This is a genomic window from Coprococcus sp. AM97-35, from assembly GCF_027697525.1.
Lineage (GTDB): Bacteria > Bacillota > Clostridia > Lachnospirales > Lachnospiraceae > Allocoprococcus > Allocoprococcus comes.
In genome coordinates this window covers 57672-115342 of sequence record NZ_JAQESL010000008.1, presented here as the reverse complement: position 1 = coordinate 115342, position 57671 = coordinate 57672, and the positions used below count along the sequence as shown (strand labels likewise).

The window sequence follows — 57671 nt, the reverse complement described above, 5'->3', positions numbered from 1 at the left end:
AGCACACTGGAAGATGCAGTAAAAGGACTTCGTGCTCTGAAAATGGTAGGATCTAACGTGTCTATGCCAAATAAAACAGTTGTTGGACAGTATCTGGACAAATTATCTCCGGCAGCAGAGCTTTGTGGAGCAGTTAACACAATCGTAAATGAAGATGGTGTTTTAACAGGACACATCACAGACGGCATCGGATTCATGCAGGCATTAAAAGATAACGATATCGATGTGATCGGAAAGAAGATGACAATCGCAGGCGCAGGCGGAGCTGCTACAGCAATTGAAATCCAGGCTGCACTTGACGGCGTAAAAGAAATCTCTATTTTCAATATTCATGATAAATTCTGGGCAAATGCTGAAGAAACAGTAAGAAAGATCAATGAAAAGACAAATTGCAAAGCTACTCTTTACGATCTGGATGACAAAGAAAAATTAAGAGAAGAAATGAACGATTCATACATCTTCGTAAACGGAACAGGTGTTGGTATGAAACCACTGGAAGGAATGTCAGTTGTACCGGATAAATCATTCTTCCGTCCGGAACTTATTGTTATTGATGTTCCTTACTCACCACTGGAAACAAAGATGCGTTCTATGGCAAAAGAAGTTGGATGTAAGACAATGAACGGTCTTGGAATGATGTTATTCCAGGGAGCAGCAGCATTCAAACTCTGGACAGGAAAAGAAATGCCGATCGAACACATGAAAGAAGTATTAAACATCAGATACGATGATTAATACCCGGCAGGCTTGTATTGAATTTAAGAAGAAATCGAAAAAATTTGAAAAACAGGAATGTGAGGAAAAGAGATGAATAAGAAATACATACCCAGCGCCCTGATCCTTTATTTAAACTACTTTATCCATGGTGTCGGATGTTCCATCCTTGGACAGGCAGTCATCAAGGAAGCACTTGCCGCTTCCTGGGGCGTAGAAGTTATGGCAATCACTGCAATTTCAGCAGCACTCGGACTTGGACGTCTGATCGCGCTTCCGTTCGCCGGACCGCTTTCTGACAAACTCGGACGTCGTATTTCAACAGCGATCGGTAGTGGATCCTATGCAATCTACCTGATCGGACTTGCACTTGCATTTAATGCAGGAACAAATGGCGGATACCAGATCGCATATATCTGTGCAATCGTTGGTGGTATCGCAAACTCTTTCCTGGATACAGGAATTTACCCGGCTGTTTCAGAAATCATTTACAAAGCACCGGGCGTTGCAACTATGGGGATCAAATTCTTTATTTCTGTATCGCAGATGCTTTTACCGTTCGTACTTGGTGTAACTGTCGCTACAACAGCAACAGGAGCAACCTCTTACAACACACTGTTCTATGCATGTGGAATCGCTTATCTTGTACTTCTGGTACTGGTTATGATCTTCCCACTCCCGGATACAGATCAGAAAGCAGCGGGAAAGAAAGAAGGCCTGATCGACAGCTTAAAGCATACCCATTTCTCTGTAGAATCCATCGCAATGATCCTGATCGGATTCACATGTACAGGTACCTTCCAGTTATGGCTGAACTGTGCACAGAACTTTGCAAAAGAGAATGTTGGCTGGGCTGATCCGTCCATCATGCAGACATACTATTCAGCAGGAACAATGCTTGCACTCGTTGTAACTGCACTTTTAACAAGAAAGATCAAAGACGTAAGATTTATCCTGGGATACCCGGTAATCTGTCTTGTAACAATGATCGCTGTTCTGGTTGGAAAGAGCCAGACACTTATGATTGCAGGTGCATTCCTGATCGGATGGGCAGGAGCAGGCGGACTTCTTCAGATCGCAACTTCTGTATGCAACATGCTTTTCCCGAAGATCAAAGGAACTGTAACAGCACTTGTTATGATCGCATCTTCCCTGTGTAACTACACCATCCTTACAGCAGCATCCAAAATGCAGCCGTCACAGGTTATGGTTATGAATATCGTTCTTACAGCAGTTGGAGTCCTTCTTGGATTATTTGTAAACTTACGTTATACTAAGATGGTAGAACAGGCTCAGGCTGACAACTAGAAAAAGGAGAAAACAGACATGAGTAAATATGTAGAAGTTCGTGGCGTTAAGATCGGTGAAGGAGTACCTAAAATCTGTGTACCGATCGTCGGAAAGACAAAAGAAGAAATTCTTGCAGCAGCAAGATCTTTTGAGAATGTTGCGCTTGATGTTGTAGAATGGCGTGTAGACTGGTTCGAAGGTGTATTTGACTTCGCACAGGTTGAAGATGTATTAAAAGATCTTCGTCCGGCACTTGGCGAAACTCCGATTCTTTTCACATTCCGTACTTCCAAAGAAGGCGGCGAAAAAGCAATCGAAGCTGACGCATATGCAGAGCTGAACAAGAAAGCAGCAGCAACAGGACTGGTTGACCTTGTGGATGTAGAAGCATTTACAGGGGACGAAGTTGTAAAAGATATCATCGAAGGCGCGCATGCACACGGCGTAAAAGTTGTTGCATCCAACCATGACTTCGATAAGACACCGGACAAAGACGATATCGTAGGACGCCTTGTGAAAATGCAGGAACTCGGCGCAGATATCCCGAAAATTGCAGTAATGCCACAGTGCAAAAAGGATGTACTTACACTTCTTGAAGCAACACGTGAAATGGCAGAAGAACATGCAGACCGTCCGATCATTACAATGGCTATGGCAGGTACCGGACTGATCAGTCGCCTGTGCGGTGAAGTATTTGGTTCAGCACTTACTTTCGGGGCAGTAGGAAAAGCTTCTGCACCTGGACAGATGAATGCATCAGATTTAAGAGAAATCCTGACTCTGATCGATAAGAGCATCTAGTGAAGAAACATCCGGAGAAGTCCTGTGGCGGATCCGTTATGTTTAACCTGAATGAAGAGTGAAAAAGGCAGGATAAAGACCCGCAGTCATACCGGGGATTCCGGTGGATTGCGGGCCTTTATCATATTCTGGTTTTGTTAAAAAACTAACCGATTTCTGAAAGTGAAAAAATTATAGAAAATTTTGCTATTTAAAGAGATAAAAGCAAATAGAAAAAATAGACAAATTCTTCGGTAATTGATATCATTTTTGTATGATTACATGAATGGAGGGCAAATGAGAATGAAGAAAACAGTAATCTGGCTGGATAACTATCTGGAAGAATTTTTTATGGTGATAAGCCTGATCCTGATGACAGTGATCATGGGGATCCAGGTGTTTTCCAGATATGTACTCGGCTCAGCGCCGTCCTGGTCGGAGGAGATTACCCGTTACCTGTTTGTATGGTCGGGATTTTTGAGCGTCAGCTATTGCACAAAAAAATGTATTTCCATTAAGATCGAACAGTTTGTGTCAATTTTCCCACGAAGAGGGAAGGCACTTTTTAAACTGGTCAACCATACCTTTGAACTGATGGTATTTCTTTACCTGATACCGTTTGCGTTTAAGTATATGATGTCAGCAGTAGAGAGCGGACAGGTAAGTCCGGCGTGCCACATCCCAATGTATTATGTGCAGGCAGCACCGCTTGTAAGTTTTATCCTGGTAGCGATCCGTATTATCCAGCGGTGGTTTGCAGAATTAAAAGTAGTAAGAGAAAAAGATGAGAAAGGAGAAAAAGCATGCCGGCAGCAGTAGTATTTATCTTATTTGTAATCTGTCTGATCATTGCCATTCCGGTATCAATCGCGCTTACGATCGCATCGGTCCTTCCGGGTGCTTTTGATCCATCCTTCACAGCCAGCGGACAGTTTGTGATCCGTTCTATGCTGGGAGGAATTGACAGCTTTCCGCTCCTTGCGGTTCCGATGTTCGTACTTTCCGGAATCATCATGGCAAGAGGCGGCATTTCCAAAAAATTATTTGATGTATTTTCCTATTTTCTTGGAAATCTGACAGCGGGTCTGCCGTGCGCGGTCATTGTAACCTGTCTGTTTTATGGTGCAATTTCAGGCTCCGGACCGGCGACGGTTGCAGCAGTCGGAAGTATGACGATCCCGATTCTGATCGAGCTTGGATACGATAAGGATTTTTCCGCGGCGATCGTAGCCGTGGCAGGTGGTCTTGGAGTTATTATTCCACCAAGTATTCCGTTTATCATGTTCGGAAGTGCTTCCGGTGAATCAGTAAGTGACCTGTTTATCGCAGGGATCATTCCGGGACTTCTGATCGGCGGACTTCTGATGGTCTATGCAGTTTATTACTGTAAAAAGAATGGAGAGGACAAAGAAAAGATCCAGAAAGTAGTCGGAGAACTTCATGAGAAAGGACTCCTGAAGGTTTTAAAAGAAAGCTTCTGGGCACTTTTGAGTCCGGTTATCATTCTGGGATGCATCTATTCCGGAATCGCATCGCCGACAGAAGCGGCAGTCATTTCAGTGTTTTACGCACTGATCGTCAGCCTGTTTATTTATAAGACGATGACGTTTAAAGATATCTGGCCGGCACTGGTGGAAGGCGTGCGCACCTATGCACCGATCATGTTTATCCTTGCAGCATCGATTGCATTTTCAAGAGTTCTGACTTTGATGCAAATCCCACAGATGGTAAGCACCTGGATCCTGACGCACTTTACCAATAAGATCGTCCTGCTTCTGGTGATCAATGTATTCCTTCTGATCGTGGGAATGGTCATGGATACCACACCGGCAATCCTGATCCTGACACCGATCCTTCTGCCGATCGTAACAGCAGTCGGCATGAATCCGATCCACTTTGGAATCATGATGGTTGTCAACCTTGCAATCGGATTTGTAACACCGCCGATCGGAGTCAATCTGTTTGTGGCAAGCTCGCTTACAGATATCCCGATCATGCGCATTTCCAAACATGCGATGCCAATGATAGGCTACTTCCTTGTTGCACTTTTGTTAATTACATTTATCCCGGCGATCAGCCTGGCACTGATATAGGAGGTAGCAGCATGAAGAAAGCAGTAAGAATGGCGGTAGCGGCAGGAATGTGTGCGGCACTTGCACTCAGTGCGGGGTGTCAGAAAAAGACGGTTGCGGATGATGAAGTACAGCGATATGCATGGCCGCTTGCAACGGCAAGTCCGGAGGATACCGTAACACAGATCTATGCAGAAAAATTTGCGGAAGAAGTAGAAGAATTAAGTGATGGCAAGATGAAGATCCAGGTCTATCCGAACGGTACGATCGGAGGGGACAGGGAGCTTCTGGAGAGCTGTAAGGATGGGGACATTCCGTTTGTGATCCAAAATACCGCACCGCAGGTAACCTTCATGCCGGACCTTGCGGTGTTTGATATTCCGTGCCGATTCAGTACGATTGATGAAGTACGTGAAAAGGTAGATGATCCGGAGTTCTATGGGCTTCTGGAGGATGTCTATGAGAATGGCGGGTATAAGCTCCTTGGCTATGCAGACCAGGGATTCCGTGTCATGTCAACGAATAAAATGGTCGAATCATTGGCTGATTTTAAAGGACAGAAGATCCGTACCATGGAGAATTCCTACCATATGGATTTCTGGAAAAAACTGAAAGCATCTCCGACACCGATGAGTTTCAGTGAGGTGTATATCGGGCTGCAGCAGGGAACCATTGATGCCCAGGAGAATCCATACGAGGTTATCGTATCCAACAAGCTTTATGAACAGCAGGATTATGTGGTGGAAACCAATCACCTGCCGCATCTGATCTCTCTGATCGTCAGTGATGAATTTTTTCAGGATCTGCCGGAAGATAAGCAGGCAATCCTTGTAGAAGCTGCTGAGATCGCCAAAGAAGAGGCTCGCCAGGCATCGGATGACCGGATTGCAGACAAGATCAAAGTAATTGAGGACAGTGGAACACAGATTGTTACACTTAGTGATGAACTGAGAGCGGAAATCCGTGAGGCAGTGCAGCCGGTTTACGATGAAATCGAGAAAAATGTGGATAAAAAACTCTATAATGCCTATATGAAATAGCAAAAAAATACGGAAAATCAGGGAAATCTGTAATTGATTGAAATTTTTTGTTGAAAAATAGAGTTTTTTATTATAGAATTATAAGTAATGTATATAAAAAGTAAAAGGAATGCCCCAGGGCATATATAAGGAGGATATTACAATGATTTCAGCAGGCGATTTTAGAAATGGTCTTACAGTACTGATCGAAGGTAACATTTATCAGATTCTGGAATTCCAGCATGTAAAACCGGGAAAGGGAGCAGCTTTCGTTAGAACAAAACTTAAAAACATCATCAGTGGTGGTGTAGTAGAAAAGACTTTCCGTCCGACAGAGAAATTCGATACCGCTCATATCGACAGAAAAGATATGCAGTATCTGTATTCTGATGGTGAACTCTATCACTTCATGGATGTTGAGACATTCGACCAGATCGCAGTTGATGGAGATACAGTAGGAGATTCCCTCAAGTTTGTAAAAGAGAACGAGATGGTTAAAGTATGTTCACATGAAGGTAACGTATTCTCAGTAGAGCCGCCGATCAGTGTGGAACTTGAAGTTACAGAGACAGAGCCGGGAGTAAAAGGTGATACAGCTACAGGTGCTACCAAACCGGCTATCGTTGAGACCGGAGCAAGTGTTCTTGTACCGCTTTTCGTTAACCAGGGTGACAAGATCAAAATTGATACCCGTACAGGAGAGTACAGTTCAAGAGCATAATCCTTTCGTCATAATTCACAAAATTAAGACAGAGATAAAAGCCGAAAGCAGAGGCAAGTCCTCATGCTTTCGGCTTTTTTGCATGTCAATGCCATTTTGGAGAGGAAAAGAATGTTCTTGTAATCTGAAAAAAGGGCAGATATAATTGGCAGTACACACCTGCTTGAATGCAGGTGATATTCAAATCATAAGCTGCCTTAAGATGGCAGAAAAGGTTCTTTGCGGCGCATGGCTTTCAGGAAGGAGAACGGATGAATTATACAGAATTTATGAATGCTATGTTATGCGAGATCAGAGGACAGGTAGATGCGCAGGTGAGGACGGAGCTGTACACCGTGACGAAGAATAATGGAACCAGAAGAACAGGGATTCTTTTTAAGCAGGAGGACAGCAACCTTGCACCGACGATCTATCTGGAGGAATTTTACCAGAAGTACCTGAAGGGGCAGCAGGTACCGGATTTGGCAGATTCCATTTGCAGTATTTATCAGGAGATACGGGTGAAGAAGACCTGTGATTGTCAGAATCTGTTTGATTTTAATCATGTAAAAGAGCATATCGTGTACAAGCTGATCCGGCGGGATGCCAACGAAGAACTGTTAAAGCAGATTCCTTATGAGCCGTTCCTGGATCTGGCAGTGGTCTATTATATCCAGATAGACAACACACGCTTTGGCTCGGCGGCGATCCAGATCCGCAACGAGCATCTGCGGTACTGGCGTGTGGAAAAGGAAGAGATCCGCCGTCTTGCCGAGAAGAATACACCGCGGATCTATCCGGTGCAGATCCGGCAGATTGTGCGCTTTATGTATGTGGCGACGAACGAGCAGTGCAGTCTGGGGGCAGCAGTGATGCGGTATCCGGCTTTCCGGGAAAAGGTCAGGGGGATGATCAGAGGGGATTTCTATATCCTGCCAAGCAGTATCCATGAAGTGATACTGGTGCCGGAAAGCTTTGGACTGGAGCCGGAGCGGATGCAGGAAATGGTAAAAGAGATCAATCAGACCGGAGTGGTACCGGAGGAAGTGCTTTCGGATTCCGTGTATTACTTTGATGGGGAGGAGATTCGGATCGTGGCGAAGTAGGGATAGATTATAAACGTGTATAGAGTAGGGAAAATTGACAGGGAAATATACCATTGTATAGCAGAGGATATAGTAACAGATGAAGTTATTATAACTGTTGTGCAGATTATGCATATTCGGGAAAGACATCCCAATGATTATGAACTTTTTTCTACATACTTTGACGAGATAATACGGGATCCGGATTATATAATTGAAGCGAAGAAACCCAATACAGCGTTGATACTAAAAGAAATTAAGGACGTTAAAGAAGTATTTAAAATGGTTTTACGTTTGATTACATCAAAGGATAATCTGGACTACAAAAATTCAATTATCACATTTATGAAAATAGATGATAAGGAATGGAACAGGCTGCTGCGCAACAAGAAAATTCTTTACAAAAGAGAATAATATTGATATACTGAATGTAGAGAAAAATTCATTCATATGATTATCTAAGGTGGAAGATTTCGTGCGATCCACACGCCGATGGTATAGACAGGGGAAACCTGAGAGATGCAGGAGAAGCGCACGCCTGCTGGATAATCATTTGAAGAAGACTTAAAGAGGTGTCGCAGGTTTGCGGCACCTTTTTGTGTATACGATGAGCCAAGTGCAGATTTGTGCTTGCACAAGAATCTGTATTTTGCGAATGTACATCACCTGGCTGTTAAGCGAGATGGTGTACAAAGTATACGAATCAAGTAGGAGTCAGCTTACGTAATCATACAATAGAAATAAAGAAAGGAATTCCGAGCATGAACACAGAAATTTTAGTAATTGAAGATGACGACCTGGTAAGACAGGGAATCGTAGACATCCTGGAACTAAAGGGATGGAATGCGGTTGCAGCGAAGTCTTGTAGCGAAGCACTCGTAAGGATTCGAGGAGAAGAATATATGCTGTATGTACTGGATATGAAGCTGCCAGACGGGAACGGAATCATGCTCTGCAGGGAGATCCGCAGATATACAGACAATCCCATTCTTTTCTTATCAGCCTATGACAGTGAAGAATTTATCGTAGAAGGATTTGAAGCGGGAGCAAATGACTATGTGATCAAGCCTTTCCGCACATTTGAATTTATTGCGAGAATCAAGGCTTTGCTGCGACGTACCGGTATGCAAAACGGCAAGAAAGTGAAAAAAGGAATCAAAAGCGGAGAATATGAACTGGATTTGCAGAAGCAGATTTTGCAGAAGGATGGTGTCCGAATCGATCTTACAAGGACCGAATATCAGATTCTGTGCAGCCTTCTTGCAAACGCACCGAATCTTGTTGCGAGGGAGTTCCTGTTGGACACGATCTGGGATTTCAATGAAAATTATATCGATGACAATACCTTGTCTGTACATATGAACAGGCTGAGAAAGAAGCTGACTGCAGAAAATGAGCAGGATCCGATTGAGACAAAGCGTGGAGTCGGTTATGCATGGACGCTGAAAGCTGAGGATGTGTATGATGAGATCTGAGAGAAAGACGGAGAAATGGAAAATACCGGGAAAATGGACTCTGATTTTTCTTTTGATATTGCTGGCTTTTTATAGATACCAGAATATTCTTGCAGAAAATTATGAAAGACAGGTTGTTTCCTGGATCGGACAGACAGAAAAAGACAGAACGGTTTCTGCCTTTACAGAACCGGATGAAGAAGCATATCAGAAGGGCTGCGAGGCATTGAAAGAGGCAGGGTATGAAGAGACAGGAAAAATCTGGCTAGAAAAGAGAATCCGAAGTTACGGAATAGGTGTGTTTGTGGCTGCGATCGGCATCCTCTGCATTGTTGGTCTGCTGACAGAACTGCACATGGAGAAAAGACGGAAAAAAGCACTGGATAATCAATTGGTAGAAAAAGACAGGGAACTGGAAGCAAAGCTGGCGGAAGAAAAAGAATTTCTGCATCGTGACCGGCAGAAAATGGGAACTTACATGGAAAATATTTCCCATCAGCTAAAAACACCGATTGCGGGAACACTTCTGAATCTGGAGGTGCTTCTTGTGACAGAAGAGGATGAAAAACGGTATCAGAAGCTGGAAGACTGTGTGAAAAAGGTGCAATGGATGTCCGATATGACGATCGTGCTTCTTAGGCTTGCGCAGATTGATTCCGGGAAAATCTGGATGAAGCGGAAAAAAGAAAATCTGACCGGACTGATCGAAGAATGTATAGACAGAACACAGCCTTTAGCGGAAGAAAAAGGAGTTGGATTTGAAATGGATGTTCCAAAAGAATGCCTGCTTTCCTGCGACGGATTCTGGCTGAAAGAGGCAATGGAAAATGTACTGAAAAATGCCGTAGAATATGCAGATACAGGAAGCCTGATTCAGATTCTGCTGAAAGAAGATACGGACTATTATAAGCTGTATATCACCAATCGGGGAAAACGGATTAAAGAAGAGAAAAGAGAGCTGATTTTTGACCGTTTCTACCAGATGGAACAGGGAAGTGGAATCGGAATTGGTCTGCATTTGGCAAGGGAAATTGTCACGCTCCATCAGGGAACACTGAAGGTTGTGGATCGAAGCGGCTTGGAGGAGGCGACAACCTTCCAGTTTATACTGCCGAAGATGATCGCAAAAGATCATGCACAGGAAGAAATAAATCTTACGATTTCGTAAGATTGGGGTAAGTGAATCGAAAGACTGATCTGATATAGTAAGACTAACAAATGAAGGAGGTGGCAGAAGATGAAAACCGTAATCAGACTGGACAAGGTAAGCAAAAGCTATACCCTTGGTGAAAAGAAAATCACAGCATTAAAGGAGTTTTCTTTTGAAGTGAAAAGCGGTGAATTTGTGGCAGTGATGGGACGAAGCGGATCCGGGAAATCTACTTTTCTTAAGATTGCAGGAACACTGGAAAAGCCAGATACCGGAGCAGTCTTCCTGAATGGAATACAGATTAACGGGCTTTCCCAAAAGAAGATCTGCAAGATCCGGCAGAAGAAAATCGGGTTTATTTTCCAACAGTATCAGTTACTGCCGGAGTATACGATCTGGGATAATGTATGCATGCCGCTTTATATCGCGCATACGGTACCGGATAAAGCTTATATCCGACAGCTTCTTGAAAAGGTCGGATTATGGGACAGGAACGGAGATTATCCGGATCAGTTATCTGGTGGAGAGCAGCAGAGAGTGGCAATTGCCCGTGCAATGGCAGCAAAGCCGGGAGTGATCCTTGCGGATGAACCGACCGGGAATCTGGACTATCAGACTGGACAGGAGATCATGAAACTGATCTGCGCATCCAGAGAGCTTTACCGTCAGACAATTGTCATGGTGACACATGATATGGACAGTGCCAATTATGCGGACAGGATTGTGTATATGGAAGATGGTGCATTGCGATGAAAAGAGAGAAAAGACATGGAATTGAACGGGAACTCAGTATAAAAAGAATCCGCAGCCAGAAGAAATACAGTATCTTGATAGTCTCAGTCCTGCTTCTTACCTGCACACTGATTCAGATTGGTTTTCAGATGTCGGAAGGACTGAAAGCCGCATATATCGAGAATCGTAAAGCAGTATATGGGGAGTGGGAACAGGTATTTTTGGATATGGATGAAAGCTCGGTAAAAGTAGCAGAAGAGAATCCATTTCTTGCACAGACCGGGAAAATAAGTATCTATGGGGCGATCGCCGGAGATTATCTGGAAAACCGTCAGATGAATATCGGGACAATGGACGAGACGGCGTGGAAGCTTGGCAGACTGGAAATGAAAGAAGGACGCCTGCCGGAAAATGAGCATGAGATCGTAATGGAATACAGTACACTTCGCTCACTTGGATATGAGGAGATGCTTGGAAAAAAGATTACACTGGATATTACACCGGCGCTTTCCATTCTGGAGCAGGGGGAATCAAAAAGCTATTCGTATACTTTATGCGGGATTCTAAAAGATTATCAGATAAACTGGGAAATCTGCAACCGGCATCGGTTTCCAACTGGAATTGTGACACAGGAAGGCGGGAACAGGATTGGCTCTGTTCAGGATATGCATATGCTTGTAAAAGCGAAAGAGGGCAGTGAAAGTGTTTATAAAGATCTGAAAGACAGCGAAGAATTTACCAGCGGCATGGATGACAATGTGGAACAGGATAAACTTTCTGATGCAAGTCTTCCGTATATGGATTTTCTGGAAAATATCCGTTTGCTGATTGGTGGTGCGTCGATCTGTATCCTGTTTCTTACGGTATCGCGTTCGATTATCTCAAGAGAACAGTTCTGGAGGTTCCTGGATGCACTTGGAATGAGAAGAGGGCAGATGTACCAGATTATTTTCTGGGAAGCAGTTCTGTTTGGTGCAGGAGCTGTTATTGTTGGAAATCTTGCAGGGATTGGGATTTACCAGCTGGTTATCCCTGCTTTTGAAAAGATAACCGAGCAGACATTACCACAGGCGATTGCATGGGAAGGAGTCCTTTTTGGAACTGGCTTCAGTATCTTATGTATTGCTGCAAGTTATGGGCTCAGTGCAGTACAGCTTCGAATACTTCTGAAAGAAAAAAAGAAGAAAGTTCAGAAAAGAAGGGGAAAGTACAGGAAGATCGTCCGGTTCACGCCGGGAAGAGTTTTACTTCATAAATGGCAGATGCATCGTGTGCGTAAGAGTGTAGAAATTGTTCTTCTGGCAAGTGCTTTGCTGATCGTGGGATTTGGAAAGATGGAAATATCAACCAGACAGGAAGAACTGAAAGTATATCAAAGGCTGACAGGAAATGGATACTATTTGAGTACAATGGAGATTACGAATTCTCCGGGAATTTCCAGGCAGACAGTTGATAAACTGGAACAGGTTGCCGGAGTAACTTCTGTAGAACAATATCATAACAATGAAAAAGAGGAGTTCTGGATTGATCTGTCAGAATATGTTGAAAGCGAGTATTTTCAGAAAGTAGTCGAAACATTGGTGGCATATCTGAATGAGACATCAATAAAGGAAAAGATATCTATTGAGAAAGTAAGATTGTCTTTGCTTACAATAGACAGATGGCAGGATATACAGCGTTTTCTGAGAAATCTGGATGAAGGCAGCCTGACAAAAGAAGAATTTGAACAGGGAGATTTTTGCATTCTGGATCTTACAGAGTTGCAGGAATATGACGGAAAATATCTGAGTGCATTCAGCCCGGACGGACAAGGAATATCAGAAGATACGGTACAGGTTGGTGATGAACTTCCGGTTTATACATTGAATGAGAATGGAAGTAGAAACGAAAATCCGATTCCAGTAACAGCGATTTTACGTGGCATGAAGGAAGAAGATGTGCGGAATCCACAGATAGGTGGATCTGGTATATCGATGATTGTTGGAAAGAATTTCTGGAAGAAATTTGGGAAAAGCAGAATTATGGAATATGATCAGATCGTAAAAATTCTGGTATCGGATGATGCGGATGCGTATGATACGGAAGGGCATATTCTAAGTATTTTAAAACAGGGAACAGCTGTAAATGTGCAGAATAACCATGAAGAGTATAAGAAAATACGTCAGGAATTATATTCCTTTATAGGAATGTACAGCATTTTTGCAGTGTTTTACATGATTCTGATTTCCATAGTTTTGTATCAGATGTTTCTTGCGGAGAAGCAGGAAGAAAAAAGAGAAGGGGAAATCTTACAGTCACTTGGAATGGAAGAAAAGTTCCTGAAGAAAATGCATCGGATAGAAGTTCTTTGGATGACGGGATGCGCAGGAGTGATTGGAGTTCTTACGTTATGGGGTGCTTGCCGACTGATATAGAGGAGGCTTCAAGATGAAGAAAACCTATATCCTATATTGCTGCATAATCAGCGTTATTCTAATGCCGTTCAAATGGTTTGCACCGGAGAATATGACGGATTTATCGGAATGGGGATTTAAGTGTATTTCCAATCCGGTTGGAATCGAGTTGCTCATTATTGGTGTTCTGCTGATTCAGGCAAAGCGTATAGAAGCAAAAGAACGGATTCAGATGGGAATTGGATTAGTGGCAATAAAAAAGACTGTCAAGCCATAAAAGCTTCACAGTCTTTTCACGTCCCTGATCAGAATCGAACTGACGCACCCGCCTCCGGAGGGCGGTGCTCTATCCACTGAGCTACAAGGACATTTACTAATATAGCACTTGCCCAGAAAAAAATCAAGAAGAAATTTCGAACAGGACAAGTAAAACGGGATGAACAGAATAGCAGCCGAAATACCATTTGAAAGTGATTTGATACACAGAGTGGGCATCAGCATAAAGCAATTTTAATGCAGAAAAAGAATAAATAATCGCTTCGACAAAACCAGTCAAAACAAGTCTTTCTTCGCTATTGACGTAAAAGCGGGCATTGCGTATGATAGGTGGCAAAGGAGGAAATGCCATGTCGGAAGAAAAAAGGATGCCCGTCCTTACAGGCCAAAAGAAGCAGATTTTCTACACTGGTCTTGTGTATCTGCTGGTCTGCTTTATGACGGCGGGAGTCACCGTTTTTCTTACGAAAGAGAAAAAAGATGAGGTAAAAGAAGTAAGTGCAGTTGTTACAGAAGAGCCAAAAGTAAATACCGGATACGCAGCGATGGAAGCCAATCCACTTCTGGAGAACCGGGACGAAGAGCTTGCGGATGCAGTAGAAGCATACTATCAGGAACTTTCCGGAAAAGAAGCCTATGCCGAAGCATACGATGGGATTGCGATTTACACGAAAGACGGCAAAGCAAAAGGCAGCAGGATCCTGTATGTACGGTACAATATGAAGATCCGTGGAATTTACACTGAAGTACCGGGACTTGAAACCTTATATGCGGTCAAGGACAAAGATGGAAAATTCGATATTCAGGCAGAGATCTCTGACGAGCAGATTCAGACGATAATTGAAGAAGTTTCCGCACAGACAGATGTGCAGGAGCTGTTTGCACAGGTAGAAGCGGATTATGAACAGGCACTTGGTTCAGATGCAATGCTCGCACAGGCGGTGGAAGATCTGAAAAATGCAGTGGATCAGTAACACTGTAAATACAGCGAGCCAGTAACGTCTGAAAAAAGCGGTAAAGTCTATGAAAAAATGTTGTGCGTCAGCAGAAGTGGATGCTATCTTGCCAAAAATTCATAAAGAATGCAGAATTTCAGGTAACATCCAGTCTCCGGATTACGATTTTCTATTGCGCTTACATAAGGATTCAGATATAATAAATAAAGCGGCGCAGGCAAAGAGTCTGCGCTAACGTTTATGATGAAAAAGAGAGGAACGATCGATACTATGAAGAAGATCCTGGATCTGATTACAGAAGAAATGGAACAGGCATTTGCAGATGCCGGATACGAGAAAGAACTGGCGCGTGTTACACTTTCTAACCGCCCGGATTTATGTGAATATCAGTGCAACGGTGCGATGGCAGGTGCAAAAAAGTACCACAAAGCACCGATCATGATCGCAGAAGAAGTTGTGGCAAAGATTCCGGAGAACGGATATATCAGCGGAGCAGAAGCAGTTAAGCCAGGTTTCATCAACCTGAAGACCAACCCGGCAGCAGTCGCAGATTATCTGAACCAGATGGAAGCAGACGAAAAGCTCGGCGTGGAAGAAGTAGAGAATCCAAAGACAATCGTCATTGATTACGGCGGACCGAACGTGGCAAAACCGCTTCACGTCGGACATCTCCGTTCCGCGATCATCGGAGAAAGCGTAAAGAGAATCACCCGTTTTATGGGCAATAAAGTAATTGGTGATATCCACCTTGGAGACTGGGGATATCAGATGGGACTGATCATCACAGAACTGAAGAAGCGCCAGCCGGATCTTCCGTATTTTGATGATAATTTCACCGGAGAATATCCAAAAGAAGCACCATTTACCATCAGTGACCTGGAGGAAATCTATCCGGCAGCGTCCGCTTATGCAAAAGAGCATGATGATTACAGAGAAGAAGCATTGGATGCGACCTTCCAGCTGCAGAGCGGAAAGCGCGGTTACCGTGCAATCTGGGATCATATTATGAATGTGTCTGTGACAGACTTAAAGAAAAACTATGCGAACCTGAATGTCGAATTTGACCTCTGGAAAGGGGAATCTGACGCACAGAGATACATTCCGGATATGGTGGAAAGGCTGAAGAAGGAAGGATATGCGCATATTGATAACGGAGCACTCGTGGTAGATGTCAAAGAAGAGACCGATACCAAAGAGATCCCACCGTGTATGATCCTGAAGTCCGACGGTGCAGCACTTTATGATACCACAGACCTTGCAACACTGGTAGAGCGTGAAGAACTGTTCCAGCCGAACGAAGTCATCTATGTAGTTGACAAGCGTCAGGAACTGCATTTTGTACAGGTATTCCGCTGCGCAAAGAAGACCGGCATTGTAAAAGAGGATACAAAACTTACTTTCCTTGGATTTGGTACGATGAACGGAAAAGACGGAAAACCGTTCAAGACCAGAGAAGGCGGCGTTATGCGTCTTGAGAACCTGATCCGCGAGATTACAGAAAAGATGTATGAAAAGATCACAGAGAACCGTACAGTATCGGAAGAGGAGGCAAAAGCAACAGCGAAGATGGTCGGAATGGCTGCGATCAAATACGGAGACCTCTCCAACCAGGCAGCAAAAGACTATGTATTCGATGTAGACAGATTCACTTCTTTTGAAGGAAATACAGGTCCGTACATCCTGTACACCATCGTTCGTATCAAATCAATCCTGAACAAGTACAAAGAATCAGGAAAGAGTATGGACGATATCAAGATCCTTCCGGCTACAAGTGAGAGCGAAAAGGCTCTGATGCTGGAAGCTGCGAAGTTTGGCAGTGTGATGGAGAATGTATACGAAGAACTTGCACCACACAAGATTTGCGCATATATTTATGATCTTGCAAATGCATTTAACCGTTTCTACCATGAGACAAAGATCCTGGCAGAAGAGGATGAACAGAAGCAGAAGAGCTACATTGCCCTTCTCACGCTTACAAGAGACATTCTGACAACCTGCATCGATCTGCTTGGATTTGAAGCACCGGAGAGAATGTAAAAAAGCAGAAGCATCAGAAGTAATGACAATACGATAAAGAGGCGAGGACATATGACAGAGAAATTGTTTTACACAGACAGTCACCAGCAGGAATTTACTGCGGAGGTTGTGTCCTGCCGCCCGTGTGATAACGGATATGAGGCAGTTCTTTCAAGAACTGCCTTTTTTCCAGAAGGCGGCGGTCAGGCAGCAGATACCGGAGTGATTGACGGGATCAGAGTATATGATGTACAGGAAAAAGGAGAACAGATCTTCCACTATCTGGAAGGAGAACTGGAAGAAGGAAAGACCGTGACCGGTCAGATCGACTGGGACAAACGTTTTTCACGGATGCAGCAGCACAGCGGAGAACATATCGTATCGGGAATTGTTCATGCACGTTTTGGATATGATAATGTGGGATTCCATTTGAATGATGAGTTGTGCACTCTGGACTTAAGTGGCCCGCTCACGAAGGAGGAGCTTCGCGAGGTGGAAAATGCGGCAAATGAAGCGGTATTTGCAAATGTACCGGTTCAGATAAGTTATCCGTCCAAAGAAAAATTGAAGACGTTGGATTACCGCAGTAAGATAGAGATTGACGGACAGGTGCGTATCGTGACGATACCGGGATATGACGTGTGTGCCTGTTGTGCACCGCATGTGTATTTTACCGGAGAGATCGGTCTTATCAAACTGGTGCAGAGTCAGAATTATAAAGGCGGTATCCGGATCACTATGCTGTGCGGAAGAAGGGCACTGAAGGATTATCAGCAGAAAGAAGAAAGCGTGAAGGCGATCATGGGAAGCCTTTCAGCGAAGGAAGAATTGATTGCTGAGGCAGTTGAACGCGTAAAAGAGGAATGTACACAGCTGAAGAGTGAACTTGCAGAGACAAGATATCAGATTCTTGAAGCACAGGCAGAAAAAATTCCGGATGGACAGAAAAAGGTCTGTATTTTTGATAGCAAATTAAGTGGGAATGAACCACGTGAGCTTATGAACCTTGTACTGAAAAAAGGAACAGAAGTATGTGCGGTATTTGCAGGAAACGAAGAGAGTGGATATCGTTATGTGATCGGCAGTGAGACAGAGGATGTGCGCCCGTACAGCAAGATCCTCAAAGAACAGTTTGACGGAAGAGGCGGTGGAAAACCGGTCATGGTACAGGGTTCTGTAAATGGAAGTGAAGAGGCAATCCGAAAAGTTTTTGAGTAAGAGAAGGCGGAGATGAAGAATGCGAGACAGGAAAACAGGGAGAATTATCTGGTATTTGTTCAGTGCGGTTCTGATCAAATGGGGCGTTGAGATTGCAGTCGCTACATTTGCCCTTTCCTGTGGTCTGCACAGCAACATGGGAATCGGGGCGATATCTTCGATCATTACGATTCCGATGATTGGGTGGATCTACAGGAAGGATCAGGGACGTTACGAAAAAGAGCAGGAATCCTGGTGGAAATATAAAGCCGCTTCCGGATACGGAATGTGGTTTGTCATGCTTCTTGGCGCAGTGACTGCATGTGTGGCAATGAATGATATTGTCATGTTGATGAATATGCAGAAGATCAGCAGAGTTTACCAGAGCATGGAGCAGACCATCTACAGTACGCCACGCTGGCTTCAGATGGTGGGAGCCGGAATGCTGGCTCCGATTGCGGAAGAACTTGTTTATCGGGGCATGATCTATCGGCGGATGAGAGAGAGCCTCACAGCCATGCAGGCAGGTGTGTTTGTGTCAATCCTGTTTGGAGTGGGGCATGGTAATCTGCCACAGGGACTTTACGCGATGGTACTTGGATTTCTGCTTGCCGGTATTTATGAGAAATTCCGGAATATTGCAGCTCCAGTCCTGTTCCATATTGTTGTGAATATTACGTCATTATTGCTTTCGTGGTATGGAGGCTTTGAATGGATCCTGGGAACAGAGGGAAAAGCAGTTGGAATTACTGTACTGGCTACGTTGATTACTGTTATAATTTATGTAAAAATAAAAAATATAAGACAGGAAATACGATAATTAACTGAAAAATACTGGAAAAGTTCGCGAAATAAATAATATCTGACAATTTCTGTATAATTAGGGGTTTACTTTTGCAGACAAATGCTGTATAGTGTTAAATCATAAAAGCAACAACAAAACCGTTTTACAGAAAGGGCAGGTTATATGAGCGTAATACAACAAAATACAGAACAAGGCTTATACAGCCCTGATTTTGAGCATGACAACTGCGGTATCGGAGCTGTTGTGAACATCAAAGGGCAAAAGAGTCATGATACAGTCGCAAATGCGCTGAAAATCGTAGAAAATCTTGAACATAGAGCTGGCAAGGATGCCGAAGGGAAGACAGGAGACGGTGTAGGAATACTGTTACAGATTTCGCACAAGTTCTTTACAAATGTCTGTCGTCCCCTCGGCATCTTTTTAGGTTCTGAGAGAGATTACGGTGTGGGAATGTTTTTCTTCCCACAGGACGAACTGAAAAGGAATCAGGCAAAAAATATTTTCGAAGTCATTGTCGAAAAAGAAGGACTGAAATTCCTTGGATGGAGGGAAGTGCCGATCCGTAAAGAGATCCTTGGAAAGAAAGCACTCGAATGCATGCCGTGCATTATGCAGGGATTTATCGAACGACCGAAAAAAGTAAAACAAGGACTGGATTTTGACCGCAGACTTTATGTGGTAAGAAGAGTCTTTGAACAGAGCAGTGATGATACCTATGTAGCATCCCTGTCAAGCAGAACCATCGTGTACAAAGGAATGTTCCTTGTAAAACAGCTCCGGATGTTCTTTGAAGATCTGCAGAACCCGGATTATGAATCTGCAATTGCAGTTGTACATTCCAGATTCAGTACAAACACTAATCCCAGCTGGGAAAGAGCACATCCGAACCGTTTCATCGTACATAACGGAGAAATCAATACCATTCGTGGCAATGCAGATAAGATGCGGGCCAGAGAGGAAAACATGGAATCCGAGCATCTGGAAGGAGAGCTTTATAAAGTCCTTCCGGCAATCAATACCGCAGGTTCCGATTCTGCCATGCTGGATAACACGCTGGAATTTATGGTGATGAGTGGTATGCCGCTTCCGTTGGCAGTTATGATCACTATTCCGGAGCCATGGGCACAGAATGCAACGATGTCACAGAAAATCAAGGATTTCTATCAGTATTACGCAACGATGATGGAGCCATGGGACGGACCGGCATCCATCCTGTTCTCAGATGGAGATATTTTAGGAGCCGTACTTGACCGAAATGGACTCAGACCTTCCAGATATTACATCACAGATGATGACACACTGATCCTTTCTTCTGAGGTTGGTGTTCTGGATATCCCGCCGGAGAAGATCGTAGTCAAAGAAAGAATCCATCCAGGTAAGATGCTTCTTGTTGATACCGTTCAGGGGCGTGTAATCGACGACCAGGAACTGAAAGAAGAATATGCGGCAAGACAGCCTTATGGCGAATGGTTGAACAGTCAGTTGGTCAATTTAAGCGATTTAAAGATCCCGAATCAAAAAGTACCGCAGTATTCTAGAGAAGAATGCCAGAGACTGCAGAAAGCATTTGGATATTCTTACGAAGAAGTGAAGACTTCTATTTTAAATATGGCAATGAATGGAAGCGAAGGAATCGGAGCCATGGGTATCGATGCACCACTTGCCGTTCTTTCTGAGCAACATCAGTCTCTGTTTGGATATTTCAAACAGTTATTTGCACAGGTAACGAACCCGCCGATCGACGCGATCCGTGAAAAAATCGTGACTTCGACAACGGTATATGTCGGAGAAGAAGGAAATCTTCTGGAACAGAAAGAAGAAAACTGTCATGTACTAAAGATCAACGATCCGATCCTGACAGATACCGATCTCCTGAAGATCCGTAACATGAAAGTCGACGGTTTCCGTGTGGCAGAAATTTCTACTACCTATTATAAAAATTCCAGCCTGGAAAAAGCGATCGATTATCTGTTTATTCAGGTAGACCGTGCGATCCGTGAAGGTATGAATATCCTGATCTTAAGCGACAGAGGTGTTGATGAATATCATATTGCGATCCCGTCTCTGCTTGCAACCTCAGCGGTTCATCAGCATCTGGTAAGAACTAAGAGAAGAACAGAGGTTGCCATGATCCTTGAGACCGGAGAACCAAGAGAAGTACATCATTTCGCAACGCTTTTGGGATATGGTGCATCTGCGATCAACCCGTATCTTGCACATGAATCGATCAAACAGCTGATCGATACAGATATGCTTCAGAAAGATTATTATGCAGCAGTCAATGACTATAATGAAGCTGTTATAAGCGGAATTGTCAAAATTGCATCGAAGATGGGAATTTCCACGATCCAGTCTTATCAGGGATCCATGATCTTTGAAGCGATTGGATTAAAACCGGAATTCATTGAAAAATATTTCACCGGAACTGTCAGCCGTGTCGGTGGTATCGGACTGGAAGAAATTGCAAAAGATTATATGGCAAGGCATTCCGAGGCCTTTGATCCGCTGGGACTTTCCGTAGATCTGACGTTGAACAGTGTGGGACAGCACAAGTCGAAGAGCGGTGGTGAAAAGCATCTGTACAACCCGAGAACGATCCATATGCTCCAGCAGTCCACAAGGCGCGGGGATTATGAAATGTTCAAGCAGTACACGCAGATGGTTGATGAAGAATCCAAAGGAATCACACTCCGTGGACAGATGGACTTCAATTATCCAAAGAAAGGAGTTCCGCTTTCAGAAGTAGAGAGTGTGGATTCGATCGTGACCAGATTCAAGACCGGTGCAATGTCTTACGGATCGATTTCAAAGGAAGCACACGAAACCCTTGCCCTTGCAATGAATGCACTGCACGGTAAGTCAAACTCCGGTGAAGGCGGAGAGGATATCGAGCGCCTTGGAACCGACAGAGGCTCTGCGATCAAACAGGTTGCCAGTGGACGTTTTGGTGTTACAAGCAGATATCTTGTCAGTGCAAAAGAGATCCAGATCAAGATGGCGCAGGGAGCAAAACCTGGAGAAGGTGGACATCTGCCGGGGGGAAAGGTTTACCCTTGGGTAGCAAAAACCAGACATTCTACGCCGGGTGTGGGACTGATCTCACCGCCGCCGCATCACGATATTTACTCGATCGAAGATCTGGCACAGCTGATCTATGACTGTAAAAATGCAAACAAGGATGCAAGAATTTCTGTCAAACTGGTCTCTGAAGCCGGTGTCGGAACGGTTGCAGCGGGTGTTGCAAAAGCTGGGGCCGGACTGGTTCTGATCTCCGGTTATGACGGAGGTACAGGAGCAGCACCGAGAAGTTCTATCCATAATACCGGACTTCCGTGGGAGCTTGGACTTTCTGAAACACATCAGACACTGATCCAGAACGGACTGAGAGAAAGAGTCCGTATCGAGACAGACGGTAAGCTGATGAGTGGTCGTGATGTGGCGATTGCAGCACTTCTCGGTGCAGAGGAATTTGGATTTGCGACGGCACCGCTTGTAACCATGGGGTGCGTAATGATGCGTGTATGTAACCTGGATACCTGTCCGGTCGGAATTGCAACCCAGAATCCGGAACTGAGAAAGAGATTTGCCGGAAAACCAGAATATGTCATCAATTTCATGCGTTTTATCGCGGAAGAATTAAGAGAATATATGGCAAAACTTGGTATTCGTACTGTGGATGAACTGGTGGGAAGGACAGACCTTCTGAAAGTGAGAGATGTGCCGACATCCAAACGTGCCGCAACACTGGATCTTTCCAGAATCCTCAATAATCCGTATGCAAAAGAGAAGAAAGGCATGATCTTCAATCCGAAGAAAGTCTTTGATTTTGAACTAAATAAAACACTGGATGAAAGAGTTCTGGTAAAGGAACTTCTCCCGTCACTGGAAAAGAAACAGAAGAGAATCCTGGAGCTGGATGTAAAAAATACAGACCGTACATTCGGCACAATCTTCGGTTCTGAGATTACAAGACGTTATCCGGACGGACTGGAAGAAGACAGCTATGTGCTGAAATGTAAGGGCGCAGGCGGACAGTCATTCGGAGCATTTATACCAAAAGGTCTGACACTGGAACTGACCGGTGACAGCAATGATTACTTTGGAAAAGGACTTTCCGGTGGTAAACTGATCGTTTATCCGCCGACTGGTGTGAAATTTAAAGCTGATGAAAATATTATTATTGGTAACGTAGCGCTTTATGGTGCAACAAGCGGAAAAGCCTATATCAATGGTGTGGCAGGCGAACGTTTCTGTGTCCGTAACTCCGGAGCAACAGCGGTTGTAGAAGGGGTCGGTGATCATGGATGCGAATATATGACTGGTGGACGGGTTGCAATTCTTGGCAAGACCGGAAAGAACTTTGCAGCAGGTATGAGTGGCGGTGTTGCTTACGTTCTGGATATGGACAGTGATCTTTATACAAAAGTCAACAAACAGATGGTTAATATCGAAAAAGTAACATCTAAGTTCGATGTATCTGAATTGAAAGGTATGATCGAAGAACATGTAGCAGCAACCAATTCCGAGACGGGAAAAGAAATCCTGGATCATTTCAAAGAATACCTGCCGAAGTTTAAGAAGATCATTCCGCGTGATTACGAGAGAATGCTGACCCGCATCCTTCAGCTGGAAGAAAAAGGTCTCAGCAGCGAACAGGCAAAAACCGAAGCATTTTATGCGATCAAAGAAGGAAGATAGGAGGCCAAAAACGTGGGAAAAGCAACAGGATTTATGGATTATGACAGACGCGATGCAGAGTGCGAATCTCCAAAAGAGAGAATTAAGCATTTCCGGGAATTCCACACGCCTCTGTCAAAAGAAGAGCAGGAAATACAGGGCGCCAGATGTATGGCATGCGGCGTCCCGTTCTGCCAGGCGGGACAGATGATCGCAGGGATGGCAAGCGGCTGTCCTCTGCATAATCTGGTGCCGGAGTGGAATGACCTGATTTATCACGGCAACTGGGAAGAGGCATATTACCGGCTGAAAAAGACAAACAATTTTCCGGAATTTACTTCCAGGGTATGCCCGGGACTTTGTGAGGCGGCATGTACCTGCAACCTGCACGGAAGCCCTGTGACGACTAAAGCAAATGAATATGGGATTATTGAAAATGCTTACGAAAAGGGATATGCAAAAGCATGTCCGCCGAAAGCGCGTACCGGCAAAAAGATAGCGATAATCGGTTCCGGACCTTCCGGTCTCACAGTCGCAGATCAGTTAAATAAACGAGGACATCTGGTAACAGTATTTGAGCGGGAAGATAAGCCGGGTGGACTTCTCCGCTATGGAATCCCGAATATGAAGCTGGAAAAACAGTTCATCGACCGGAAACTTGCAGTAATGGAAGAAGAAGGCATCTGTTTTGAAACTGGCTGCAATATTGGAAAAGATAAGAAATCTGCAGAACTTCTGAAAGCGTTTGACCGGGTGGTGCTTTGTTGCGGTGCATCCCATCCGCGTGATATAAAAGTACCCGGAAGAGATGCGAAAGGAATCTACTTTGCAGTAGATTTTCTGAAATCAACTACGAAATGTCTCTGGAAAAATGAGATGCAGTTGAAAGAAGGCGAATATATTTCTGCAAAGGGCAAAAATGTAATTGTCATCGGTGGTGGCGATACGGGAAATGACTGTGTTGGAACGTCGATCCGTCATGGTGCAAAATCCGTTCTTCAGCTGGAAATGATGCCGAAACTTCCGGATGAGAGAAGCGCTATGAATCCATGGCCGGAGTGGCCGAGAGTCTGCAAGACAGACTATGGTCAGCAGGAAGCAATTGCTCTCTGGGGACATGATCCGAGGGTTTATCAGACAACGGTAAAGGAATTTGTTAAAGATAAGAATGGAAATCTTTGCAAGGTGGTTCTTGTGAAACTGGAAAGCAAGAAGGATGAAAAGACCGGACGTATGATGATGGCAGAGGTTTCAGAAAGTGAGTACACGGTAAATGCAGAACTGGTGCTGATCGCAGCGGGGTTCCTCGGAAGTGAAGATTATGTGACAAAGGCATTCGGTGTGGAAGTCAATGAGCGCACGAATGTTAAAACAGCTCCGGGTGAGTATAAAACGAATGTGCCGAATATATTTACGGCAGGAGATATGCACAGAGGACAGTCGCTGGTTGTGTGGGCAATCCGGGAAGGAAGAGAAGCGGCACAGCAGATAGATCTGGATCTGATGGGGTATACGAATCTGTCAGTACAGTAATTAGTGGCGTTTGATTTTATGAAGGCGTAGCCCGCCGCAAGGTGTAGGAAGTGGTTCCTGCACCTTGCGGCGGGCTACGCCTTTAATGAAAATGTGCAATAGATTTATTTTTCAGGTACGATTTCTAACCAGTAGCCGTCTGGGTCTTCGATGAAGTAGATGCCCATGGACTCATTTTCGAAACAGACGCAGTTCATTTCTTTATGGTGTGCGAGGGCGGCATCCATGTCGTCTACAGTGAAGGCGAGGTGGATTTCGTTGTCACCGAGGTCGTATGGGCGGTCCATGTCGCGAAGCCAGGTGAGCTCGAGCTGATGAACGGAGCTTCCATCACCGAGGTAGACGAGCTTAAAACTTCCGTCAGCAGCATCTTTTTCGCGGACTACGGTGAGTCCGAGTGCATCTTTGTAGAATTGAATTGATTTTTCAAGGTCACGTACATTTAAGTTGTTATGGTTGAATTTGAAATTCATAGTGGAATCCTTCTTTCTTATTTAGTATTCTAGATTTATTGATTATGAAGTCAGTTTAGCATAAATAATAAGGATTACGCAAGGAATGGTTATTAGGAGTGATAACGAAAATATCAGTATATTATGATACCCTAGTAGAATATTACAAAAATGTTAAATTGTATTGCAAAAAATAGAAAAATGGTATATAATCGACCACAGGGTTAGGAAAATAATTAGTAAAAAATATAGGATGGGTGATTATGATAAAATTTAAACAAGTATTTTTGGCATCTGTTCTTGCAAGTTCAATGGTAGTTACGCCAGTATTTGCAGATGATGTCAGCAATCTGCAGAATAGTAAAAATGCAGCACAGAGTGAAGTGAATTCTCTTCAGTCAGAATTGCAGACACTAATTGAAAAAATGAGTAAGCTGGAAGATGATCTGGTGTCAACAGGTCAGCAGATCACACAGGCACAGGATGATCTTACTGTTGCTAAAGAAAAAGAACATCAGCAGTACGAAGATATGAAGAAGCGTATCAAGTATATGTATGAAGAAGGCAACTCGACTGCGATTGAGACTCTGATCAGTGCTGAGAATTTCTCAGATTTGCTTAACAAAGCAGAGTATGTTCAGAACGTACATAGTTATGACAGAAAGCAGCTTCAGGAATATATTGATACCAAGCAGCAGATTGCAGATCTGAAAGCACAGCTTGAAGAAGATCAGGCGAATCTGGAGTCTATGCAGTCTGATTATGAGGCAGAGCAGACGACGCTGAGTAATACGCTGGAATCTAAGAAAGAAGAAGTCGCAGATCTGGATCAACAGCTTCAGGCAGCTGTAGCAGCAGCTGAAGCAAAGAGGCAGGCAGAAGAAGCTGCAAAGGCAGCAAAAGCAGCTGAGTCAACAAAGTCAAATTCGACCGTTGCATCGACAAGCAACAGTGGTTCACAGACTGTAGGTAATACAACAAATAACAATAATAACAACACAACCGTTACACCGAGTGCACCAAGTACACCAAGTACCCCGACAGTGACTCCGGATACAAGTAATAATAACAGCAGTAGTGATAACGGTGGAAGTACATATGGCAACGGAAGCGCTATTTTAAGTGCAGCAGCAGCATACCTTGGAGTTCCTTATGTATGGGGCGGTACTTCGGGAAGTGGTGTTGATTGTTCAGGTCTTGTATACCTGGCACATCAGGCATGTGGTATTCCAATTACACGTAACTCATACAGTCAGGGAAGTGGCGGACAGGCAGTGTCAGACCCACAGCCAGGTGATGTTGTATGTTACGGAGGACATGTGGGAATCTACGCAGGAGGCGGACAGATGATTCATGCACCGCAGCCGGGTGAGGTCGTATGTTATACAAGTGTTAATTATGCATACCACTGGTATAGAAGATACTGGTAAGTAGGCTGTAAGTAAAAGTTTTTTCACGGAAATCGATGAAAACGTACATAATTCCATGAGAAGTTAAATGTTGATTTTTGATGAAAAATTGAAAAACGTACAAAATAAAAGAGATTTTCATTTGGCATATGTCATTTGAAAATCTCTTTTTTTGAAACTATTTCATTTACATTAGAAAAATTTTTTTTCTGCGACGTCCTTTGCAATAAGGGCAGGATTCCCGATGTCTCTTTTGATAGAAGACTTTATCAGCAGGACTTAAGGGATATTTATGATCAGAACTTCTTTTACAATTCCACCAAACCTTTTGTGAATATGCATCTAATATTTTATCGGGATTTACAAGGTAATAGTTTGCAATAAAATCCCAATCTTCCATTAAATCAGAATGAAGCGCGGCGAAGGATATTTTTCCAGGAAGTGCTTTACGACCGGAACAATAAGGGCAATCTGTAACTCCATTTATAACTTCGATGATTCGAGCAGGATAATTACCGTGACAAGTAGGACAACAATGGATTTTCATCATCAGTTAAAGGGCGCAATATTAGATGCAGTAGATGAAGGATTGATTGAACGTGATCCGACAAGAAAGGCAATAATTAAAGGAAAAACACCGGCAATTAAGAAAATCAAGTATTTGAATCAGTTTGAATTACACAATTTATTGGCATCACTAGAGCTGAAAGATAAGGTGGATTGGGACTATTTTATTTTGTTGGTTGCAAAAACAGGAATGAGATTTTCTGAACTAATTAAGCAATTGCCAGAGGATAAGCCAATTTTTGTTGATGGGGCAGTATACAATTCAATAGTAAACAATATACTTGCAAGACACTGTAAAGAATGCAATATACCAGTAATATCAATTCATGGATTGCGGCATACGCATGCGTCTTTGCTGCTGTTTACAGGCGTATCTATTGCTAGTGTCGCAAGAAGATTGGGACATTCGAGTATGACAACAACACAGAAAACATATTTACATATTATTCAGGAATTGGAAAATAAAGATATTGATTTAGTTATGCGTTCATTATCAAGTTTAAGTTAACGAATTACACGGCTTGCGTTGATTAAGAGTGATAAGAAAATGACCTGATTTATTTATACAAAAATTGGTATAGATAAGTTGGGTCATTTATTGTGCAGTATATTTGATTATGGTAATATAAAGATATGAATTTTCCAAAAGAAAAGAGAATGAAAATGAATTTAACAAGTACAAGTAAATTTGTAAGTTTAATCCTGCGCCATAAACCAGAAACAATTGGAATCCAATTGGATGAACATGGTTGGGCAAATGTAGACGGACTGATTGCCGGAATTTCCAAAACGCGTAAATTTAACAGAGAAATACTGGAAGAAATTGTTCGGACAGATAATAAGCAAAGATTTACCTTTAATGAAGATAAAACAAAGATTCGGGCAAATCAGGGACATTCGATTCCTGTTGATGTAGAATTACCAGCAGCAATACCGCCTGAAACGCTCTGGCATGGAACTGGAGAAAAATATGTTGCATCCATTGATCAACAAGGATTGATTCCAAAGGGTAGGTTATATGTGCATTTATCATCAGACGCAGCTACAGCTACGAAAGTTGGTTCACGTCACGGGAAACCAGTGCTTTATACCGTAAAAGCAAAAGAAATGCATGACGATGGATATAAATTCTATTTATCAAAAAATGGAGTGTGGTTAACGAAAGAAGTACCCGTAAAATATTTGATCAAAGAGGAGCAGTAAGGATGATTTATATAACCGGTGACTGTCACGCTGATTTTACCAGGTTCAATACTAAAATTTTCCCGGAACAATATGAAATGACAAAAGATGATTATGTCATTATCTGCGGTGATTTTGGCGGAGTATGGAATCGCTTTGAAGAAAATAAACATGAGAAGCATTGGATGGACTGGCTGGAAGATCGGCCTTTTACAACTCTTTTTTGTGAGGGGAACCATGAGAATTTTGACAGGCTTTACAGCTATCCTATAGAAAAATGGAATGGTGGAAATGTACATAAGATTAGACCTTCGGTGATCCATCTCATGCGAGGACAGGTTTTTCAACTTTGCGGAAAGAAATTCTTTGTATTTGGCGGAGCAAAAAGTCATGATATAGAAGGTGGAATACTTGATCCAGAAGCACCGGATTTCAAGAAGAAAAAGAAAGAACTGGATAAGGAATGGCTGTCGTATCGTGTGAATCACATTTCCTGGTGGAAAGAAGAAATGGCTTCAAATGAGGAAATGGAAGAAGGATTAAGAAATTTATCTCAGTATAACAATGAGGTAGATTTTATTATCAGTCATTGTTGTGCTACAAGTACTCAGGCACAATTTGTAGATAAGACTTTTTCAGCAGATTCCATGACAGATTATCTGGAGTTAGTGAAGCAGCGGGTAAATTTTAAGAAGTGGTTCTTTGGTCATTATCATGATAATAAGAATATTGGACCGAAAGAAATACTGATATATGAGCAGATTATTCGGATACTGTGAGAAATTATAATTTGTGTATGACGAAGGGAGATTTTCGACATATGTGTAAATTGATGGAAGAATATGAGAAACGTACACTGAACCGGTTCATGAAAAAACTTACTGTTCCGGGCGAAAAATGTAATCTGAAGATGCGGATGAATCTGCGCTATGCATGTTTCAAATTTCTAAGTATGTAAAAAGAATCACTTATCAGAAAAATAAAAACAACAGGAGGAACCTAAAAATGGAAGTAATACGCGCAAAAAGTGCCGGATTCTGCTTTGGTGTAAAACGCGCTGTCGATACAGTATATGAGCAGGTTGAAAAACAGATGGGAAAACAGATCTATACTTATGGTCCGATCATCCATAATGAAGAGGTTGTAAAGGACATGGAAGCACATGGTGTAAAAGTCCTGCGCGGTGAGGAAGAACTGAAAGGTCTGGAAGAAGGACTGGTGATCATCCGCTCTCATGGTGTTCCAAAGAGAATCTGTGATCTAATGGATGAAAAAGGCATCGAATATGTAGATGCAACCTGTCCGTTTGTGAAAAGAATCCATAAGATTGTTGCCGAAGAAAGTAAAAAAGGCAGCCGGATCATTATCATTGGTAATCCGGATCACCCTGAGGTTGAAGGAATCCGGGGATGGGCAGGAGAAAATGTAACCGTTATAAAAAATGCAGAAGAAGCAGAAAAATTTGAAAATACTACATCCGAAAGAATTTGTATTGTGTCTCAGACGACATTTAATTACAATAAATTCAAAGATTTAGTTGAAATTATTTCAGAAAAGGGTTATGATATAAGTGTTTTAAATACGATTTGTAATGCAACCAGAGAGCGTCAGACAGAAGCAAGGAGCATTGCAAAAGAGGTGGATGCTATGATTGTAATCGGAGACAAACATAGTTCCAATACCCAGAAACTGTATGAAATATGCAGCAGGGAATGTCACAATACGTACTATATACAGACACTTGACGATTTTGATATGAATCAATTAAGGTCCGTGGAAACAGTAGGTATTACAGCAGGGGCATCCACGCCCAACAATATAATTGAGGAGGTTCAAAATAATGTCAGAATTAACTTTTGAACAAATGTTAGACGAGTCATTTAAAACAATTCATAATGGAGAGGTCGTAGATGGTACTGTAATTGATGTTAAGCCAGATGAAATCATCTTAAATATAGGATACAAAGCAGACGGTATCATCACCAGAAGTGAATATACCAATGATAACAGTGTAGATCTTACAACTGTTGTTTCTGTTGGTGATCCGATGACTGTTAAAGTACTGAAAGTCAATGATGGAGAAGGACAGGTTCTTCTTACATACAAGAGACTTGTTGCAGAAAAAGGTAACGAAAGATTAAAAGAAGCATTCGAAAACAAAGAAGTCCTGAAAGCACCGGTTACTCAGATTCTTGGCGGTGGATTAAGCGTTGTTGTAGATGAAGCAAGAGTATTCATCCCGGCAAGTCTTGTATCAGATACTTACGAAAAAGACCTTTCTAAGTACAAAGATCAGGAAATCGAATTTGTTATCAGCGAATTCAATCCAAGAAGAAACCGTATCATCGGTGACAGAAGACAGCTTCTTGTTGCTGAAAGAGCAGAAAAGCAGAAAGAACTCTTCGCTAAACTTAAAGTCGGTGATGTGATCGAAGGAACAGTTAAGAACGTAACAGATTTCGGTGCATTTATCGATCTCGGCGGAGTAGACGGACTTCTTCATATCTCTGAGATGTCATGGGGAAGAGTTGACAATCCGAAGAAAGTATTCACAGTTGGTGAAACTCTTAAAGTCCTTGTTAAAGATATCCATGATACAAAAGTTGCACTCAGCTTAAAATTCCCGGAGACAAATCCATGGGCTAACGCAGCTGAGAAGTACGCTGTAGGTACAGTTGTAACAGGAAAAGTTGCAAGAATGACAGACTTTGGTGCATTCGTAGAACTCGCTCCTGGAGTAGATGCACTCCTTCATGTATCACAGATCTCAAGAGCACATGTTGAAAAACCTTCAGACGTACTTTCTGTAGGTCAGGAGATTACAGCTAAGATCGTAGATCTTAACGAAGCTGACAAGAAGATCAGCCTTAGCATGAAAGCACTTGAAAATGCAGAAGCTCAGGAAGAAACTGAAGAATAATTAAATAAGATATACAAGGATAGAGACTGATTGAAGTCTCTATCTTTTGTTTGAAAAAACTAGTAGACATAACTAACTACAGCTGAAAAAGTTTTCGGATCCATAAGTGATCTCGATAAGTAAGATGAAAAATTTTACCGAATAGTCAGAAAATTCACAAAGAGAGGTCGTAGTAGCCTCTCTTTTTTGCGTAAGGAAACTATTGTGTTAAAAAAATGACAAGATGTACTGGAAAATATACAATAAAATGACGAAAGTTACTGGAATTGTAGGATTTATTTTAGTATATTTATAAGAGAGAAAACAGGAAGGAAGGATATCAAAATGGGACTTTTGACATTTAAAGGCGGAGTTCATCCGAACGACGGAAAAAGTCTTGCGAAAGACAAGGCAATCGTAGAACTTCTGCCACAGGGTGATCTCGTATACCCGTTATCCCAGCATATCGGAGCACCGGCTAAGCCAGTAGTAGCAAAAGGTGACCATGTGCTTAAAGGGCAGAAAATTGCCGAAGCGGGGGGCTTCGTGTCTGCACCGATCTATGCATCCGTATCAGGTACTGTAAAAGCGATTGAACCACGTGTGAATCCGACAGGTTCTAAAGTGAACAGTATCATCATTGCAAATGACGGTCAGTACGAAGAAGTAGAATATCCACAGCCAAAACCTCTTTCTGAACTGACAAAAGAAGAGATTCTGAATATCATTGGAGAGGCTGGCGTAGTAGGTATGGGTGGAGCAGGTTTCCCTACCAGAGTGAAGCTTTCACCAAAAGAGCCAGACAAGATTGATTATATCATTGCAAACTGTGCGGAATGTGAGCCGTATATTACTGCTGATTACAGAAGAATGCTGGAGAATCCGGAACTTCTGGTAGAGGGTATGCGTGTGATCCTGAAGCTTTTTGACAATGCGAAAGGTTTATTTGCAATCGAGGATAACAAACCGGACTGTATCGCAAAATTAAAAGAGCTGACCAAGGACGAGCCTCGTATGGAAGTCAGAGAGATGATGACCAAGTACCCACAGGGCGCAGAACGTCAGCTGATTTTTGCAAATACAGGACGTGCGATCAATTCTACCATGCTTCCGGCAGATGCTGGATGTGTAGTAGACAATGTAGAGACCATCATCAGCATTTACAATGCAGTAGTAAAAGGCATTCCTTCTATGGAACGTGTCGTTACTGTAACAGGGGATGGAGTTGTAAATCCTGGTAACTACAAAGTACTCTTCGGAACCAACCAGAACGAACTGATCGAAGCCGCCGGTGGACTCAAAGAAGGCTGTGAAAAAGTTATTTCAGGTGGACCGATGATGGGATTTGCGATGTATACGACAGATACACCGATCACCAAGACATCTTCATCTATTCTTTGCATGTCAAAAGATGAAGTATCAGCCTGTGAACCGACAGCATGTATCAACTGCGGACGGTGCGTTGACGCCTGTCCAAGCCGCATTATTCCGTCAAGACTGGCTGATTTTGCAGAACGCCATGACGAAGAAGCGTTCCTCAAATTCAATGGTCTTGAATGTGTAGAATGTGGATCCTGTAGTTATGTATGTCCGGCTAAGAGACAACTGAAGCAGGCAATCGGATCGATGAGAAAAACCGCACTTGCCAACAAAAAGAAAAAATAGAATAGAGAGGAAGAGGTGAACAAAAGTGAGTGAACAGTTAAAAGTATCATCTTCACCACATATCCGTTCTAAAGAGACAACCGGCAATATCATGCTGTGGGTTATCATCGCTCTGTTACCGGCAACTTTCTTTGGAATTTACAACTTCCGTGACACACATGCATGGCTGCTTGTTATTGTGACAACAGCAGCAGCAGTTCTTACGGAGTACATTTACGAAAAACTGATGCATAAAAAGATTACGATCAAGGATTTCAGTGCCGCAGTTACAGGACTTCTGCTTGCACTCAACCTTCCGCCGACAGCCCCGATCTGGATGGGAATCATCGGAAGTGTATTCGCGATCCTGGTTGTAAAGCAGCTCTTTGGCGGATTGGGACAGAACTTCATGAACCCTGCACTTGGAGCAAGATGTTTCCTTCTTATTTCCTTCACAGGAAGAATGACAAGCTTCGTATATGACGGCGTATCCGGTGCAACACCACTGGCAACGATCCGTGCTAATATCGAAGCAGGAAATGCAGCACTTGACGGTGTGAACAGCATGGACATGCTGATCGGAAATATTGCCGGAACCATCGGTGAGACATCCGTTATCGCAATCGTGATCGGAGCGATCATCCTGATCCTCAAAGGAATCATTGATCTTCGTATCCCGGGTACATATATTGTGACATTTGCACTTTTCATCGGAATCTTCGGTGGATTTGTAGATGGAATTGGATTCTTCAATGTTCAGTACATGACAGCAGAACTCTGCGGTGGTGGTCTGATGCTTGGAGCATGGTTTATGGCAACCGATTATGTAACTTCCCCGATCACCAAAAAAGGGCAGATCGTATATGGTATCCTTCTTGGATGTCTGACTGGTCTGTTCCGTTTGTTCGGTGGTTCAGCAGAAGGTGTATCTTATGCGATCATCTTCAGTAACCTTCTTGTACCGCTGATCGAGAGAGTTACTCTTCCAAAGCCTTTCGGTAAAGGAGGAGAAAAATAATGAATAAGATTATCAAAAATACACTGATCCTTGCAGCAATCACCGTTGTATCCGGTCTGGTACTTGGAGCTGCTTACGAAGTGACAAAAGGTCCAATCGCACAGACACAGGCAAAGCAGAAACAGGAAGCCTGTCAGGCCGTTTATCCGGAAGCAGATTCCTTTGAGGCAATGGACGTAGATCAGAAAGCTGCCAAAGAAGCAATCAAAAAGATGGGAACGAATGCAACAGTAGATGAAGTCTATTCTGCTGTTATGGATGGGAGCGAAGCTGGTTATGTTATAACAGTAACCGACAAAGATGGTTACGGCGGAGATATCCAGATCACAGTCGGTATCATGAGTGACGGTACGGTAAATGGCATTTCTTTCCTTTCCATCAGCGAGACAGCAGGTCTTGGTATGCGTGCGAAAGAACCAAGCTTTTACAACCAGTTTGCAGGACAGCAGGCTGAAAAATTCTATGTATCCAAAGATGGCGGAGACGGACAGCCGATCGATGCTTTGAGTGGTGCAACTATCACTTCCCGTGCAGTCACAGGAGCTGTCAACACAGCACTTGGATATTACCAGACAGCGTTAGGAGGTAGTGGAAATGAATAAATGTACAGAAAGACTTTATAATGGTCTTGTAAAAGAAAACCCGACCTTTGTTATGATGCTTGGTATGTGTCCGACACTGGCGGTTACAACATCCGCAATCAACGGTATTGGTATGGGACTTTCTACCACAGTGGTACTGATCTTCTCCAACCTTTTGATTTCTCTGTTGCGTAAGATCATTCCGGATTCCGTTCGTATGCCGGCATTCATCGTAGTCGTAGCAACACTTGTTACCGTGGTACAGTTCCTTCTGGAAGGTTTTGTACCTAGTCTTTATGCATCACTTGGTGTATATATTCCTCTGATCGTAGTTAACTGTATCATCCTTGGACGTGCAGAAGCATATGCATCAAAGAACCCGGTCCTTCCATCTGTATTTGATGGTATTGGTATGGGACTTGGATTCACACTTGGTCTTACCTGCATCGGTATCGTCAGAGAGCTGATTGGTTCCGGAAAATTATTCGGATTTCAGGTTATGCCTGATATCTACGAACCTGTTACTATTTTTATCCTTGCTCCTGGTGCATTCCTTGTTCTTGCATTCCTTGTTGCTGCACGTAACAAGATCATGAAGAAACTGGAAGCAAAAGGAAAGAAAGTTGTCAAAGCGCAGGGATGCTGTGAAGGCGGATGTGCTTCATGCGGCGGATGCGACGGACACGTGTTCCCGACAGGTCAGGAAAAGGAATAGGAGGGAGATAAGAGATGAAAGAATTACTTATTATAGCAGTTGGTTCGGCGCTTGTTAACAACGTCGTACTCAGCCAGTTCCTCGGTATCTGTCCTTTCCTTGGTGTTTCTAAGAAAATTGAGACAGCAGCCGGTATGGGCGGCGCAGTTGTTTTCGTTATTACAATCGCATCTTTCATTACCGGTGCGATCTACCAGTTCATCTTACATCCGACAGGATTTGAGTATCTGCAGACCATCGTATTTATCCTGGTTATCGCAGCACTCGTTCAGTTTGTAGAAATGTTCCTCAAGAAGGTTATGCCTCCGCTTTATAATGCACTTGGTGTATATCTCCCGTTGATCACAACAAACTGTGCAGTACTTGGTGTATCACTGAACTGTGTAACAAAAGGATATAACATTCTTGAAGGTGTTGTATACGGATTCTCCACAGCAGTCGGATTCACGATCGCGATCGTGATCATGGCTGGTATCCGTGAGAAGATCGAATACAACGATATCAGTGAGTCTTTCCAGGGAACTCCGATCGTACTGCTTACAGCAGCACTGATGTCCATCGCGTTCTTTGGATTCTCAGGAATCATTTAACAGAAGGAGGACCGTGTTATGAGTATAACAGGAGTATTGATTGCTGCACTTATCGTAGGCGGTACCGGCGTATTCATCGGTGTCTTCCTTGGAATTGCAGGCAAGAAATTTGCAGTTGAAGTAGATGAAAAAGAAGAAGCGATTCTCGCAGAACTTCCGGGTAACAACTGTGGTGGATGTGGATATGCCGGATGTTCCGGTCTTGCAGCAGCTATCGCAAAAGGAGAAGCTCCGGTCGGACAGTGTCCGGTCGGCGGTGCTCCGGTAGCAGCAAAGATCGCAGCGATCATGGGCGAAGAAGCCGGTGAAAGCGTACACGAAGTTGCATTTGTAAAATGTGCAGGAACCTGCGAAAAAGCAAAACAGGCATATGATTATACAGGAATTACAGACTGCCAGATGGCAGCCATGATGCAGAATGGCGGACCAAAAGGATGTTCTTTCGGATGTCTTGGTTTCGGAAGCTGCGTAAAGGCATGTCCGTTCGATGCGATCCATATCGTAGACGGAATTGCAGTAGTTGACAAAGAAGCATGTAAAGCCTGTGGTAAATGTATCGCCACCTGTCCAAAACATCTGATCGAGCTTGTACCTTATGAACAGAAACATCTCGTACAGTGCAGCTCAAAAGATAAAGGAAAAGACGTTATGAGCGTATGTTCCGTAGGATGTATCGGATGTAAGATGTGTGAAAAAGTATGTGAATCTGATGCAGTACATGTAGTAGATAACATCGCACACATTGATCCGGAAAAATGTACAAACTGTGGAAAATGTGCGGAGAAATGTCCGAAGAAGATCATTAAGTAAATAAATAATGAAAAAAAGGATCCGAATGCTGTTTCGGAGGCTAAGAACAAGTTTTTCTTAGGCTTCTGCAAATGCATCCGGATCCTTTTTTTTATTGAGTTCATTCGACTGCGGAAGGATGAAAGGATGGAAAGAGAAAGTTAGGAAAATTTAATTTTTAGAATATCGTGGGGTATGTTATAATAGAAAAAATGGAGAAGGAAAAGAAAATATATTGGTTGACGGTTAGGTGGAAAATCATCCAAAATAGAAATGAAAATAGAGACAAAATACGACATTGCATCATCTGTAAATATTGGCGCAGAGTATGACAAGGGCGTGAAGAAACTCTTTAAGAGCAAAGAGATCATTGTGCCGATTATGGAGATGGTGATTCCGGAATTTGAAGGGTGTTCTCAGGAAGAGATCCTGAATTGTCTGGATCTGGCATCGATTACATCGGATGAGGTTGTCAGTGACGCACCGGTTTCGGAGACGGATGAATATCGGATACGGGGCGAAGATGCAGGGATATTTGATTATCTTAATCAGATATTTGTGGGAAATATAGAAGAAATAGAGACATATTCACATATTGAATGGGAAGAGGAATTTAAGGAGGATGTGGCTATGACGATGACAGGGTTTAGTGATATATTAGTTAGAAGAGGGAGAGAAGAAGGCAGAGAAGAAGGGCGAGAGGAGACAACGGTTAAATTTATCTGGAGTTTACATGAAATGAAATGCACAGATGAAATGATTTCGGAAGCAGTAAAAAGACCGGTTGATTATGTGCAGGATATTTTGAAAAAAGATGCACCTCAGTAAGAAAGTTGGGAATACTTTTGTGAAAAATAGATTAATAGCAGGAATAAAGATGCTTTTACAGGACTTATGGAATATCCGCATTGCGATTCTTGTATTTGCAATTTATTTTGTTATAGGAAGAAAGTTTTTATACAGTCTGTGTCCAATGGTGATCATGACGGGATTTCCTTGTCCGGGATGCGGGCTTACAAGAGCGATGTTTATGGTGCTGCGAGGGGACTTTGCCGGGGCATGGAAAATGCATCCGTTTATTTATGGTGTGATTATTCTGGTGGGATGGTTTGGCATGCGGAGATATATACAGAGAAAAGAAACGAAGAGTCTTGGGAAATGGGTGATTCTTCTGTGCGTAGGGCTGATTCTATATTATGTGTTCCGAATGGTAAGGTATTTTCCGGGAGATGCTCCGATGAGTTATTACTATGGAAGCGTGGGATACCGGGTGTGGGAGATAATTAGAAGTGGAAGAAATTATTTATAGTAGAGTATATAAAAGTGCCGCGAAGTCATCAAAACGATGATGGAGCGGCACTTTTTTGGATTAATTATAAAAACAAATGTCGCTTATCTTCCACATAAGCGACTTTCTTTTTTACCCAGTATTTTTCTACAACATAAATAATGTTATCATTTTTAACATATTTCGTCAAGTTAGGCATAACGGATTTAGGTGCTTTAACTGTAAAACTTTATCAAAATATCGCAACTTTTTTTACTATTTTGACACCCTAATCATATACGGAATGTTCTACCGGTTCGGTCTGATCGATGTACCGGACGAGGTTAAGGAGAATATGAGGAAAAATGATCGAAGCAATAAAAAACAGAAGAAGCATCAGAAAATATAAGAACAAAGCTGTGGACAAGGATGAGTCATTCATTCCGAGACGAAGAGGTGGAATTTAGAAATTTATTTTAGGATATAATTATTACTAAAAGATAATATTGAAAACAATCTTGGATAAGTGGTAAAATCGTTTGGAGGCACAAAATGAAAAAGTATGCGATACCATTGTTGTAATTGAAGTGAGCCTGTTGAAGGAAGAAAGAATAAAAATATCTGAAATAATTGATTTGATATGATACTAAAAAGGAAGGTGATTAAAAATCAAGTTGTACAAAAAAATAATAATTCAAGATTTTAATCAACCAGTAATGTGGCTGATTCCGGCAATCATTTTTAGTGCTTGTCTTGTACTTTTTATTAGTTGGGTGTATAAGAAAGGTTCTCAAAAGCAGGAAAAGGATAATGGAATTAATAAAAAATATAGAATTGCTTGGATATTATTTATTGCCTATATTATTGTTACCTTTCAGACTGTCTTTTTTTCAAGAGAAGCGGGGAGCAGGAAAGAAATTAGTTTAGTGTTATTTGAAACATGGGGACATTCTTTCCATATGCATGCTATGTTTATTGAGAATATTATTATGTTTATTCCTTTTGGTGTATTGTTACCAATAGTTTTTAAACAAGTCAGAAGCGGTTGGAAATGTGTGCTGATTGGTTTTTTATGTTCCTGTGGTATAGAGATCACACAGCATATTACGCAGAGAGGATATTTACAATTGGATGATGTGGTAACAAATACAGTTGGGATGTTTATCGGATGGGCGATATGGAAGATCGTATGCAAGTGTCTCAGAACATGTCTGAGTGAAAAGTGCTGATATTATCCAGAAATAATTTCCTGGAATTTCAATATTCGATTTGCGGGGAGTACAGAGCATCCTGGATAATTGCGGCAGATATTTATGATGAGGAGCCCTTTTGATGTGATAGACATCAGTGTCTGATTGAGAAGGGAAGTTCTTGATGTTATATCTGCTGGGAAGCTCTTCCTACGCTAATCCTAGCGCAGGAAGCCTCTCAGCATTTTTCCTTTCCAGAACCGGTACTTCTGATACCGTATCGGCAGATCCATCCAGGTTTTCTTATCGACTATGCTTCTCTGATGTGTGAAGCATTCAAATCCTTCTTTCCCATGATAGCATCCCATTCCGCTTTCTCCGACACCGCCGAACGGCATCTGGCTGGTGGCGAGGTGGATGATGGTATCGTTGATGCAGCCGCCGCCAAAATGGCATCTGGCAAGGACTTTCTTTTTGGCAGCAGGATCTTCGGTGAAAAGATAGAGTGCAAGCGGGTGTGGATGGGATTCGACCTGCCGGATTGCATCATTCAGGTCAGAATAGGTAAGTACCGGAAGAATCGGTCCGAAAATTTCTTCGCCCATGACCGGATCGTCCCAGGTGACATCTTTTAGGATGGTCGGGGCAATGCGCAGGGCAGACGGATCGGACTCACCTCCACAGACCAGCTTGTCGGCAGCAATCAGGTTCTGCAGCCGGTGAAAATGTTTTTCGTTGATGATTTTCCCATAATCCGGATTTTGAAGAGGCTGTTTGCCAAACTGCCGGTGGATTTCTTTTTCCAGTGCCTGAAGCAGCCAGTCACGAATGGAAGCATCGCAGAGGATATAATCCGGGGCGACGCAGGTCTGTCCGCAGTTGAGGTATTTTCCAAATATGATCCGTCTTGCGGTGAGAGAAATTTTCGCCGTGGAATCCACGATGCACGGGCTTTTCCCACCAAGCTCCAGAGTGACGGGAGTCAGGTATTCGGCAGCATGACGAAGGACGTCTTTTCCAACCGTTTTTCCTCCGGTGAAAAAGATTTTGTCAAAACGCTGGTTTAAGAGCGCCTGATTTTCTTCCCGGCCTCCGGTGATCATCGTTACATATTCCGGTGGATAGCATTCCTTGAGAAGCTGACTCAGAATCTGACTGGTGTGTGGAGCGTAAGCGCTTGGCTTCAGGATGACGGTATTTCCGGCGGCGAGCGCATCGATCAGCGGTTCTAAAGTGAGGAGTACCGGGTAATTCCAGGGACTCATGATCAGTACGGTTCCGTATGGAGATGGCGTCCGGAAACTTTTGGCTGCAAACTGTGCCAGCGGAGTAGGGACGGTTTTACAGCGCATCAGCTTTGGTAAATGCTTTTGCATCCAGGTAAGCTCGGAAAGCGTCAGACCGATTTCACACATATAGCTTTCCATCCGGCTTTTTCCAAGATCCGCTTTTAGTGCTGTGTACAGATCTTGTTCATGGCGTTTGAGTGCAAGTTTTAGCTGTTCTAATTGTTTTAATCGAAAAGAAAGCGGAAGTGTTGCGCCGGTTGCAAAAAAATCACGCTGCGTGGAGATCCGCTGTCTGATTGTCTGTTCATTCATGTGTTTTAACCTCCCAGGTATCTGGATATTTAAGTTTCGATTCCTGTTTTCCAAATTGTGTTTATATTCTTGAAGAGCCTTTTATACTGAAAATAATGTATATTTCTTTTATGATAACGAAAATAAGGGAATTCTTCAACGGTGTGAGTGGCGAAAATGGAAGGAATGTGATAAAATATTTTTGTTTGCAGCAGCAGACTTACATAATTTTATCAAGACAGGAGTTTTAATATATATGGGATACGAGCGTTTGGAAAAGAGTTTAATCGATCTGGTAAAGGAAGAGCAGGCAAAGCTCGGATATCGGAAAGAGATGATCCGGCTTTATTATCCGCTCAGTTCACTGAATCATTTTATGGAGACGAATGCAGATTCGGAAGAAATGCAGGAGCTCCTTGCAGATTTTCCGAAAGCAGCAGAAGATATTTTCGGGGAAGTCGGGATTACACATGTAAAGGACCGTTTTTGCTTTGCTTTATCGGAAAAAGTATCGGAATATGTGCATGAAAATATGAAACCGAATGAATTTATCAAAGAGCTGGTGGAGCTTGTCGCAAAGCATGGCTGCACGATGGAAGATATCGAAGCATTGTTCTGTTCACATTCGGACAAGATCGTGGCAGAATCTATGGACAATGGAGAATTTGACCGGATGATCCGGTTTGAAGAGGGAGAAGACAAGTATTATTATTGTTTTAAAGATGAAGGATGCCATATTATTTATCATCGTTTCCTGCCGGAAGATTATGCAGATTTTGACTTTAAACCAGATAAGAAAATAAGAAATCGAGGTAACACCAATGAAAATCGGAATATATGATTCAGGTATCGGCGGACTTTCTGTGCTTCACCGCGCACTGAAAAAGATGCCGGAAGCAGAATTTATATATTATGCGGATACAAAGCATGTTCCATACGGAGAAAAGACGAGGGAACAGATCAAAGAATATGTAGAAGAGGTTCTGAATTTCCTGATCGCGAAGGAGGTTGATGCAATCGTAATCGCCTGTAATACGGCAACCAGCGTGGCAACGAAAGAATTCAGAGGCGAATTTGCCGTACCGATCGTCGGTATGGAACCGGCAGTCAAGCGCGCGCTCAAGCTCTATCAGGATATGCAGAAACGGATTCTGGTAACAGCAACACCGGTTACGATAGCCGGAGAAAAATTACACAGCCTTCTGGAAAAAGTAGATACCGAACACGAAGTAGACCTTGCGCCACTTCCAAAACTGGTCCGCTTTGCCGAAGCCGGAAGATTCCAGGACCCGGAAGTAGATGAATACCTGAAAAACAGCCTTCAGAGCTATACACTCAACCAGTATGCTGCAGTCGTACTTGGCTGTACTCACTTCAACTACTTCAAACAATCCTTCCGCAAAATCTTCCCGGGAGAAATCCACTTTGTAGACGGCAACGAAGGCACCCTTCGCCAGCTAAAACGAGTTCTCCCCGAACAAACCACACCGGGAGAACCCAGCAAAGTCACCTACTACTTCTCCGGAGAACCTGCTGATGATGAGGGTATGAAGAAAATCCAGGCATGTATGACGCAGTTAGATAAAGTATATGAGATCAAGTAAATACTGATATCGAATAAAATCCACCTCATTCCTATCTTGTGCAATGGAGATGAGACTCAAGAATCGTGGAAGCCTTTGCTGAACACGATTCTCGCCCTAAGAGGCTCATCGGAATGGTTTGCACAACTTGGAATGGGGTGGATTTTATTCTTCTCTGGTGGTGTCACAACCTATCTTATTGTACTTCCTGAATCCCGGAAATATCACTATCTATCATCATCGAATAATTGGTATAATACACGACAAACCCAGGCTTGCTTCCATTTGGTTTCTTAACCTGCTTTTTCTCTACATAGTCAACCTCCACCTTTTCAGCCCCGGAATTCTTCGAGTAATGCGCAGCAAGTCTGGCTGCTTCTTCAAAGGTCCGGTCCGGAAGTTCTTCCCCGTTCGTCTTCACGATGACATGGGAACCCGGTGCCTTTTTCGCATGGAACCACCAGTCCCCGCCATTTGCAAAATGGAAGGTGAGTTCTTCGTTCTGAAGATTATTTTTTCCAACATACATATGGAAACCGTCTGAAGAAATATAGTGGAACGGTTTGCTTGTGATCTTCACCTTTTTGGCGGACTGCTTTCTGCGGATAAATCCACTTTCGATCAGTTCTTCCTTGATCTGGATCAGGTCATCCTCGCTTCGTGCAATATCCAGGGATTTGCTGACGGACTCCAGATAATCAATCTCATCTTTCGTTTCTTTGATCAGTTCTGAAAGAGCCTCGAAAGTACGTTTCTGTTTATTATACCGGTCAAAATATTTCTTTGCATTTTCCTGTGGTGTTTTCTGCGGATCCAGCGGAATTTTGATCATTTCGTTAGTATAATAATTGAGTGCTTCCAGTTCTTTTGCACCTTCTTCCAGATTGTAACCGTAGGTGTGGATCAGTTCCCCGTATACCTTGTATTTATCGCGGTTTTCTGTATCGCGAAGCTGCTTTAACTGCAGGTCGTATTTCTTGCGGTTACGTTCCAGTGCTGTCTGAACCACACGGCGCAGATCCGAAGATTTCTGGCGGATCCGGGTGATCAGATCACGGGAAGAATAATAAGTCCGGATCACTTCAGAAATCGAATCATAAGATTTTACCTGATAGTTGGAAAAGTGGGTGAGCAGAAGAGATGAGAACTCTTTCGGCTCATTTCCATTGTAATAAATAGCAGGAGAGAATTTGCTTTCTGTCACCTGCTCCATAAAATAGGTAAACTGCCGGTACAGATGCGCCAGCAGATCACCGGACATCTCCGATGCCGGAACAGAAGAGTCGATTCCTGCCAGATAGCAGATCTCTTCGGCGACAACCGGACTGATTCCGGTAAAACTGTTGTAGATCGCTTTTCCGATCGGCATTGGTTTGGAGAGAAGTTCCTGTGTGAAATTTTCCTCCGGTATGCCAAATGGATTCTCTTTTTTCATAGTATCCGGGATAAAATATTCTCTTCCCGGAAGAACCTCACGCACAGAACTCATCTGCGCGGAAACATGCTTGATACTGTCGATGATCATTCCTTTTTCATTACAGAAAATAATATTGCTGTGCTTGCCCATAATCTCAACGATCAGGGATTTGCGGCACAGATCTCCAAGTTCATCCAGGTGCTCGATCTCGAAGCGGATGATCCGTTCCAGGGAAGGCTGAGAAATGCCTACGATGCGGCCATTTGCAATATGTTTTCTCAGAAGCATACAGAAATTCGGCGCAGTCATCGGACTTGGTTTGTTATCTCTGGACAGATAGATCAGCGGCAGGGATGCACTTGCGGAGATGACCAGTCTTACCTGCCCTTTTGCAGGTTTGATCGTGAGAAGCAGTTCATCATTTTCCGGCTGTGCAATCTTGGCGATCCGTCCGTTCAGGATGGTATCATTTAATTCTTTTACGATATTTGCGATTGTAATTCCATCAAAAGCCATTTTAAAAATTCACCTCATATTTATCCGGGAATATGCCAGGGCACATTCTTTTTTCAATGGGCTCATTATAGCATAGAGAGGCATGCATAGACAAGTGAAAATGCCCTGTCACCCGGTTGACGAGTAAGTGTAAATGAACTATAATAATCGATAGTAAAACGGCCCTTAAAAGGTCAGTAAGAAGAGGGAAAATCAAATGATAAAAAGTATGACAGGCTTTGGACGGTGTGAGATCGCCGAAGCAGACCGCAAATTTACCGTAGAGATGAAGGGGGTTAATCACCGTTACCTGGATGTGAATATCCGTATGCCAAAGAAGCTTAACTTCTTTGAGTCCGCGATCCGCAACCTGCTCAAGCAGTATGTGCAGAGAGGAAAGATTGATATTTTCATCGGGTATGAAGATATGACAGAAAGCCAGATGACTTTGAAATATAATCAGAAGCTGGCAGAAGAATATATGGCAAGCTTTAAGCAGATGCAAGAACAGTTTGGGCTTGACAATGATGTGCGGGTATCTACACTTGCACGCTGCCCGGAAGTCCTTACGATGGAAGAACAGTCTGTGGATGAGGAAGAACTGTGGAGTGGTCTTGAAAAAGCAATGAAAGGCGCATGCGAACAGTTTGTACAGACCAAGACTACAGAAGGTGAGAATCTGAAAAAGGATATCATTGGCAAGCTGGATGGAATGCTGGAAGTTGTTGCCAGGGTTGAAGAGCGATCTCCGCAGATCGTTGCTGAATACCGGGAGAAGCTGGAAACGAAAGTGAAGGAGCTTCTTGGGGACACCCAGATTGACGAAGGACGGATCGCGGCTGAGGTTGTGATCTTCTCTGACAAGATCTGTACAGATGAAGAAGTGGTAAGGCTGAAAAGCCATATCAAGCATATGAAGGAAACTCTGGAACAGACAGAGGGAATCGGACGCAAGCTTGATTTCATTGCGCAGGAGATGAACCGTGAGGCGAACACGATCTTATCCAAGGCAAATGATCTGGAAGTATCCAATTATGCGATCGATCTGAAGACTGAGATTGAAAAAGTCCGTGAGCAGATTCAAAATATTGAATAAAGCTTTGAAAAATGTAAAAAGATGTGTTAAAATAACATTTCAATGTCTGAGTATGCAGGAGAACTGATTATGAGAGAAAAAAAAGGAATTCTTATTGTAGTATCCGGATTTTCCGGAGCCGGTAAGGGAACACTGATGAAAAAGCTGATGCAGGACTATGATAATTATGCATTATCGATCTCTGCAACCACGCGACAGCCTCGTGTTGGGGAAGAAGATGGAAGAGAGTATTTTTTCATAACCAAAGAAGAATTTGAAAAAATGATTGCGCGTGATGAGCTTATAGAGTATGCTAGATATGTAGAAAATTACTATGGAACTCCGAAGCAGTATGTTATGGAGCAGTTAGAGGCAGGCAAGGATGTGATCCTTGAGATTGAGATCCAGGGTGCGTTGAAAGTGAAAGAGAAGTATCCGGATACCCTGCTGATGTTCGTGACTCCGCCGAGTGCGCAGGTACTGAAAGACAGACTGGTAGGACGGGGAACCGAGACCGCAGAAGTGATCGATTCGAGAATGAAGCGGGCGGTAGAAGAATCACAGGGCGTAGAGAAGTACGATTATCTTGTGATCAATGATGACCTGGAGCGCTGCGCAAAAGAGATGCACAGCATTATTCAGGGTGAGCATGACCGGGTAAGCCGGAATGCTGACTTTATAGATGATATCAGAAAAGAACTGAAGGAACTGTAGGAAAGGAGCAGAATTTATGTTACATCCATCATATACCGATTTGATGAAAGTAGTAAATCAGGACGTGGAAGAAGGCGCAACTAAGATTGTCAACAGCCGTTATTCTATCGTTCTTGCAACAGCAAAGAGAGCGAGACAGATCATTGACGGCGAGATGCCGCTTGTTCCTGTTAAGGACGGCGAAAAGCCGCTTTCTATTGCAATTGATGAGCTGAACAGTGGAAAGATCAAAATTATTGCAGAAGATGCAGATAAATAAAAGAAGTTCGATACCCTGCAGCTGTCTGCGGGGTATTCTTATGATAGGGGATTTTATTTTCGGTGAAGATGATTTCCCCTGCCGCCCAGAAATTATGCTTGAGGAGAAATTTATTTTATGAATATATTATTCATTTCATTAGGCTGTGACAAGAACCTTGTGGATTCGGAGGTCATGCTTGGGATCCTTGCAAAGGACGGTCATCAGATGGTGGACGATGAGACAATGGCAGATGTCATTATCATTAACACCTGCTGCTTTATCCATGACGCAAAGGAAGAGAGTATCCAGAATATTCTTGAGATGGCAGATCTGAAGAAGACCGGTAGATTAAAAGCCCTGATCGTAACAGGCTGTCTTGCACAGAGATACAAAGAAGAGATCATTCAGGAAATCCCGGAAGTTGATGCGGTTCTCGGAACGACTTCTTATGAAGAGATTGCACACGTGATCGATGGAGTTTTAAGCGACAGTCCGATGGAGCGCGGAGATGTGCGCCTGACTATGAAGGATGTGGATTATCTCCCGGTGACAGACACGCACCGTATGGTGACGACCGGCGGACATTTCGCTTATCTGAAGATTGCAGAAGGCTGTGACAAGCACTGTACTTACTGTATTATCCCGAAGGTACGAGGAGATTTCCGGAGTGTGCCGATGGAGCATCTGCTGGAGGAAGCGCAGAATCTGATAGACGGAGGGGTGAAGGAGCTGATCCTGGTAGCACAGGAGACCACCATGTACGGAACCGATCTGTACGGGGAGAAGCGGCTTCCACAGCTTTTGAGAGCGCTTTGCAAGATCAGCGGACTTCGCTGGATCCGTATTTTATACTGCTATCCGGAGGAAATCACGGATGAGCTGATTCAGGTGATCAAGGAGGAACCAAAGATCTGCCATTATCTGGATCTCCCGATCCAGCATGCAAGCGATGGTATCCTGAAGAGAATGGGAAGACGGACTTCCAGAGCGCAGCTCATCGAGACCATTGAGAAGCTTCGACGTGAGATTCCGGATATCGCACTTCGCACAACTTTGATCACTGGATTCCCGGGAGAGACACAGGAACAGCATGAAGAGCTGATGGATTTTGTGGATCAGATGGAATTCGACAGACTTGGCGTATTTACCTACTCACCGGAAGAGGATACTCCTGCAGCATCTATGCCGGATCAGATCCCGGAAGAAGTCAAAGAGGAACGTCAGGCAGAGCTCATGGAACTTCAACAGGATATCGTATTTGACCAGGCAGAAGACCGGATTGGGGAAGAGCTGCTTGTGATGATCGAAGGCAAGGTGGCAGATGAGAATGCCTATGTGGGAAGAACCTACCGGGATGCGCCGAATGTAGACGGACTTATTTTTGTGAACACATCGGAAGAACTGATGTCAGGAGATTTTGCAAGGGTAAAAGTGACCGGATCGGCAGATTATGATTTGATAGGAGAGTTATTATGAATTTACCAAATAAGTTAACGATTTTACGAGTGATTTTAATTCCGTTTTTTGTAGTGTTTATGTTATTTGATATTACCGGAGCAGCAGATAAGTGGATCGCACTTGTGATCTTCTGTGTTGCCAGCCTGACGGATATGCTAGATGGGAAAATCGCCAGAAAGTACAACCTGGTAACGAACTTCGGTAAATTTATGGATCCGCTTGCAGACAAGCTGCTGGTATGTACCGCGCTGATCTGTCTGACATCTATGAACAGACTGAATGTTATTGTTGTTCTGGTGATCATTGCCAGAGAATTTATCATCAGCGGATTCCGTCTGGTTGCTTCTGACAATGGAATCGTCATTGCGGCAAGCTACTGGGGCAAATTCAAAACCGTATCACAGATGGCACTGATCATTGTGCTGATCATGGATCTGGGCGGTGTGTGGAATGTTGTAGGAACAGTCCTTACATGGGTAGCACTGCTTCTGACCATCGTTTCACTGATCGATTATATTGCAAAGAACAAACAGGTATTAACACAGGGAGGCATGTAAAATGGTTGTAGAGCTGATTTCTGTCGGCACTGAAATTTTACTTGGCAACATTGTGAATACAAACGCAGCATACCTAGCAGAGAAATGTGCTCTGCTAGGTTGTTCTTTATATCACCAGACTGTTGTCGGTGACAATGAAGAGCGTATGGAAGAAGCAATCCGCCAGGCAATAGAGCGCGCTGATATCGTAATTCTGACAGGGGGACTTGGTCCTACCAAGGATGATCTGACAAAAGAAGTAACCGCAAAGGTATTTGGCAGAAAACTTTATATGGATGAACATTCCAGGGCACGAATCCGGGACTATTTTGAGAAGATTAAGAGTAAAAAGGTGACAGAGAATAACTGGAAGCAGGCGTTGGTTCCGGAAGGCGCGATCGTGATCGACAATCTGAACGGAACGGCACCTGGACTGATCCTGGAGGATAAAGAGCGCGGCAAAGCAGCGATCCTGATCCCTGGTCCTCCGAATGAGATGAAGCCGATGTTTGAACACGACATTGCACCGTACCTCAATAAAAAGCAGCCAGAGGGAATCTATTCCCATATGGTAAAAGTGTGCGGGATCGGAGAAAGCAGGGCAGAGACCATGGTTGCGGATCTGATGGATGCACAGACCAATCCGACGCTTGCGCCTTATGCAAAGACAGGAGAGGTACATTTTCGTGTGACTGCAAGAGCATGCTCTGAAGAAGCGGCAGAAAAACTGATGGAGCCGATGATCGAAGAGATGAAGAAGCGTTTTGGTGATGCTGTTTATACGACCGAAGAGAATGTGACACTGGAAGAGTCAGTGATCCGTCTTCTGGAAGAGAAGAAGATGACTGTGACAACGGCAGAATCCTGTACAGGAGGAAAGCTTTCCGGCAGACTTCTGAATGTGTCGGGAGCTTCCGGCGTGTACAATGAAGGATACATTACTTATGCGAATGCATCGAAAGAAAAGATTCTTGGTGTGAAGCATGAGACACTGGAAACCTACGGGGCAGTCAGTGAACAGACAGCAGCAGAGATGGCGCTTGGGGCAGCAAAGGCGGCAGGTGCGGATGCAGCACTTAGTGTAACCGGAATCGCAGGACCTGGCGGCGGTACAGCGGAAAAACCGGTCGGACTTGTGTATATCGGATGTGCGGTAAATGGAGAGGTAACGGTAAGAGAGTACCGTTTTACCGGCAATCGTGAGAAGAACCGGGACTATGCGGTTGCACGTGCGATCACGCTCTTGCGGGAAGAACTTTTAAAGAGGGCGTAAGAGAGAAAACCAGTTCATTCTGGAAAAGATGAGGTACAGAAAAATGATCATAAAAAGACTATATAGCAGTCAGGAGGTTGTGGAAGGTCTGCATCTGGTATGGGATGTATTTATCAGAGAAAACGCCAATTCCTGTACACAGCAGGGAATCGAGGAATTTGCCCGTTTTATCAAGATGGAGAATTTTATGCCTCTTGTCGAAAGCGGAGAGATGATCGTCTTTGGCGCGGTAGAAGGACAGGATCTTGGCGGCGTCGGAGCCGTGCGGAGGGATGGACATATTTCCCTTCTGTTTGTCCGCCCGGATTTGCGGAGAAAAGGGATTGCGAAGGCTCTTGTTGGTGAAATGTGCAGATACTGTACGATGCAGTTTGCTCTGATGCGTATGACGGTCAATGCATCGGTTGTGAGTACGGAAGCTTATCACCATATGGGATTCCGGGATCTGGCACCGGTTCAGGAAAAGAACGGGATCCGTTTTGTTCCGATGGATTTGATGATATCACCGGCAAATGTAAGATCTTCCTATAATGGAAAGAAACATACGGGACTTTTTATCGGGATCGCAGTTACCGTACTTATTTTTCTGATATTCCTGGGACTGCTTTTCGGAAAAATCATCAGCAATTTTGCGAGTGGTGAAGGAAAACAAGAGGATTCGTCACAGATTTTTGAATATAACCCGGATGAGGACGGAGAAATTGACGATATCTTTGGCAGTAATGGAAATGAAGAGGATAATAAGGACAGCAGTTCTGAAGAAGCACAGGGAATCGAGGCAATTGAAGGCTACGAGGCAGAAAATCTGCCGTATACGATCACGGAGGAAAATTACACTTATTTTTCCAATGGAAATAAAGGCGAATATCCGATGCAGTTTGATGTCAAATATCCGCAGATCACAGGTGTGGAAGGTGAAAATATTGACAAGATCAATGAAATGCTGAAGGACTGTGCGATGAGTACGGTCAATACCTTATATCTGGCTCCGAGTGATTCTATGAAAGAGAAAATGTTGGAGGAATCGAACCCGTTTTTAGGAAGTCTTGTAACGTACAAGGTTTCTTATGCAGGAGAAGATTTTATCAGCGTAGCATTCAATGATATTTATTATGCAGGAAATACTTCTGCGCAGTATTGTGACCTCCGTACCCGCAACATCCGTATTTCTGACGCAAAGCAGTTTGAAGTGGCAGATATCGTGGATCTAAGCGATGCATTTATGCACGATTGGATGAAAAAGATGAAGGATGAAGCACCATCGGCAGAGGTGTTAAGCAGTGTGAAATTAAATGATTTCCGACAGATTTTAAATGGGGAAATCCTGGAGAACCGGTACTTTGATGCATTCTTTGTAGATAAGGATGGAATTGAGATCGGAATTACTTACCATTACCCGGGAGATGGAAAAAAATCTTCTGCGGAGAGTGGATGGATCACAGCGCCGTTTACTATGAAAGAAATAATTGAATATAAAACAGACAGTGAGTTCTGGAATCTTGTACAAAGTAACAATTGACGAATGTCGAAAATTGTGCGAAAATAAATACATATGGTGTTAAAACAATCACAAACGCCTTATAAAAGAAAAACAGATGTATTTGAAAGGAGTTTTAACATGATTTATTCACATGAAGTAGAAATGATGTGTCCGGTAGCTCAGGGTGCAAACCACGGACCAGCTCCAATTCCGGAAGAAGCAAAATGGGTAAAGGCTAAAGAAATCAAAGATATTTCTGGTCTTACACATGGTGTCGGCTGGTGTGCTCCACAGCAGGGTGCATGCAAACTTACTTTGAACGTTAAAGATGGTATTATTCAGGAAGCACTTGTGGAGACTATCGGATGTTCAGGAATGACTCATTCCGCAGCTATGGCTTCAGAAATTCTTCCAGGAAAGACTATTTTGGAAGCACTTAACACAGACCTTGTCTGTGATGCAATTAATACAGCAATGAGAGAACTTTTCTTACAGATCGTATACGGAAGAACTCAGAGTGCATTCTCAGAAGAAGGACTTCCGATCGGTGCAGGACTTGAAGACCTTGGTAAAGGACTTCGTTCACAGGTTGGTACAATGTACGGAACTCTCGCAAAAGGACCACGTTACCTGGAAATGGCAGAAGGTTATGTAACAGGAATCGCTCTTGATGACCATGATGAAATCATCGGATACCAGTTCGTAAGTCTTGGAAAATTCACAGACTTTGTCAAAGCAGGCGATACTCCGAACGAAGCTTGGGAAAAAGCTAAAGGACAGTACGGACGTGTAGCTGATGCCGTTAAGATCATTGATCCGCGTAAAAACTAATTACATACATAAGTAATTAACGGGTTATATAGGCAACAATATTTTCAGGAGGACAATTAAATGGCTTTATTTGAATCATATGAGAGAAGAATTGATAAAATCAATGAAGTTTTAAACAGCTATGGCATTGCTTCACTCGAAGAAGCTGAAAAGATCACAAAGGATGCCGGACTGGATGTATACAACCAGATCAAAGGTATTCAGCCAATCTGTTTTGAAAACGCATGCTGGGCTTACATCACAGGTGCAGCAATCGCAATCAAAAAAGGATGTACAAGAGCAGCAGACGCTGCAGCAGCAATCGGAGAAGGACTTCAGGCTTTCTGTATTCCGGGATCTGTAGCAGATCAGAGAAAAGTAGGTCTGGGACATGGTAACCTTGGAAAGATGCTTCTTGAAGAAACAACAGACTGCTTCTGCTTCCTTGCAGGACATGAATCATTCGCAGCTGCTGAAGGTGCAATCGGTATCGCTGAAAAAGCAAACAAAGTTCGTCAGAAACCTCTTCGTGTTATCCTGAACGGTCTTGGAAAAGATGCTGCAAAGATCATTTCAAGAATTAACGGATTCACATATGTTCAGACAGACTATGACTATTATACAGGAGAACTGAAAGAAGTTCAGAGAATCGCTTACTCTGACGGACTCCGTTCTAAAGTAAACTGCTACGGTGCAAATGATGTACGTGAAGGTGTAGCTATCATGTGGAAAGAAGGCGTTGACGTTTCTATCACAGGTAACTCTACAAACCCGACACGTTTCCAGCATCCGGTTGCAGGTACATACAAGAAAGAATGCGTAGAAGCAGGAAAGAAATACTTCTCAGTTGCTTCAGGTGGTGGTACAGGACGTACACTTCACCCGGACAACATGGCAGCAGGACCGGCTTCTTACGGTATGACAGATACACTCGGACGTATGCACTCTGATGCACAGTTCGCAGGATCTTCATCTGTACCGGCTCACGTAGAAATGATGGGTCTTATCGGTGCAGGTAACAACCCGATGGTCGGAATGACAGTCGCTGTTGCTGTAAGCATTGAGGAAGCTCACAAAGCTGGTAAATTCTAAGAAATTTATTTACAGGGAGAGGCGTAGCGCCTCTCCCTTTGCATATACAAATCAAAGAAGAATCTGCCGATCCGATTATTTTATATCAAATCTTTCTTTTGACACCAAATCCTATTTCTCACATATACTAATATCACATCTGATTGAATCGTTTATATATAAAATCTTCCTTAAAGTTCTAAAAAAGAAAGGCAGGCTATCCAGATAATGGAGCAACTTATGGATTATGTAAAACCGGAATTGCTTATTGTGACCGCAGTTCTATACTTTTTCGGAATTGCACTTAAACAAGCAGAATTTATCAAAGATAAATATATTCCGATCACGCTTGGGGCGACAGGCATTATCATCTGCGGGATCTGGGTGACATCTACCGCACATTTCGCAGGAGCACAGGATGTGTTGACCGCAGTTTTCGCATCCGTAACGCAGGGCATTGTTGTTGCAGGACTGAGTACCTACATTCATCAGATCATCAAGCAGGCAGGAAAAGAAGAGTAGGAGTAGAAGTGGTATGGCATTAAATGGAATTGACATCAGCAACTGGCAAAGTGGGATCAATCTTGCGGTTGTCCCGTGTGATTTTGTGGTGATTAAGGCGACAGAAGGAACCGGTTATGTAAATCCGGATTACGAAAGAGCCTACCGTCAGGCGAAAACAGCAGGGAAATGCCTGGGCATTTATCACTATGCGTCTGGTGGAAATATACAGGCGGAGGCAGAATATTTTCTGAAGAATGCAGGGAGCCGTGTGGGGGAGGCAATGCTTGTGCTGGACTGGGAAGGGCGGTCCAATCCGGCATTTGGTGTGAATGACCGGGAATGGGTGAAAGCCTGGTGTAATTATATTTCAACAAAGACCAGCGTCAATCCTGTGGTTTATGTGCAGCAAAGTATGATGAGCCGGTTGCAGAATATCGGAAACTATGGACTGTGGGTAGCGCAGTACGCGAGTATGGAGCCAATCGGGTACCAGGAAAATCCATGGAATGAGGGCGCATATGCCTGTGTGATGCGGCAGTACAGTTCTTCGGGAAGATTAAGCGGATGGAATGGCAATCTGGATTTGAATAAATTCTACGGAGACCGGCAGGCGTGGAGCCGGTATGCTGGAAAAGGAAACCAGACAACTCCAGAGAAACCTTCTGAAAAGGAAGAAAACCAGGAAGGAACTACGCTGGATCTGGTTTTTCGGACGATGCGTGGAGAATTTGGAAATGGGGAAGAACGGAAAAGCTGGCTTGGAACCAGATATGGAGAAGTGCAGGGGATGATCGACTATATTTCCGGTGCCAGTACAGAGACACTGGCAAAGGAAGTGTGTGCCGGGAAATATGGCAACGGGGAAGTGCGGAAAACGGTTCTGGGGAAACGGTATGAAGAAGTACAAAGCAGAGTCAATGCCGAAGAAAACAAGTATCATATCGTCAAATCCGGGGATACGCTTTCGAAAATTGCAGCGATATACGGAACATCTTATCAGGAAATCGCAAGGTTGAACAAACTACAAAATCCGAATCTGATTTATGTCGGTCAGAGGCTGCGGATCAAATAACCGGCTAATAGATTTGATATTCAGAATCTGGTCTTTGAATTCAGTAATTTGGCAAAAAGAGCTATTGTTTTCAGCTTTTTGGTGTGCTATGATGAAAAAAATGAATACACAGGAGGTTTTGGGATATGGATAATAACTTAAATGACCAGACAACTGAGAATAGTGAAGGGGAGGAAAAGAGTCCATCTTCTTACACCGATCCCAATGCAGGATATACAGAAGCAGAGCCGCAGGCAAAGAATGACAATAGCGTGCCAAAAGAGGCAGCGGACGATAATTTAAAGCAGGAAGAAAAAGGTCATCCGGCATATACTTACGGTGAAATGCCAAAGTCAGAAAACGGAAGCGGCTACGGACAGTCAGCACCGGGCGGAAGCGCTTGCCATTCCGGAACTTCGGATGGAACTTATGAAAATAATACTTACAACGGAAATTCGTATTATAACGGAACCAATCAGAGCGGAGCTTATACCAATGGGTACTCTGACAACCAGTATCAGAATAGCGGTTATAATACCGGATTTAACGCGAGCGGCTACAATAACAATTACAATAGCCAGAACAATTATCAGATGCCGCCGAAGCAGATGGATCTATCTCCGCTTTCTACCGGAGAATGGCTTTTAACGCTGATTGTCGGAATTATTCCATGTGCGGGACTGATCCTGTATATTATCTGGGCGTTTGGTAATAGTGGCAGTCTGAACCGGCGTAACTACTGCAGAGCGTCCCTGATTCTTCAGGTTATTTCGTATGTACTTGTGGTATTCTTTATTTTGATTGTAGTAGTTGGTGGTGGTATCAGCTATTATGGTTATTAAATAAGTATCTGATGGTGATGGGCTTTTTGGCAAGGCAGCAGTGCTTTGCTGAAAAGCTTTTTCGTTTTTTTAGAAATTCTTTAGAAATCTATTCCGGTTCTCTTTAGCTTTAGGAGATAGACTATAGTCAAGGATGAGAAAAAGAGGAGAAAAGCAGTTATGGAAATGAATCATGTACTGGTCGTTGAAGACGACAAGGAAATCAGAGAAGGTGTGGAAATATACCTGAAAAGTCAGGGATACGAAGTATTTCAGGCGGCAGATGGGATTGAAGGTCTGGAAGTGATCGAGAAAGAGGAAATCCATCTTGCAATCGTCGATATTATGATGCCGCGGATGGATGGAATCCGTATGACGATGAAGCTTCGGGAAAAATATGATTTTCCGGTGATCATGCTGTCAGCAAAATCAGAGGAAGTGGATAAGATCATGGGACTGAATATCGGGGCAGATGATTATGTGACGAAGCCATTTACACCGATGGAGCTTCTTGCGAGGGTGAATTCACAGCTCAGAAGATACCGGATGTTTGCAGAGAAGCTAAGAGACCGTGAAGAAAATCAGAATATCCATGTGATAGGCGGTCTGGAGCTGAATGAAGAAACGGTGGAGGTATCGGTTGACGGAGAGCCGGTGCGCCTGACACCGATTGAGTACAAAATCCTGCTTCTCCTTATGAAGAGTCCTGGAAGAGTTTTTTCGGCAGAGGAAATTTACGAGCGTGTATGGAATGAAAAAGCGATCAATACCGATACGATCATGGTCCATATCCGGAATATCCGTGAAAAAATTGAGAGCTGCCCGAAAGAACCAAAATATTTAAAGGTGGTGTGGGGCGTTGGATACAAAATCGAAAAACAGGCATAAACTAGGGATTGTCCTGATTTTAGGTGTAATCTTACTTGCGACGGTGATCGTGTTAGGAAACTATAATACTTTTTATAAGAATGCAAAAAAGGAGCAGGACAGTCTGACACAGAACTACCGGACGAGTGAGTCCTTTATGAAGACATTTATCCGGGACTGCTATGTATTGTATTCCAAAGAATCCGGAAACGAATATAACGTAAAGTTTCTGGATGATTATTATCCGGAATTTGATGAGAAATTTAACCGGCAGATTGCATATATGAATTACCAGGTGCAGGATGCAAACGGAGAGGTAATCGATGGATACCGGTCGAATAGAGATTCCTGGGAAAAAGTGAAAGATACCGAGCTTGCAGATTATGCTCTTGGGATTAAGATCTCGTTTGACAAAAACGGTGAAATCAAGATTAATCAGGTGATGGGAACGGAAGTAACCAAGCAGGAAGCTGTTCTGAAGATTCTGACCTCAAATCTGCCGGAAAAAATATTTGAATATGAAGATGAAAGTGAGATTGAAAATATTTCACCAAAAGACAGGACCTATTATTTCATGATGACGGAAGCAAAGCTGAATGCTTATGTTATGCGGGTATATCCGATTACTTCAATGGTGGGAAACGCGGCGGTTTATACAATCTTGACCCTTATATTGTTGGTCGCACTTCTGGCATGGCTGATTCCGATGAAGAAAGATCTGTATACAGGAGATGAAAAAATTTTCCATGTACCATTTGAAATTGCGATAGCAACTGGTATTACTGGAATTAGCCTGATTTTCAGCTATCTTGGAGAACTGATTACGCACGCGAAAGGAAATGTGTGGCCAATCGATTTTCTGGTCTGGTTTGTTTTCTTTGCAGTCATGTACTGGGTATCCGGCTGTGTACGCCAGATCCGGCTTCTTGGAGTAAAGGAATATGTGAAAAAAAGAGTTCTGCTGATCTGGATCTGGAGAAGATTCGGAAACGGAATCCGAGGCGGTATCCACTGGTGCAAGGATAAGATCGAAGCATTTTATCATTCTCTGGATCAGTTCAATTTCAAGGAAAAGAACAATAAGATTATTTTGAAAATCGTGCTGTTCAATTTCGCAATACTGCTGGTGATCTGTTCATTCTGGTATTACGGAATTGCAGGACTGATCGTATATTCTGTAATCCTGTTCCTGATCCTGCAAAAATATTTTAATGATCTCCGGAAAAAATATGCATTGCTTTTGGAGGCAACTAATAAAATTGCAGACGGAAATCTGGATGTAGAGATTGAAGGTGATCTTGGTGTGTTCAGTCCGTTCCGTAATGAAATCCAGAAGATCCAGACCGGATTTAAGAAAGCGGTAAAGGAAGAAGTAAAAAGCCAGCGTATGAAAACAGAACTGATCACAAACGTATCACATGATCTGAAAACACCGCTGACTGCGATCATAACCTATGTGAATCTGTTGAAAGACGAGAAAGATGAGGAAAAGCGAAAGGATTATATTGATATTCTGGAACGCAAATCTATGCGTCTGAAAGTC

Annotated in this window: 55 protein-coding genes, 1 tRNA gene and 1 pseudogene (2 of these 57 cut by a window edge); 52 read left to right on the top strand and 5 right to left on the bottom strand. The window is 43.2% G+C overall.

Features of this window, described 5'->3' with window-relative positions; all coding sequences use genetic code 11:
- From PG840_RS08635 to PG840_RS08570, 14 genes are all read left to right on the top strand, one after another.
- Positions 1-735, top strand: the 3' portion of a protein-coding gene (locus PG840_RS08635) for a shikimate dehydrogenase (RefSeq protein WP_008375048.1). The gene continues 144 nt to the left of window position 1, outside the view; only the last 735 of its 879 coding nucleotides appear in the window; the start codon falls outside the window, past its left edge; the stop codon is at positions 733-735.
- 72 nt (positions 736-807) lie between these two features.
- Positions 808-2022, top strand: a complete 1215-nt coding sequence (locus PG840_RS08630; protein WP_008375049.1) for an MFS transporter — start codon at positions 808-810, stop codon at positions 2020-2022.
- An 18-nt stretch (positions 2023-2040) separates the two neighbouring features.
- The gene (gene aroD, locus PG840_RS08625) at positions 2041-2805 is read left to right on the top strand and encodes a type I 3-dehydroquinate dehydratase (protein WP_270205249.1); all 765 of its coding nucleotides are present in this window, start codon (positions 2041-2043) and stop codon (positions 2803-2805) included.
- A 282-nt stretch (positions 2806-3087) separates the two neighbouring features.
- Entirely contained in the window at positions 3088-3603 is a 516-nt protein-coding gene (locus PG840_RS08620; protein ID WP_055155619.1) for a TRAP transporter small permease, read from the top strand.
- Positions 3588-4877: a TRAP transporter large permease gene (locus tag PG840_RS08615; RefSeq protein ID WP_055260595.1), complete on the top strand. Its 1290-nt coding sequence runs from the start codon at positions 3588-3590 to the stop codon at positions 4875-4877. Before PG840_RS08620 ends, PG840_RS08615 begins: the two co-directional genes overlap by 16 nt.
- Positions 4878-4888: 11 nt before the next feature.
- Complete coding sequence (locus tag PG840_RS08610) at positions 4889-5896, top strand: TRAP transporter substrate-binding protein (RefSeq protein ID WP_055297273.1); 1008 nt, start codon at positions 4889-4891, stop codon at positions 5894-5896.
- Between the two features lie 142 nt (positions 5897-6038).
- Complete coding sequence (efp, locus tag PG840_RS08605; RefSeq protein WP_022220387.1) at positions 6039-6596, top strand: elongation factor P; 558 nt, start codon at positions 6039-6041, stop codon at positions 6594-6596.
- Positions 6597-6847: 251 nt separating this feature from the next.
- Positions 6848-7681 (top strand): DUF5688 family protein, encoded by an 834-nt coding sequence (locus PG840_RS08600; RefSeq protein ID WP_270205250.1) that lies wholly within the window; start codon positions 6848-6850, stop codon positions 7679-7681.
- Positions 7682-7696: 15 nt separating this feature from the next.
- Positions 7697-8074 (top strand): PBECR2 nuclease fold domain-containing protein, encoded by a 378-nt coding sequence (locus PG840_RS08595; protein ID WP_055155615.1) that lies wholly within the window; start codon positions 7697-7699, stop codon positions 8072-8074.
- Between the two features lie 347 nt (positions 8075-8421).
- Positions 8422-9135, top strand: coding sequence for a response regulator transcription factor (locus PG840_RS08590; protein WP_008375063.1), 714 nt, complete (start codon positions 8422-8424; stop codon positions 9133-9135).
- The gene (locus tag PG840_RS08585) at positions 9122-10282 is read left to right on the top strand and encodes a sensor histidine kinase (RefSeq protein WP_270205252.1); all 1161 of its coding nucleotides are present in this window, start codon (positions 9122-9124) and stop codon (positions 10280-10282) included. The genes PG840_RS08590 and PG840_RS08585 overlap by 14 nt, the downstream gene beginning before the upstream one ends.
- A gap of 69 nt (positions 10283-10351) precedes the next feature.
- On the top strand, positions 10352-11017 hold the full coding sequence (locus PG840_RS08580; RefSeq protein ID WP_117556084.1) for an ABC transporter ATP-binding protein: 666 nt from the start codon (positions 10352-10354) through the stop codon (positions 11015-11017).
- Positions 11014-13410: an FtsX-like permease family protein gene (locus PG840_RS08575; protein ID WP_270205253.1), complete on the top strand. Its 2397-nt coding sequence runs from the start codon at positions 11014-11016 to the stop codon at positions 13408-13410. Before PG840_RS08580 ends, PG840_RS08575 begins: the two co-directional genes overlap by 4 nt.
- Positions 13411-13423: 13 nt before the next feature.
- Positions 13424-13666 carry a hypothetical protein gene (locus PG840_RS08570; protein WP_117823178.1) on the top strand — a complete coding sequence of 81 codons (243 nt, stop codon included), beginning with the start codon at positions 13424-13426 and terminating at the stop codon, positions 13664-13666.
- A gap of 19 nt (positions 13667-13685) precedes the next feature.
- Here PG840_RS08570 and PG840_RS08565 read toward each other — a convergent pair.
- A tRNA-Arg gene (locus PG840_RS08565) sits at positions 13686-13757 on the bottom strand.
- Between the two features lie 258 nt (positions 13758-14015).
- Between PG840_RS08565 and PG840_RS08560 the strand changes: the two genes are divergently transcribed.
- From PG840_RS08560 to PG840_RS08535, 6 genes are all read left to right on the top strand, one after another.
- Positions 14016-14639: a hypothetical protein gene (locus tag PG840_RS08560; RefSeq protein WP_270205254.1), complete on the top strand. Its 624-nt coding sequence runs from the start codon at positions 14016-14018 to the stop codon at positions 14637-14639.
- 252 nt (positions 14640-14891) lie between these two features.
- Positions 14892-16658 (top strand): arginine--tRNA ligase, encoded by a 1767-nt coding sequence (argS, locus tag PG840_RS08555; RefSeq protein WP_270205281.1) that lies wholly within the window; start codon positions 14892-14894, stop codon positions 16656-16658.
- Between the two features lie 51 nt (positions 16659-16709).
- Positions 16710-17855 (top strand): alanyl-tRNA editing protein, encoded by a 1146-nt coding sequence (locus tag PG840_RS08550; protein ID WP_270205255.1) that lies wholly within the window; start codon positions 16710-16712, stop codon positions 17853-17855.
- Between the two features lie 19 nt (positions 17856-17874).
- Positions 17875-18654 carry a CPBP family intramembrane glutamic endopeptidase gene (locus tag PG840_RS08545; RefSeq protein WP_270205256.1) on the top strand — a complete coding sequence of 260 codons (780 nt, stop codon included), beginning with the start codon at positions 17875-17877 and terminating at the stop codon, positions 18652-18654.
- A gap of 147 nt (positions 18655-18801) precedes the next feature.
- Positions 18802-23337 carry a glutamate synthase large subunit gene (gene gltB / locus PG840_RS08540; protein WP_055155606.1) on the top strand — a complete coding sequence of 1512 codons (4536 nt, stop codon included), beginning with the start codon at positions 18802-18804 and terminating at the stop codon, positions 23335-23337.
- A gap of 12 nt (positions 23338-23349) precedes the next feature.
- Entirely contained in the window at positions 23350-24849 is a 1500-nt protein-coding gene (locus tag PG840_RS08535; protein WP_270205257.1) for a glutamate synthase subunit beta, read from the top strand.
- 104 nt (positions 24850-24953) lie between these two features.
- Here PG840_RS08535 and PG840_RS08530 read toward each other — a convergent pair whose 3' ends face one another.
- Positions 24954-25322 carry a VOC family protein gene (locus tag PG840_RS08530; RefSeq protein ID WP_117556070.1) on the bottom strand — a complete coding sequence of 123 codons (369 nt, stop codon included), beginning with the start codon at positions 25320-25322 and terminating at the stop codon, positions 24954-24956.
- A 242-nt stretch (positions 25323-25564) separates the two neighbouring features.
- On the opposite strand from PG840_RS08530, the gene PG840_RS08525 reads away from it, so the two are divergent.
- Entirely contained in the window at positions 25565-26731 is a 1167-nt protein-coding gene (locus tag PG840_RS08525) for a C40 family peptidase (protein WP_270205258.1), read from the top strand.
- Between the two features lie 166 nt (positions 26732-26897).
- Here PG840_RS08525 and PG840_RS17030 read toward each other — a convergent pair whose 3' ends face one another.
- On the bottom strand, positions 26898-27110 hold the full coding sequence (locus PG840_RS17030; protein ID WP_442872506.1) for a zinc-ribbon domain-containing protein: 213 nt from the start codon (positions 27108-27110) through the stop codon (positions 26898-26900).
- Positions 27111-27236: 126 nt separating this feature from the next.
- Between PG840_RS17030 and PG840_RS08520 the strand changes: the two are divergent.
- The 15 genes and pseudogenes from PG840_RS08520 to PG840_RS08450 all read left to right on the top strand — a co-directional run.
- Positions 27237-27785, top strand: a pseudogene (locus PG840_RS08520) (tyrosine-type recombinase/integrase); the annotation flags it as partial.
- Between the two features lie 155 nt (positions 27786-27940).
- Positions 27941-28480: an RNA 2'-phosphotransferase gene (locus tag PG840_RS08515; RefSeq protein ID WP_195501796.1), complete on the top strand. Its 540-nt coding sequence runs from the start codon at positions 27941-27943 to the stop codon at positions 28478-28480.
- A gap of 2 nt (positions 28481-28482) precedes the next feature.
- Complete coding sequence (locus PG840_RS08510; protein WP_270613516.1) at positions 28483-29238, top strand: metallophosphoesterase; 756 nt, start codon at positions 28483-28485, stop codon at positions 29236-29238.
- A gap of 41 nt (positions 29239-29279) precedes the next feature.
- Positions 29280-29417: a hypothetical protein gene (locus tag PG840_RS08505; protein WP_156337624.1), complete on the top strand. Its 138-nt coding sequence runs from the start codon at positions 29280-29282 to the stop codon at positions 29415-29417.
- Between the two features lie 47 nt (positions 29418-29464).
- Positions 29465-30319 carry a 4-hydroxy-3-methylbut-2-enyl diphosphate reductase gene (gene ispH, locus PG840_RS08500; protein WP_055155600.1) on the top strand — a complete coding sequence of 285 codons (855 nt, stop codon included), beginning with the start codon at positions 29465-29467 and terminating at the stop codon, positions 30317-30319.
- A complete protein-coding gene (rpsA, locus tag PG840_RS08495; protein ID WP_008375104.1) occupies positions 30300-31379 on the top strand; it encodes a 30S ribosomal protein S1 in 1080 nt (359 codons plus the stop codon). Before ispH ends, rpsA begins: the two co-directional genes overlap by 20 nt.
- A gap of 324 nt (positions 31380-31703) precedes the next feature.
- Positions 31704-33023 carry an electron transport complex subunit RsxC gene (gene rsxC, locus PG840_RS08490; protein ID WP_022220469.1) on the top strand — a complete coding sequence of 440 codons (1320 nt, stop codon included), beginning with the start codon at positions 31704-31706 and terminating at the stop codon, positions 33021-33023.
- Positions 33024-33048: 25 nt separating this feature from the next.
- The gene (locus PG840_RS08485) at positions 33049-34020 is read left to right on the top strand and encodes an RnfABCDGE type electron transport complex subunit D (RefSeq protein WP_022220470.1); all 972 of its coding nucleotides are present in this window, start codon (positions 33049-33051) and stop codon (positions 34018-34020) included.
- Positions 34020-34622 carry an RnfABCDGE type electron transport complex subunit G gene (locus PG840_RS08480; protein ID WP_022220471.1) on the top strand — a complete coding sequence of 201 codons (603 nt, stop codon included), beginning with the start codon at positions 34020-34022 and terminating at the stop codon, positions 34620-34622. Before PG840_RS08485 ends, PG840_RS08480 begins: the two co-directional genes overlap by 1 nt.
- Entirely contained in the window at positions 34615-35316 is a 702-nt protein-coding gene (gene rsxE / locus PG840_RS08475; RefSeq protein WP_118198360.1) for an electron transport complex subunit RsxE, read from the top strand. Before PG840_RS08480 ends, rsxE begins: the two co-directional genes overlap by 8 nt.
- Before the next feature lie 14 nt (positions 35317-35330).
- Entirely contained in the window at positions 35331-35906 is a 576-nt protein-coding gene (locus PG840_RS08470; RefSeq protein WP_008375114.1) for an electron transport complex protein RnfA, read from the top strand.
- Between the two features lie 18 nt (positions 35907-35924).
- Positions 35925-36716, top strand: coding sequence for an RnfABCDGE type electron transport complex subunit B (locus tag PG840_RS08465; RefSeq protein WP_008375116.1), 792 nt, complete (start codon positions 35925-35927; stop codon positions 36714-36716).
- A 252-nt stretch (positions 36717-36968) separates the two neighbouring features.
- The gene (locus PG840_RS08460) at positions 36969-37523 is read left to right on the top strand and encodes a hypothetical protein (protein WP_270205261.1); all 555 of its coding nucleotides are present in this window, start codon (positions 36969-36971) and stop codon (positions 37521-37523) included.
- A gap of 49 nt (positions 37524-37572) precedes the next feature.
- Positions 37573-38004 (top strand): DUF2752 domain-containing protein, encoded by a 432-nt coding sequence (locus PG840_RS08455; RefSeq protein WP_227084694.1) that lies wholly within the window; start codon positions 37573-37575, stop codon positions 38002-38004.
- 632 nt (positions 38005-38636) lie between these two features.
- Positions 38637-39191: a VanZ family protein gene (locus PG840_RS08450; RefSeq protein ID WP_270205262.1), complete on the top strand. Its 555-nt coding sequence runs from the start codon at positions 38637-38639 to the stop codon at positions 39189-39191.
- A 182-nt stretch (positions 39192-39373) separates the two neighbouring features.
- Here the strand turns inward: PG840_RS08450 and PG840_RS08445 are convergent, their stop codons facing one another.
- Positions 39374-40774 carry an aldehyde dehydrogenase gene (locus PG840_RS08445; protein ID WP_270613518.1) on the bottom strand — a complete coding sequence of 467 codons (1401 nt, stop codon included), beginning with the start codon at positions 40772-40774 and terminating at the stop codon, positions 39374-39376.
- Positions 40775-40988: 214 nt separating this feature from the next.
- Here PG840_RS08445 and PG840_RS08440 point away from each other — a divergent pair, with 214 nt between their 5' ends.
- Together PG840_RS08440 and murI are read left to right on the top strand one after the other, a co-directional pair.
- Entirely contained in the window at positions 40989-41573 is a 585-nt protein-coding gene (locus PG840_RS08440) for a DUF3877 family protein (protein WP_270613515.1), read from the top strand.
- On the top strand, positions 41554-42336 hold the full coding sequence (murI, locus tag PG840_RS08435) for a glutamate racemase (protein ID WP_270613514.1): 783 nt from the start codon (positions 41554-41556) through the stop codon (positions 42334-42336). The genes PG840_RS08440 and murI overlap by 20 nt, the downstream gene beginning before the upstream one ends.
- Positions 42337-42511: 175 nt before the next feature.
- Here the strand turns inward: murI and PG840_RS08430 are convergent, their stop codons facing one another.
- Positions 42512-44248, bottom strand: a complete 1737-nt coding sequence (locus tag PG840_RS08430) for an Rqc2 family fibronectin-binding protein (protein ID WP_270613513.1) — start codon at positions 44246-44248, stop codon at positions 42512-42514.
- 196 nt (positions 44249-44444) lie between these two features.
- Here PG840_RS08430 and PG840_RS08425 point away from each other — a divergent pair, with 196 nt between their 5' ends.
- The 14 genes from PG840_RS08425 to PG840_RS08360 form a co-directional block, all read left to right on the top strand.
- Complete coding sequence (locus PG840_RS08425) at positions 44445-45323, top strand: YicC/YloC family endoribonuclease (RefSeq protein WP_173684995.1); 879 nt, start codon at positions 44445-44447, stop codon at positions 45321-45323.
- Positions 45324-45392: 69 nt separating this feature from the next.
- Complete coding sequence (gene gmk, locus PG840_RS08420) at positions 45393-46016, top strand: guanylate kinase (RefSeq protein ID WP_270613512.1); 624 nt, start codon at positions 45393-45395, stop codon at positions 46014-46016.
- A 16-nt stretch (positions 46017-46032) separates the two neighbouring features.
- Positions 46033-46275, top strand: coding sequence for a DNA-directed RNA polymerase subunit omega (gene rpoZ, locus PG840_RS08415; RefSeq protein WP_022220478.1), 243 nt, complete (start codon positions 46033-46035; stop codon positions 46273-46275).
- Positions 46276-46392: 117 nt separating this feature from the next.
- Positions 46393-47733 carry a 30S ribosomal protein S12 methylthiotransferase RimO gene (gene rimO, locus PG840_RS08410; protein ID WP_270613511.1) on the top strand — a complete coding sequence of 447 codons (1341 nt, stop codon included), beginning with the start codon at positions 46393-46395 and terminating at the stop codon, positions 47731-47733.
- A complete protein-coding gene (gene pgsA, locus PG840_RS08405; protein ID WP_008375140.1) occupies positions 47730-48272 on the top strand; it encodes a CDP-diacylglycerol--glycerol-3-phosphate 3-phosphatidyltransferase in 543 nt (180 codons plus the stop codon). The genes rimO and pgsA overlap by 4 nt, the downstream gene beginning before the upstream one ends.
- A gap of 1 nt (position 48273) precedes the next feature.
- Positions 48274-49524 carry a competence/damage-inducible protein A gene (locus PG840_RS08400; RefSeq protein ID WP_173691886.1) on the top strand — a complete coding sequence of 417 codons (1251 nt, stop codon included), beginning with the start codon at positions 48274-48276 and terminating at the stop codon, positions 49522-49524.
- 43 nt (positions 49525-49567) lie between these two features.
- Complete coding sequence (locus PG840_RS08395) at positions 49568-51043, top strand: GNAT family N-acetyltransferase (RefSeq protein ID WP_270613510.1); 1476 nt, start codon at positions 49568-49570, stop codon at positions 51041-51043.
- A 99-nt stretch (positions 51044-51142) separates the two neighbouring features.
- Positions 51143-51835 (top strand): iron-sulfur cluster assembly scaffold protein, encoded by a 693-nt coding sequence (locus tag PG840_RS08390; protein WP_022220480.1) that lies wholly within the window; start codon positions 51143-51145, stop codon positions 51833-51835.
- 60 nt (positions 51836-51895) lie between these two features.
- A complete protein-coding gene (locus tag PG840_RS08385; protein ID WP_008375150.1) occupies positions 51896-52906 on the top strand; it encodes a GGGtGRT protein in 1011 nt (336 codons plus the stop codon).
- A gap of 207 nt (positions 52907-53113) precedes the next feature.
- Positions 53114-53407 (top strand): phage holin family protein, encoded by a 294-nt coding sequence (locus PG840_RS08380; protein ID WP_172676441.1) that lies wholly within the window; start codon positions 53114-53116, stop codon positions 53405-53407.
- 13 nt (positions 53408-53420) lie between these two features.
- Positions 53421-54461, top strand: coding sequence for a GH25 family lysozyme (locus tag PG840_RS08375; RefSeq protein WP_270613509.1), 1041 nt, complete (start codon positions 53421-53423; stop codon positions 54459-54461).
- Positions 54462-54586: 125 nt separating this feature from the next.
- Positions 54587-55282 (top strand): hypothetical protein, encoded by a 696-nt coding sequence (locus PG840_RS08370; RefSeq protein WP_270613508.1) that lies wholly within the window; start codon positions 54587-54589, stop codon positions 55280-55282.
- Between the two features lie 159 nt (positions 55283-55441).
- Positions 55442-56149, top strand: a complete 708-nt coding sequence (locus PG840_RS08365; protein ID WP_117823222.1) for a response regulator transcription factor — start codon at positions 55442-55444, stop codon at positions 56147-56149.
- Positions 56121-57671: the 5' portion of a sensor histidine kinase gene (locus PG840_RS08360; protein WP_270613507.1), read on the top strand. Its footprint extends 534 nt past the window's final position; the window shows 1551 of its 2085 coding nt (coding positions 1-1551); the start codon lies at positions 56121-56123; the stop codon falls past the right edge of the window. The genes PG840_RS08365 and PG840_RS08360 overlap by 29 nt, the downstream gene beginning before the upstream one ends.

Bases quoted from the DNA above. Each gene is read 5' to 3' on its own strand.
- PG840_RS08630 (WP_008375049.1), top strand. From the start codon at position 808: ATGAATAAGAAATACATACCCAGCGCCCTGATCCTTTATTTAAACTAC.
- aroD (WP_270205249.1), top strand. From the start codon at position 2,041: ATGAGTAAATATGTAGAAGTTCGTGGCGTTAAGATCGGTGAAGGAGTA.
- PG840_RS08620 (WP_055155619.1), top strand. From the start codon at position 3,088: ATGAAGAAAACAGTAATCTGGCTGGATAACTATCTGGAAGAATTTTTT.
- PG840_RS08615 (WP_055260595.1), top strand. From the start codon at position 3,588: ATGCCGGCAGCAGTAGTATTTATCTTATTTGTAATCTGTCTGATCATT.
- PG840_RS08610 (WP_055297273.1), top strand. From the start codon at position 4,889: ATGAAGAAAGCAGTAAGAATGGCGGTAGCGGCAGGAATGTGTGCGGCA.
- efp (WP_022220387.1), top strand. From the start codon at position 6,039: ATGATTTCAGCAGGCGATTTTAGAAATGGTCTTACAGTACTGATCGAA.
- PG840_RS08600 (WP_270205250.1), top strand. From the start codon at position 6,848: ATGAATTATACAGAATTTATGAATGCTATGTTATGCGAGATCAGAGGA.
- PG840_RS08590 (WP_008375063.1), top strand. From the start codon at position 8,422: ATGAACACAGAAATTTTAGTAATTGAAGATGACGACCTGGTAAGACAG.
- PG840_RS08585 (WP_270205252.1), top strand. From the start codon at position 9,122: ATGATGAGATCTGAGAGAAAGACGGAGAAATGGAAAATACCGGGAAAA.
- PG840_RS08580 (WP_117556084.1), top strand. From the start codon at position 10,352: ATGAAAACCGTAATCAGACTGGACAAGGTAAGCAAAAGCTATACCCTT.
- PG840_RS08575 (WP_270205253.1), top strand. From the start codon at position 11,014: ATGAAAAGAGAGAAAAGACATGGAATTGAACGGGAACTCAGTATAAAA.
- PG840_RS08570 (WP_117823178.1), top strand. From the start codon at position 13,424: ATGAAGAAAACCTATATCCTATATTGCTGCATAATCAGCGTTATTCTA.
- PG840_RS08560 (WP_270205254.1), top strand. From the start codon at position 14,016: ATGTCGGAAGAAAAAAGGATGCCCGTCCTTACAGGCCAAAAGAAGCAG.
- argS (WP_270205281.1), top strand. From the start codon at position 14,892: ATGAAGAAGATCCTGGATCTGATTACAGAAGAAATGGAACAGGCATTT.
- PG840_RS08550 (WP_270205255.1), top strand. From the start codon at position 16,710: ATGACAGAGAAATTGTTTTACACAGACAGTCACCAGCAGGAATTTACT.
- PG840_RS08545 (WP_270205256.1), top strand. From the start codon at position 17,875: ATGCGAGACAGGAAAACAGGGAGAATTATCTGGTATTTGTTCAGTGCG.
- gltB (WP_055155606.1), top strand. From the start codon at position 18,802: ATGAGCGTAATACAACAAAATACAGAACAAGGCTTATACAGCCCTGAT.
- PG840_RS08530 (WP_117556070.1), bottom strand. From the start codon at position 25,322: ATGAATTTCAAATTCAACCATAACAACTTAAATGTACGTGACCTTGAA.
- PG840_RS08525 (WP_270205258.1), top strand. From the start codon at position 25,565: ATGATAAAATTTAAACAAGTATTTTTGGCATCTGTTCTTGCAAGTTCA.
- PG840_RS17030 (WP_442872506.1), bottom strand. From the start codon at position 27,110: ATGGAAGATTGGGATTTTATTGCAAACTATTACCTTGTAAATCCCGAT.
- PG840_RS08515 (WP_195501796.1), top strand. From the start codon at position 27,941: ATGAATTTAACAAGTACAAGTAAATTTGTAAGTTTAATCCTGCGCCAT.
- PG840_RS08510 (WP_270613516.1), top strand. From the start codon at position 28,483: ATGATTTATATAACCGGTGACTGTCACGCTGATTTTACCAGGTTCAAT.
- PG840_RS08505 (WP_156337624.1), top strand. From the start codon at position 29,280: ATGTGTAAATTGATGGAAGAATATGAGAAACGTACACTGAACCGGTTC.
- ispH (WP_055155600.1), top strand. From the start codon at position 29,465: ATGGAAGTAATACGCGCAAAAAGTGCCGGATTCTGCTTTGGTGTAAAA.
- rpsA (WP_008375104.1), top strand. From the start codon at position 30,300: ATGTCAGAATTAACTTTTGAACAAATGTTAGACGAGTCATTTAAAACA.
- rsxC (WP_022220469.1), top strand. From the start codon at position 31,704: ATGGGACTTTTGACATTTAAAGGCGGAGTTCATCCGAACGACGGAAAA.
- PG840_RS08480 (WP_022220471.1), top strand. From the start codon at position 34,020: ATGAATAAGATTATCAAAAATACACTGATCCTTGCAGCAATCACCGTT.
- rsxE (WP_118198360.1), top strand. From the start codon at position 34,615: ATGAATAAATGTACAGAAAGACTTTATAATGGTCTTGTAAAAGAAAAC.
- PG840_RS08470 (WP_008375114.1), top strand. From the start codon at position 35,331: ATGAAAGAATTACTTATTATAGCAGTTGGTTCGGCGCTTGTTAACAAC.
- PG840_RS08465 (WP_008375116.1), top strand. From the start codon at position 35,925: ATGAGTATAACAGGAGTATTGATTGCTGCACTTATCGTAGGCGGTACC.
- PG840_RS08460 (WP_270205261.1), top strand. From the start codon at position 36,969: ATGAAAATAGAGACAAAATACGACATTGCATCATCTGTAAATATTGGC.
- PG840_RS08455 (WP_227084694.1), top strand. From the start codon at position 37,573: ATGCTTTTACAGGACTTATGGAATATCCGCATTGCGATTCTTGTATTT.
- PG840_RS08440 (WP_270613515.1), top strand. From the start codon at position 40,989: ATGGGATACGAGCGTTTGGAAAAGAGTTTAATCGATCTGGTAAAGGAA.
- murI (WP_270613514.1), top strand. From the start codon at position 41,554: ATGAAAATCGGAATATATGATTCAGGTATCGGCGGACTTTCTGTGCTT.
- PG840_RS08430 (WP_270613513.1), bottom strand. From the start codon at position 44,248: ATGGCTTTTGATGGAATTACAATCGCAAATATCGTAAAAGAATTAAAT.
- PG840_RS08425 (WP_173684995.1), top strand. From the start codon at position 44,445: ATGATAAAAAGTATGACAGGCTTTGGACGGTGTGAGATCGCCGAAGCA.
- gmk (WP_270613512.1), top strand. From the start codon at position 45,393: ATGAGAGAAAAAAAAGGAATTCTTATTGTAGTATCCGGATTTTCCGGA.
- rpoZ (WP_022220478.1), top strand. From the start codon at position 46,033: ATGTTACATCCATCATATACCGATTTGATGAAAGTAGTAAATCAGGAC.
- rimO (WP_270613511.1), top strand. From the start codon at position 46,393: ATGAATATATTATTCATTTCATTAGGCTGTGACAAGAACCTTGTGGAT.
- pgsA (WP_008375140.1), top strand. From the start codon at position 47,730: ATGAATTTACCAAATAAGTTAACGATTTTACGAGTGATTTTAATTCCG.
- PG840_RS08400 (WP_173691886.1), top strand. From the start codon at position 48,274: ATGGTTGTAGAGCTGATTTCTGTCGGCACTGAAATTTTACTTGGCAAC.
- PG840_RS08395 (WP_270613510.1), top strand. From the start codon at position 49,568: ATGATCATAAAAAGACTATATAGCAGTCAGGAGGTTGTGGAAGGTCTG.
- PG840_RS08390 (WP_022220480.1), top strand. From the start codon at position 51,143: ATGATTTATTCACATGAAGTAGAAATGATGTGTCCGGTAGCTCAGGGT.
- PG840_RS08385 (WP_008375150.1), top strand. From the start codon at position 51,896: ATGGCTTTATTTGAATCATATGAGAGAAGAATTGATAAAATCAATGAA.
- PG840_RS08380 (WP_172676441.1), top strand. From the start codon at position 53,114: ATGGAGCAACTTATGGATTATGTAAAACCGGAATTGCTTATTGTGACC.
- PG840_RS08375 (WP_270613509.1), top strand. From the start codon at position 53,421: ATGGCATTAAATGGAATTGACATCAGCAACTGGCAAAGTGGGATCAAT.
- PG840_RS08370 (WP_270613508.1), top strand. From the start codon at position 54,587: ATGGATAATAACTTAAATGACCAGACAACTGAGAATAGTGAAGGGGAG.
- PG840_RS08365 (WP_117823222.1), top strand. From the start codon at position 55,442: ATGGAAATGAATCATGTACTGGTCGTTGAAGACGACAAGGAAATCAGA.